This is a genomic window from Pseudomonas sp. NLJ1, from assembly GCF_049486705.1.
In the GTDB taxonomy this organism is placed as follows: domain Bacteria; phylum Pseudomonadota; class Gammaproteobacteria; order Pseudomonadales; family Pseudomonadaceae; genus Aquipseudomonas; species Aquipseudomonas inefficax.
Window position 1 is genome coordinate 737,659 of the sequence record NZ_CP137735.1, and the last position, 57,671, is coordinate 795,329.

A 57,671-nucleotide genomic window follows, 5' to 3' on the forward strand; every position below is an offset into this window, starting at 1 on the left:
GCGCTGGTAGCGCATTACCCGGTGTACCGCACCTACTTCAATGCCTGCGGGCGCCCGGCAGAAGACGAAGGTTTTTTCCGGCAGGCCCTGGCCAATGCTCGCCAGGACCTCAGCGAAGCCGACTGGCCGCTGCTCGAGCACCTTGAACAATGGCTGGGCGGGCAAGCCTGGCGCAACCTGCCAGCAGGCCGGGCGCGCAAGCAGCTGCGCCATGCCTGCGTGCGCTTCCAGCAACTGACCGCGCCCAGCGCCGCCAAGGCGGTGGAAGACACCGCGTTCTACCGCAGCGCGCGGCTGCTGTCGCGCAACGATGTGGGCTTCGACGCCGAGCGTTTCAGCGCCCCGCCCGAGCACTTCCACAACGAGGCCCAGCGGCGCCTGCGCGACTTCCCCGACAACCTGCTGGCCACCGCCACCCATGACCACAAGCGTGGCGAAGATACCCGCGCGCGCCTGGCCGTGCTCAGCGAGCGCGGCCCGTGGCTGGCCAGCCGAATGGAACACTGGCGGGAACTGGCCACGCCGTTGCGTACGCAACTGGATGACGGCCTGGCGCCCAGCCCCGGCGACGAGCTGATGCTGTTGCAGACCTTGCTGGGCAGCTGGCCGCTGGACCTCGACCTGCACGACGACAACGCCCTTGGCCAGTACGCCGAACGCATGCGCCAGTGGCAGCAGAAGGCCCTGCGCGAGGCCAAGCTGCGCAGCAGCTGGAGCGCGCCGAACGAGGCCTACGAAAGCGCCTGCGCCCGCTACATCGAGGGCCTGCTGCTGGACGGAGAGAACCAGCAGCTGCGCAGATCGCTGGCCGACGCCGCGCACCTGGTGGCCTGCCCCGGTGCCCTCAACGGCCTGGTCCAGGCCCTGCTGCGCATGACCACACCCGGTGTGCCCGACCTGTACCAAGGCACCGAATACTGGGACTTCAGCCTGGTCGACCCGGACAACCGCCGCGCGGTGGACTACGCTTGCCGACGTCGCACCCTGGACGATGCAACGCCGGTAGCCGAGCTGCTGGCGCACTGGCGCGACGGCCGCCTGAAGCAGGCGCTGATCGCCCGGGTGCTGGACTGCCGCCAGGCCCATGCCGAGCTGTTCCGTCGTGGCGCCTACCTGCCCCTGACCGTGCACGGCCGGCATGCCGACAAGGTGGTCGCGTTCGCCCGCCTGGGCGAAGGCGAACGGGCCGTCATTATCGCGCCACGCCTGGCCAGTACCCTGCTGGCAGATGCACCGATACCCCTGATCCCGGCACAGAACTGGGAAGACACGCGGGTAAGCCTGCCGTTTGCCTTGTCGCCTGCCAACTCGACGGGACTTTTCTCCAATGCTGCGGTCAGCTCTTGCAGGGAGCTGTTGTTGAGCGCCGTGCTGGCGGAGTTTCCGGTCAACCTGCTGATACAACAATCTTGAGCATCAGGAGCGTCATGATGAGTGTCGATGAAAAGCGTATCCGCGAATTTGCCTACCAGATCTGGGAGTCCGAGGGTAAGCCCGCCGGCCAGGAAGATCGCCATTGGGACATGGCTCGCAAGCTGGCCGAAGCCGAGGCGCTGGCACCCAAGGCGGCGCCGCGCAAACGGGCCCCGGCCAAGCCCAAGGTAGCGGCTGAGCCGGTTGAGAAGGCCGTGGCAGCTAAGAAACCCCGGGCGGTGAAAAAGCCGGCTGCCGGTTAAGCCTGTACCGGCCTCTTCGCGGGTAAACCCGCTCCCACAGGAATGGGGTCAGGCCTGAGCATTACGCCATACCTGTGGGAGCGGGTTTACCCGCGAAGAGGCTGGTGCAGGACTGCATAGCTCCCTTCCCTCACCACGGCCACAGAGGACCGCCATGAGCCCCCGCACCCCGAAGAAAACCCGCTCGGTCGCCCCTTCGCGTATTCGCGAAGGCCTGCCATTCCCCCTCGGCGCCACCTGGGATGGCCTTGGGGTCAACTTTGCCCTGTTCTCGGCCAACGCCACCAAGGTCGAGCTGTGCCTGTTCGACTCCACTGGCGAGCACGAAATCGAACGCATCGAGCTACCCGAATACACCGACGAGATCTACCACGGCTACCTGCCCGACGCGCACCCCGGGCTGGTCTACGGCTACCGCGTGCATGGCCCCTACGAGCCAGAGAACGGCCACCGCTTCAACCCCAACAAACTGCTGATCGACCCGTATGCCAAGCAACTGGTCGGCAGCCTGCAATGGTCCGAAGCACTGTTCGGCTACACCATCGGCCACCCCGACGGCGACCTGTCGTTCGACGAGCGCGACAGCGCGCCCTTCGTGCCCAAGTGCAAGGTGATCGACCCCGCCTTCACCTGGGGCCGCGACCAACGCGTGCTGATCCCCTGGGAACGCACGATCATCTACGAGGCCCACACCCGTGGCATCAGCATGCGCCACCCGGCGGTGCCGGAAGAACTGCGCGGCACCTTTGCCGGCCTGGCCAATGACGAGCTGCTCAAACACATCAAGGAGCTGGGCGTTTCCAGCATAGAGCTGCTGCCGATTCATGCCTTCGTCAACGACCAGCACCTTCTGGACAAGGGGCTGAACAACTACTGGGGCTACAACAGCATCGCCTTCTTCGCCCCTCACCCGCGTTACCTGGCCAGCGGCAAGATCGCCGAATTCAAGGAAATGGTCGCGCACCTGCATGACGCCGGGCTGGAGGTGATCCTGGACGTGGTCTACAACCACACCGCCGAAGGCAACGAGCGCGGCCCCACGCTGTCGATGCGCGGCATCGACAACGCCTCGTACTACCGCCTGATGCCGGACGACAAACGCTACTACATCAACGATTCCGGCACCGGCAACACCCTGGACCTCAGCCACCCCTGCGTGCTGCAGCTGGTCACCGACTCGCTGCGCTACTGGGCCGGCGAGATGCACGTGGACGGCTTCCGCTTCGACCTGGCGACCATCCTTGGCCGCTACCACGACGGCTACAGCGAACGCCACGGCTTCCTCGTCGCCTGCCGCCAAGACCCGATGCTGAGCCAGGTGAAGCTGATCGCAGAGCCCTGGGACTGCGGCCCGGGCGGTTACCAGGTGGGCAACTTCGCCCCGGGCTGGGCAGAGTGGAACGACCGCTTCCGCGACACCGTGCGCGCGTTCTGGAAAGGCGACGAAGGCCAACTGGCCGACTTTGCCTCGCGCATGACCGCCTCGGGGGACATGTTCAACAACCGTGGCCGGCGCCCCTATGCTTCGGTCAACTTCGTCACCGCCCACGACGGTTTCACCTTGCGCGACCTGGTGTCTTACAACCACAAGCACAACGAAGACAACGACGAGAACAACCAGGACGGCACCGATAACAACCTGTCATGGAACTGCGGTGTCGAGGGGCCAACCGACGACCCGGCAGTGAATGCCCTGCGCATGCGCCAGATGCGCAACTACTTCGCTACCCTGCTGCTGGCCCAGGGCACGCCGATGATCGTCGCCGGCGATGAGTTCAGCCGCACCCAGCACGGCAACAACAACGCCTACTGCCAGGACAGCGAGATCGGCTGGGTGAACTGGGACCTCGACCAGGAGGGCCTGGAACTGCTGGCCTTCGTCAAGCGCCTGACCCGCCTGCGCCTGGCCTACCCAGTGCTACGCCGCTCGCGCTTCCTGGTGGGCGACTACAATGAGGCAATCGGCGTCAAGGACGTGACCTGGCTGGCACCGGATGGCAACGAGATGAGCGTGGAGCAATGGGAAGACCCGCACGGGCGCTGCCTGGGCATGCTGATCGATGGCCGTGCCCAGGTCAGCGGCATTGCCCGGCCAGGTGCCGAGGCCACCGTGCTGCTGATCGTCAATGCCCACCACGACATCGTGCCGTTCAAGTTGCCGACCGTGCCCGAGGGGGATTACTGGAGCTGCCTGGTCGATACCGACCGGCCGGAGCTGCGCAAGGGCCAGCACCTGCAGTTCGACAGCACGTTCGAGGTGAAGGGGCGGTCGTTGCTGCTGATGGTGTTGCAGCGGGATGAGGAGTGAACCCCACGGGACCATCGTCGGTCCCAATGTGTATCGGTTGCCTGTACTGGCCTCATCGCCGGCAAGCCAGCTCCCACAGGTAATCCGCTGGCTGACGGGCTGTGCAGTACCTGTGGGAGCTGGCTTGCCGGCGATAGGGCCGGTACATGCAAAACACATGCACCTGCCATTGAGGAGTAACCGTGAACCCCGAAGCCGGCAGTAAAGGTTTCGCCAGTGTCAACCAGGCCCCGGCCGTGAAGCGGCTGCAGGTGCTGACGGTGAACACCCACAAGGGCTTCACCGCTTTCAACAGGCGCTTCATCCTGCCGGAACTGCGCGAGGCGGTGCGCAGTACACAGGCCGATATCGTCTTCCTCCAGGAAGTGCTCGGCAGCCACGACCGCCACGCCGCGCGCTACCCCGGCTGGCCGCAGACTTCGCAGTACGAATTCCTCGCCGACAGCATGTGGAGCGACTTCGCCTACGGCCGCAACGCGGTCTACCCCGACGGCCACCACGGCAACGCGCTGCTGTCCAAATACCCGATCATCGAACACCGCAACCTCGATGTGTCGATCACCGGCCCCGAACGTCGGGGCCTGTTGCACTGCGTCCTGGATGTGCCTGGCCAGCACCAGGTGCATGCCATCTGCGTGCACCTGTCGTTACTGGAAAGCCACCGCCAGAAGCAGCTGCAACTGCTACGCAAGCTGCTCGAATCCCTTCCCGCCGACGCACCGGTGATCATCGCCGGCGATTTCAACGACTGGAAATCCCATGGTAACCGCACCCTGGGTTTGCAGAATGACCTGCATGAGGCCTTCGAGCGCCACCATGGCCACCTGGCCCGCACCTATCCTGCGCGGCTGCCGCTGCTGCGCCTGGACCGTGTCTACCTGCGCAACGCCGAAAGCCATGGGCCGCGGATTCTTGGGCATAAACCTTGGTCGCACCTGTCGGACCACCTGCCGTTGTCGGTCGAAGTCAGGCTTAGCAATCATTCTTCATAGCCCGGTCACGGCAAATAGCGAACCCCGCTATGCCCAGCGAGTTTGTCAAAGTATTCAACAGGTTGGATAAAACCACGGAACCTGAACACTTCCTTCACGCTTTCTTGACGCAAGCGGCGCGCTCTCCTTAGCTGAACATATCAAAGCAGTAATGATCTCGCGCCGGGCCTCTAGCTCGCGCCTTCGTGCGCGCTGGCGATAGCCTGGCGTGCTGGTTTGGGTCGCCCACTGTTTTTGCCGTACAGCTCGTGACAACAGGCCAGGTCCTAGGGCTGTAACACAAAAACAAAGGAGATCCGCCATGAAAAGCACCTCGAACCACTTGCGCTTCGACAGCATTTTTTACGCGGTTTCCACGTCGCTGCTTCTGGCAACCCCGGTGGAAACTATCGCGTATGAACTGCAGGACGACCCGATCTCACCCGGTTTCCTGCACCAACCGGCAGTACCACAGCTGTCGCTCGACCCGGTCAGCGCCAGTGGCTTGAACATGGGTACCTTGAACGCCTTTTCGCAAAAGATGAGCGAACGCCATGGGCAGGCTGCACCGGACCTGGTCGCCAGCCAGTGGGCGCAGTTCTTCCCCACCGCTGCACGCAGTGGCGCGCAGCCCCCGGACCAGCTGGAGGCACCCAGCCAGCAACTGATGATCGGCCCGGACCTGTTCGTGCGCGAAACTGCAGCGGGCAATGTGCACCGCGCAGGGATCTTCGTGGGGCAAAACAACCTGCAGACCAGCTTCAACGGCATGCGCCGGCTGTTGGGTGACAAGCAACGCAACGCCGTGAACCTCAGCGGTGAAAGCCTGGGGGTGTACTGGAGCATGACCCATGAGCAGGGCTGGCACCTGGATGCCGTGGCCATGGGGTCGCGCATCGACGTCAATGGTCGTGGCGAGAATGGCCAGCGACTGGACGACAGCGGCCACGCGATGACCTTTTCGCTGGAAGGCGGCATACCCATCGGCCTGGGTGGCGGCTGGGTGATCGAGCCGCAGGCGCAGTTGATCAACCAGCGGTTGTTCCCTGGCAACCGGGCGCAGGAGGAGACCTTGCAGGCCTTCGACAGCCAGCCGAGCTGGAGCGGTCGGGTCGGTGCCAGGCTGTCCGGGCGTTATGAAGTACGCGGCATGCCGATCGAGCCCTATGTGCGGACCAACGTGTGGTATGACTTCAGCAATGCCGATGAGGTGAAGCTGGACCAGGTCGACAAGATCTCCAGCTCGCGCTACTCGACCACGGTGGAACTGGGGTTGGGGCTGGTGGCGCGGGTGACGCCTTCGGTGGCGTTGTTCGTCAGTGCCGATTACAGCAGTGATGTGGATGACAACGATTTGAACGGGTTGATTGGCAGCCTTGGGGTGCGGATGCGGTGGTAGGCAGGTTCGGCCCTTTCGCGGGTGAACCCGCTCCCACAAGGTCCGCACAACATTTGAAGCTTGTGCACTACCTGTGGGAGCGGGTTTACCCGCGAAGAGGCAGAAGATCAGGCCGGCTTCATCACCAGCACACCCAGCGGCGGCAGGTTCAGGGCCAGCGACTGCGGCTGGCCATGGCTGGCTATCTGGTCACTCACCACCACCCCCAGGTTGCCGACATTGGACCCGGCATACAGCTCTGCATCACTGTTCAACAGCTCTTGCCAGCGCTCGCCAAACGGCACGCCAATGCGATACCCCTCGCGCGGCACCGGCGTGAAGTTGGCCACCACCAGCACCGGTTCGCCGCTGCTGCTCCAGCGCAACCAGGCATACACGCTGTTCTGCGCATCGTCACCGATCAGCCACTGGAACCCCTGGGGCTGGCAATCCTGCTCGTGCAACGCCGGCACCTCGCGGTACAGACGGTTGAGGTCGCCGACCAGGCGCTGTACACCCTGGTGCTCAGGGTACTGCAGCAGGTACCAGTCCAGCTCGCCATCGTGGTCCCACTCACGCCACTGGCCGAACTCGCAGCCCATGAACAGCAGCTTCTTGCCAGGATGCGCCCACATGAAAGTGAGGTAGGCGCGCAGGTTGGCAAATTTCTGCCAGCGGTCGCCGGGCATTTTGTCGATCAGCGAATGCTTGCCATGCACCACTTCGTCGTGGGAAATGGGCAGGATGAAGTGCTCGGAATAGGCGTAGATCAGCCCGAAGCTCATCTCGTTGTGGTGGTAGGTGCGGTGCACCGGGTCGTTCTGGATGTAATGCAAGGTGTCGTGCATCCAGCCCATGTTCCACTTGTAGGCAAAGCCCAGGCCGCCCTGCTGGGTCGGCTGACTGACGCCGGGCCAGGCGGTGGACTCCTCGGCGATGATCAGCGCGCCAGGGGCCTCGTGGGCCGCCACGCCGTTGAGGTGGCGGATGAAGTCGATGGCCTCGAGGTTCTCGCGCCCGCCGTGGCGGTTGGGCACCCATTCGCCGGCCTTGCGCGAATAGTCGCGGTACAGCATCGAGGCCACGGCATCGACACGCAGGCCATCGATGTGGAAGTGCTTCAGCCAGTGCAGCGCCGAGGCCATCATGAAGCCACGCACCTCGTTGCGGCCAAGGTTGTAGATCAGCGTGTTCCAGTCCTGGTGGAAGCCCTCCAGGGGGTTTTCGTATTCGTACAGGGCGGTGCCGTCGAAACGCGCCAGGCCGTGTTCGTCGGTGGGGAAATGCGCCGGCACCCAGTCTAGCAGCACGCCAATCCCGCCCTGGTGGCAGGCGTCGACGAAGGCGGCGAAGTCTTCGGCACTGCCGTAGCGCGAGGTGGGCGCGAACAGCGACAGCGGCTGGTAACCCCAAGAGCCGCCGAACGGGTGCTCCATGATCGGCAGCAATTCGATGTGGGTGAAGCCCAGTTCCTGAACATACGGCACCAGGCGCTCGGCCAGTTCGCGCCAGTTGTAAAAGCGCCCGACCTCACCCGCCTCATCCAGCTCGCAGCGCCACGACCCCGGGTGCAGTTCGTAGATCGACAGCGGCGCGCTGTAGGCATGGCGCTGAGCGCGTTGCGCCATCCAGTCGTGGTCTTGCCAGTGGTGGCTGAGCGGCCCCGCTACCTTGGAGGCGGTGCTCGGTGGCAGTTCGGTAGCGCGCGCCAGCGGGTCGGCCTTCAGCGGCAGAATGCCGTCCTTGCCCAGCACCTCGAACTTGTAGGTTTCGCCCACCCCAAGGCGCGGTACGAACAGCTCCCACACCCCGGCGCTGTGGCGCAGGCGCATGGGGTGGCGGCGGCCGTCCCAGTTGTTGAAGTCGCCCACCACCGACACCCGCCGGGCGTTCGGTGCCCACACCGAGAAACACACGCCGTCGACGCCATCCACCTGCACAGGTTGGGCGCCGAAGCGCCCGGACAGGTCGCGGTGGTTGCCTTCGGCGAACAGGTACAAGTCCATGTCGCCCAGTTGCGGGCCGAAGCTGTAGGGGTCTTCGGTAATCTGCTCGCCACCGGCCCAGCCGATCTGCAGCAGGTAAGGGTGTGCCTCATCGAGGTGCGCGGTGAACAACCCGGGCAGGCTGCCCTGCTCCATTTCGGCAAGGATGCGCCCGTCATGCCGGGCCAGCATGCGCACATTCAGGGCATTGGGCAGGAAGGCGCGGACCACCTGCCCGCCCGCGCCGTCGCCATGGGGGCCGAGTACCGCAAATGGATCGGCGTGCTCGGCGCGGGCCAGGGCGTCGAGGTCCCGTTGCCGAAGGCCGCCGTTTTCACGCGTTGTAACGTTCATTCTGACTCTCCCCAAGTACTGATCAGTCCATGCAGGCCATGCAAAGGCACGGCCAGCCAGCTTGGACGGTTTTCGGCTTCGTATGTAATTTCGTAGGCAGCCTTCTCCAGGCAGAACAGCTCCAGTGCAGCACGCTCGCCTTCGGCCTGCTGCCAGGCGTGAGGCATGGCCGCGGTGGCCAGGCCATAGGCTTCGACAAAGGCATGCCGCGACTGGTGCAGGTATTGCCTGGCTACACGTTGCCGGGCTTGGCGCGCCGGGTCGGAAAGGTCCACCGCAGACGCGCTGCGCAAGATCATCGCAGCAGCATAGTCGAAGGATCGCAGCACGCCGCTGACATCCTTGTACGGGCTATGTCTTGCCCGACGCTCTTGCAGCGGCCGGGCCGGTTCACCTTCGAAATCGATGAGGTAGGCGTCGCCCTGCACCACCAGCACCTGGCCCAGGTGCAGGTCGCCGTGCACGCGCATCAGCAGGCCGCCCTGGGCCTGGCGGGTCAGGTCGGCGATATGTTGGGCCAGGCCGTCGCGCTGTTGCTGCAAGTCGTCGACCAGCGCCTGGCTTTCGCTGTCGAGGCTGTCGCGGTGCTGGGCCAGCAGGTCGAGGGCATGGGTGAGTTCGGCACTGATCTGTGCACTCCAGCGTTCGCTGTCGTCAGCATCGCTTGGGCGCGGCTTGAAGGCCTCGTCATTGGTCGGTGCGGCCAGCAGCAGGTGCATCTCGCCCAGGCGCTGGCCGAGCAAGGCGGCAAAGCCGGTAAGTTCGGCCATTGCATCGGTGTGCGCATCGGCGTCGAGGCTGGAAGGCTCCATCTGGTCGCGGATGGCTCGCTCCAGGGTGTTCTGGGTCCAGGCCCAGGCGTCACCCTGGTTGCTCAGGTAGCCTTGGGCGATCATCAGCAGGTGTGGCGCGCCCTGCTCGTCCACCCGGCTGACCCAGGCCAGCAGCGGCGAAATGTTGGCAAAGCCTGCGGCGGTCAGGTAGGCGCTCATTTCCAGCTCGGGGTGCACACCCGGGTTGACCCGGCGAATCAGCTTGAGCACCACCTGGTCGCCGATCACCACCGAGCTGTTGGACTGCTCGGCGCTGAGGTAGCGCACGCTGCTGTCGTCGTTCAACGCCAGGCCCGCCAACTGCTGCGTGCTTTCGAAGCGCAGCTCGCCCTCGCCATTGCCACAAGGCAGATGCATGCCATCCTCACAGGCTCGCAGCACCGCGCGGATGAACGGCTCAAGGACGAAGGCGTCGGTGATCAGGCCAACCTGATGGGCACGACGCACCCGTGACAGGGCCAGCTGCTGTGGCAGCGCGCTGTTGATCTGTTCTTCGGGCAGCAGGCCGAACGGCAATTGATAGCGGTTGGCCACACCGTCGCTGAGCACTTCGATTTCACTCAGCAGCACTGGTGTGGTTGCCGTGCCGAAGCGCACGCCGTAGCAGAGGCGCACCGCGTCGATCGGCCCTTCCTTGCCGGCGAACCAGCGCCGCTTGGGCAGGTACTGCGGCAGGATGGCGCTTTGCAGGGTATCGCTGGCGGGGGCTTGCAGCAGTTCTTCCATGCGTTTGCGCAGTACCAGTGTGGTCAATTCGGGTAACCCCTCGGTGGCCTGGATGTGCCAGCTGGGCATGCGGTCGTGGCTGGCCAGCAGGAACCAGTAGAAGGCGTAGGGTGGCAAGGTCAGCAGGAACGGCAGTTGCCCGATCGGCGGGAAAGCGCTGCCGCCGAGCATCTCCACCGGTACTTTGTCGGCGTACTGTGACAATTCCAGTTCGGCAGCCTGGGCGGCGCGGGAGACGTTGGCCACGCACAGGATGACTTCGGTGTTGCCATCGGCGTCGGTGTACTCGCGCAGATAGGCGAGGATGCGCCGGTTGTTCGGCGTGAGGGTACGCAGGCTGCCGCGGCCGAAGGCCTTCTGCTGCTTGCGCACCGCCAGCATGCGCCGGGTCCAGTTCAGCAGCGAGTGCGGGTCGGCGGCCTGGGCTTCGACGTTTACGGTCTGGTAACCGTACAGTGGGTCCATGATCGGTGGCAGTACCAGGCGCTGCGGGTCGGCGCGAGAGAAACCGCCGTTGCGGTCCGGCGACCATTGCATAGGCGTGCGCACGCCGTCGCGGTCGCCCAGGTAGATGTTGTCGCCCATGCCCAGTTCATCGCCGTAATACAGGGTGGGTGTGCCGGGCATCGACAGCAGCAGGCTGGTGAGCAGTTCGATACGCCTGCGGTCGCGCTGCAGCAGCGGCGCCAGGCGGCGGCGGATGCCCAGGTTGATGCGGGCGCGGCGGTCTTCGGCGTAGTAGTTCCACAGGTAGTCGCGCTCGCGGTCGGTGACCATTTCCAGGGTCAGCTCATCGTGGTTGCGCAGGAAGATCGCCCACTGACAATTGGCAGGGATTTCCGGGGTCTGGCGCAAGATGTCGGTGATCGGGAAACGGTCTTCCATGGCCAGGGCCATGTACATGCGCGGCATCAGCGGGAAGTGGAAGGCCATGTGGCATTCGTCGCCCTCGCCTTCGCCGAAGTACGGGCGGGTATCCTCGGGCCACTGGTTGGCCTCTGCCAGCAGCATGCGGTCGGGGTAGTTGGCGTCGATTTCAGCGCGAATCGCCTTGAGCACGTCGTGGGTTTCGCCAAGGTTCTCGTTGTTGGTGCCGTCGCGTTCGATCAGGTAAGGAATGGCGTCCAGGCGCAGGCCATCGACACCCAGGTCCAGCCAGAAGCGCATCACCCCGATCACTGCCTTGAGCACTTGCGGGTTGTCGAAGTTGAGGTCGGGCTGGTGCGAGTAGAAGCGGTGCCAGAAGTACTGGCCGGCGACCGGGTCCCAGGTCCAGTTGGACTTCTCGGTGTCGAGGAAGATGATGCGCGTGCCATCGTACTTCTGGTCGTCATCCGACCACACGTAGAAGTCCCGTGCCTTGCTGCCGCGCTTGGCATGGCGGGCGCGCTGGAACCAAGGGTGCTGGTCGCTGGTGTGGTTGATGACCAGCTCGGTGATGACCCGCAGGCCGCGTTTGTGCGCCTCGGCGATGAAGCGGCGGGCATCGGCCAGGTTGCCGTAGTCGGGGTGCACGGCCTTGTACTCGGCGATGTCATAGCCGTCGTCGCGGCGTGGCGAGGGATAGAACGGCAGCAGCCACAGGGTGTTGACGCCCAGCTCGGCGATGTAGTCGAGCTTGCTGATCAGGCCGGCGAAATCGCCAATGCCGTCGTTGTTCGAATCGAAGAACGACTTGATGTGCAGCTGGTAGATGACGGCGTCCTTGTACCACAGCGGGTCGTCGATGAAGGCTGCCGGGCGGGAACGCTTGGCCATGTGGACTCCTTTCAATTCTGGTTGCTCTGGCCCTGATGCATAAGCAACTGACTTGACACGATCCCCTGTGGGAGCGGGTTTACCCGCGAACACCGGCGAAGCCGGTGCCATGCTCCGCAGCGCCTGCTTCGCGGGTGAACCCGCTCCCACAGGGGATGGCGTGTACCTTGCTAACGGGCCTTTTCGATGCGCCAGATACCGAACGGCAGATGCCAGGGTTCGATGCGCATCCATTGGGTCTTGCCGTACCACGACCAGCGATGGCCGTTCATCAGGTCTTCACCATGGGTTTCGGCGTTGTCATCCAGCCCCAGCTCCCACAGCGGCAGCTCGAAATGCGCCTCCTGTGCGTTGTGCGGGTCGAGGCTGATTGCCACCAGGATGTAGTTGTCGCGCTCGGGCGTGCGTTTTGCGAAGTACAGGATGTTGTCGTTCCAGCAGTTGAAGAACGCCACGCCCAGGTGGGTCTGCAAGGCGCGGTTCTGCCGGCGAATGCGGTTGAGCTGGGCGATCTCGGCAATGATGTTGCCGGGTTGACTGAAATCGCGTGGGCGAATTTGGTACTTCTCCGAATCCAGGTACTCCTCTTTGCCTGGCAGCGGCGTGCTTTCGCACAGCTCGAAGCCGGAGTACATGCCCCACAGCCCCGAGCCCATGGTGGCCAGCGCTGCGCGGATGAGGAAGCCGGCACGGCCGGAGGTGTGCAGGAAGTACGGGTTGATGTCGGGGGTGTTGACGAAGAAGTTGGGCCGGTAGCACTGGCTCCATGGCGGCTGGTTGAGCTGCTCGAAGTACTCGCGCAGCTCCTGTTTGTGGTTGCGCCAGGTGAAATAGGTATAGCTCTGCGCGTATCCGACCTTGCCCAGGCGGGCCATCATCGCCGGCTTGGTGAAGGCTTCGGCGAGGAAGATGACCTCAGGGTACCGGCTACGCACATTGGCGATCAGCCATTGCCAGAATGGCAGTGGTTTGGTGTGCGGGTTGTCGACGCGGAAGGTCTTCACCCCCTCCTCGACCCAGCCGACCACCACATCGCGCAAGGCCAGCCACAGCGAGGGGACGGCGTCGGGTGCATAGAAATCGACGTTGACGATGTCCTGGTATTTCTTCGGTGGGTTCTCGGCATAGCGGATGGTGCCGTCCGGTCGCCAGCTGAACCAGCCGGGGTGCTCCTTGAGCCAGGGGTGGTCCTGGGAGCACTGGATGGCGAAGTCGAGGGCGATTTCCAGGCCATGTTCGGCCGCCGCGGCCACCAGGCGGCGGAAGTCGTCGCGGCTGCCCAGTTGCGGGTGAATCGCCTCATGCCCGCCTTCCGCGCTGCCGATGGCGTACGGGCTGCCCGGGTCGCCGGGCGCCGCCGTCAGGGCGTTGTTGCGGCCCTTGCGGTGCTGCATGCCGATGGGATGGATGGGCGGGAAGTACAACACGTCGAAGCCCATGTCGCGAATCATCGGCAGGCGCGCGTGCACATCATTGAAGGTGCCGTGGCGCTCGGGGCTGTCGGTGATCGAGCGTGGGAACAGCTCGTACCAGCTGGCAAACTGCGCGGCCGGGCGGTCGACATCGACGGGGAATTCACGGCTGCGGGCCAGGTAGCTGCGATGCTCGGCATCGCTCATCAGGCGGGCGGTGGCGGGGTCGAGAAACAGCGCCACCTGGTCGTCGGTGTTCAGCGTGGGCAGGCGCTGCTGCAAGGCCTGGAGCTCCTCGCGCAGGGCACCGTTGCACAGCTCGATGCCCTTGCCCAGCATCAATCGGCCTTCTTCCAGCTCCAACCTGACCTCGACACCGGCGTGGTACTTCTTCTCCAGATCGTGGCAATAGGTGGCGAACGGGTCGATCCAGGCCTCGATGCTGAACAGGTGCGGGCCCAGATCGGTGGGGGTGAACTCGGCCAGCCACAGGTCGTTGCCCGGTGAGTGCATGGGCACGCAATGCCAGCGCCGGCTGTGGGCCTGGCGCCAGTTGAGCATCACCGCCAGGCGGTCATGGCCGTCGCTGTAGACCTTGCTGCTGACCTCCACCGGCTGGCCACTGATGGCCTTGGTGGCGAAGGTGCCGGCTTCGAGCACGGGTTGGGTGTCTTCGATCACGATGCGCGGCGCCAGCAGCGCCTGGGACAGGCTGATGGCCTGGTCCGGGTGATCGTTGGCCATGGGCACGCTTTCGAAGGGCTCGTTTCGTGACATCGGACCTTGCTCCCTCAGGCTGGTGGCGGTAAGGGTTCAGAGCCGGGCACAGGCGTGGGGTTCAAAAAAATTGAGCGAACGGCAGCTGCGCGAAGTCGAAGCCTGCAGCACCTCTTCAATTACCCAAGCGAGGTCAGGCCATGAACATTCCCATTCCACCGGAGACTCCCGATCCCAACATCGACAACCCGAGCCTGCCGCCGCCCGTGCCGGAGGAAGACCCGGACGAGCTGCCGATCAAGCCGACCGTGCCGCCGACAGTGGGCGACCCGCCGAGCCAGGAGCCACCGGTGAAGGCTTAAGGGTAGACCAGGATCCTGTGCTGGCAGGGCCGGCCTCTTCGCGGGTAAACCCGCTCCCACAGGGACAGCGCCAAACTCGAACACGGCGCTGTACCTGTGGGAGCGGGTTTACCCGCGAAGAGGCCGGAACAGCCAATGCATCAACCAGCAGTAACCGCCGCGATCTCGGCCACACTGATCTCCCGCATGCGGAACTTCTGCACCTTGCCGGTCACCGTCATCGGGTACTCGTCGACGAAGCGGATATGCCGCGGCACCTTGAAATGGGCAATGCGCGCCTTGCACCAGCCCTGCAGCTCCTCGACCGTGGCACTGTGCCCAGGGTGCAGCTTTATCCAGGCGACGATCTCCTCGCCATAACGGCTGCACGGGATGCCGATCACTTGCGCATCGGCCACCGCTGGGTGGGTGTAGAAGAACTCTTCCAGTTCCCGCGGGTAGATGTTCTCGCCGCCACGAATGATCATGTCCTTGTTGCGCCCGACAATGCGCACATAGCCATGCTCGTCCATCACCGCCAGGTCGCCCGAATGCATCCAGCCGGCCGGGTCGATGGCATCCGCGGTGGCCTGGGGGTTGTCCCAGTAGCCGAGCATCACGCTGTAGCCGCGAGTGCACAGCTCGCCGATCTCGCCGCGCGGGACGATGCAGCCGTCGGCATCCACCAGCTTGTTCTCCAGCTGCGGCTGGGTACGGCCGACGGTGGTCACGCGCAGTTCCAGGTGGTCGTCCGGGCCGGTCTGCAGCGACACCGGGCTGGTTTCGGTCATGCCATAGGCGATCTGCACTTCGGCCATGTGCATCTGGTCGATGACCCGGCGCATCACCTCGATCGGGCAGGTGGCGCCAGCCATGATGCCGCTGCGCAGGGTCGACAAATCCATTTGCGCGCGCGCGGGGTGGTCGAGCATGGCGATGAACATGGTTGGCACGCCATAGAGAATGCTCGCGCGCTCTTCGGCCACGGCGCGCAGGGTGAGCTCGGCGTCGAAGGCGTCGTTGGGGTAGATCATGGTGCTGCCGTGGGTGATGCAACCGAGGTTGGCCATGACCATGCCGAAGCAGTGGTACAGCGGCACCGGGATCACCATGCGGTCGTGTGCGGTCAGGCCCAGGCTTTCGCCGACCATGAAGCCGTTGTTGAGGATGTTGTAGTGGCTGAGCGTGGCGCCCTTCGGCGCGCCGGTGGTGCCGGAGGTGTACTGGATGTTCACCGGCTGGTCGAACTGCAGGCTTTGCTGGCGCGTCGCATAGGCCTCGGTCGAGGTCTGCCCTGCCCGCTCGGCCAGCGCCTGCCAAGGCAAAAAGCCTGCCGGCGGGTTGGCGGCCAGGCTGACCACACCACGCAGGTCGGGCAGGCGTTCACTGGCCATTTCACCCGGGGTGGCACTGGCCAGCTCCGGTGCCAGTTCCTGGACCATGGCGTGGTAGTCGGACGTCTTGAAGGCATCGGCACACACCAGCCAGCGGCATCCGGACTGGCGCAGCACGTATTCCAGCTCGCCCACGCGGTAGGCCGGGTTGATGTTGACCAGAATCGCGCCGACCTTGGCGCTGGCCAGCTGCAGGATGCACCACTGGGCGCAGTTGGGCGACCAGATGCCGACCCGATCGCCGGTGTTCACGCCCAGGGCCATCAGGGCACGAGCATGCACCTCGACCTGCTCGGCCAGCTGGCGCCAGCTGTAGCGCAGGCCCTGATGGCGCGACACCAGGGCCTCGCCGTCGGCGTAGCGGGCCACCGTGGCATCGAAGGCCTGGCCGATGGTCTGGGTCAGCAAGGCTTGGTCCTGGCGACCGCGGGTATAGCTTGGTTGACTCATGGGTGTCCCTTCTTGTGGTTGTTCTGGGCACGACTGAAGCAAGCGGGGATACTCTGGCGCAGATTTACGTTTACGTAAAGGTGATGAGCCGATTGACAGTGGATGCGCGCAGGTTTACGTTAACGTAAAGGTGAAAACGACATCTGGTTTGTCGGCGCACCACCGACCCTGTGGGAGCGGGTTCACCCGCGAATGCGATCATCCAGGCAATGACGGTGGCCCTGCTGACGCATTCGCGGGTAAACCCGCTCCCACAGGGCCGGTGATAGCCCTTGAGCTACGGTGTTACCCAATTTCAAGAACAACAAGGTGCCCCAGCATGCATTACCCCACCCTGAACTTCGCCCTGGGCGAAACCATCGACATGCTCCGCGACCAGGTGCGCACCTTCGTCGCCGCCGAACTGGCCCCGCGTGCCGCGCAAATCGACCACGACAACCTGTTCCCCGCCGACATGTGGCGCAAGTTCGGCGACATGGGCCTGCTGGGCATCACCGTGCCGGAAGAATACGGCGGTGCCGGCCTGGGCTACCTGGCCCACGTGGTGTCGATGGAAGAAATCAGCCGTGGCTCGGCCTCGGTAGCCCTGTCCTACGGCGCCCACTCCAACCTCTGCGTCAACCAGATCAACCGCAACGGCAGCCACGAGCAGAAGCTCAAGTACCTGCCCAAGCTGATCAGCGGCGAGCACATCGGCGCCCTGGCCATGAGCGAGCCCAATGCCGGTTCCGACGTGGTGTCGATGAAACTGCGCGCGGAAAAGCGCGGCGACCACTACGTGCTCAACGGCAGCAAGACCTGGATCACCAACGGCCCGGACGCCAACACCTACGTGATCTACGCCAAGACCGACCTGGAAAAGGGCGCGCACGGTATCACCGCGTTCATCGTCGAGCGTGACTGGAAAGGCTTCAGCCGCAGCAACAAGTTCGACAAGCTGGGCATGCGTGGCTCCAACACCTGCGAGCTGTTCTTCGACGGCGTCGAAGTGCCGGAAGAAAACATCCTCGGCCAGCTCAACGGTGGCGTGCGCGTGCTGATGAGCGGCCTGGACTACGAGCGCGTGGTGCTGTCCGGCGGCCCGACCGGCATCATGCAAAGCTGCATGGACCTGGTGGTGCCCTACATTCACGACCGCAAGCAGTTCGGCCAGAGCATCGGCGAATTCCAGCTGATCCAGGGCAAGATCGCCGACATGTACACCCAGCTCAACGCCAGCCGCGCCTACCTGTATGCCGTGGCGCAGGCCTGCGACCGTGGCGAGACCACCCGCAAGGACGCCGCCGGGGTGATCCTGTACACCGCCGAACGCGCCACGCAAATGGCCCTGGAGGCAATCCAGATTCTTGGCGGCAACGGCTATATCAACGAATTCCCGGCAGGCCGCTTGCTGCGCGACGCCAAGCTGTACGAGATCGGTGCCGGCACCAGCGAAATCCGCCGGATGCTGATTGGCCGCGAACTGTTCAACGAAACCCGCTGAGCACAAGGGACGGGCGCACATGGCTACCTTGCACACCCAGATCAACCCGCGTTCAGCAGAGTTCGCCAGCAACAGCGCGGCCATGCTCGAACAGGTCCAGGCCCTGCGCGGCCTGCTCGCCCAGGTGGCCCAGGGCGGTGGGCCCAAGGCTCAGGAGCGGCACACTTCGCGTGGCAAGCTGTTGCCACGCGAGCGTATCGACCGCCTGCTGGACCCGGGCTCGCCGTTCCTCGAAATCGGCCAGCTGGCTGCCCATGAGGTGTATGGCGAAGACGTACCCGCTGCGGGCGTGATCGCCGGCATCGGCCGCGTCGAAGGCGTGGAATGCATGATCGTGGCCAACGACGCCACGGTCAAAGGCGGTTCCTACTACCCGCTGACCGTAAAGAAGCACCTGCGTGCACAGACCATCGCCCTGCAGAATCGCCTGCCGTGCATCTACCTGGTGGACTCCGGCGGCGCCAACCTGCCACGCCAGGACGAAGTGTTCCCCGACCGCGAGCACTTCGGGCGTATCTTCTTCAACCAGGCCAACATGAGCGCACTGGGCATTCCGCAGATTGCCGTGGTGATGGGCTCGTGCACCGCCGGCGGTGCCTACGTGCCCGCGATGGCCGACGAAGCGATCATGGTGCGCCAGCAAGCGACCATCTTCCTTGCCGGCCCCCCACTGGTAAAGGCCGCCACCGGTGAGGTGGTGAGCGCCGAAGACCTCGGCGGCGCCGATGTGCACTGCCGCACCAGCGGCGTGGCCGACCACTATGCCGACAACGACGAACACGCCCTGGCCCTGGCCCGCCGCAGCGTGGCCAACCTCAACTGGCACAAGCTGGGCAAGCTGCAACGCCTGGCCCCGGTGGCACCGCTGTATGCCGCCGATGAGCTGTATGGCGTGGTGCCGGCCGATGCCAAGCAACCGTTCGATGTGCGCGAGGTAATCGCACGCCTGGTCGACGGCTCGGTGTTCGACGAGTTCAAGGCGCTGTTCGGTACCACCCTGGTGTGCGGCTTCGCCCACCTGCACGGCTACCCGGTGGCGATCCTGGCCAACAACGGCATCCTGTTCGCCGAGGCCGCGCAAAAAGGCGCGCACTTCATCGAACTGGCCTGCCAGCGCGGCATCCCGCTGCTGTTCCTGCAGAACATCACCGGTTTCATGGTCGGCAAGAAGTACGAAGAAGGCGGCATCGCCAAGCACGGCGCCAAGCTGGTCACCGCCGTGGCCTGCGCCCAGGTGCCGAAGTTCACGGTGATCATCGGTGGCAGCTTCGGCGCCGGCAACTATGGCATGTGCGGCCGGGCCTACGACCCGCGCTTCCTGTGGATGTGGCCCAACGCACGGATTGGCGTGATGGGGGCCGAACAGGCCGCCGGCGTGCTGGCCCAGGTCAAGCGCGAACAGAGCGAACGCAGTGGTCACCCGTTCAGCGCCGAAGACGAAGCCCGGCTCAAGCAGCCGATCCTTGACCAGTACGAGCACCAGGGTCACCCCTACTACTCCAGCGCCCGCCTGTGGGACGACGGTGTCATCGACCCGGCGCAGACCCGCGACGTGCTCGGCCTGGCGTTGTCCGCCGCGCTGAACGCCCCGATCGAACAGAGCCGCTTCGGCATTTTCCGGATGTGACCCATGAGCGATTTCAGCACCCTCGAAGTGATCCGCGACCCGCGCGGCTTCGCCACCCTGTGGCTCAGCCGCGAGGACAAGAACAACGCGTTCAACGCCTTGATGATCCGCGAACTGATTATCGCCCTCGACCAGTTGGCCGAGGACGCCAGCCTGCGTTTCGTGCTGCTGCGCGGCCGCGGCCGGCACTTCAGCGCCGGCGCCGACCTGGCCTGGATGCAGCAGTCGGCGCAGCTGGACTTCAACACCAACCTGGATGATGCCCGCGAGCTGGGCGAGCTGATGTATGCCCTGCACCGCCTCAAGGCGCCGACCCTGGCCGTGGTGCAAGGCGCGGCCTTTGGCGGCGCGCTGGGCCTGATCAGCTGCTGCGACATGGCCATCGGCGCCGAAGACGCCCAACTGTGCCTGTCGGAAGTGCGCATAGGCCTGGCCCCGGCGGTGATCAGCCCGTTCGTGGTCAAGGCCATCGGCGAGCGCGCCGCGCGCCGCTATGCCCTTACCGCCGAGCGTTTCAGCGGCGTGCGGGCCCGCGAGCTGGGCTTGCTGGCCGAGGTATACCCGGCCAGCGAACTGGACACCCAGGTCGAAGCCTGGGTGAACAACCTGCTGCAGAACAGCCCGCAAGCGCTGCGCGCCACCAAGGACCTGCTGCGTGAGGTGGACGACGGCGAACTCAGCCCAGCCCTGCGCCGCTATTGCGAAAACACCATCGCCCGCATCCGCGTCAGCGCCGAAGGCCAGGAGGGCCTGCGCGCCTTCCTGGAAAAACGCCGCCCCGCGTGGCAAACCGACGACAAGAAGGAGCCGCGCCCATGAGCCGCCCCGCTTTGACCACCCTGCTGGTCGCCAACCGCGGCGAAATCGCCTGCCGGGTAATGCGCACCGCCAAGGCCATGGGCCTGACCACCGTGGCCGTACACAGCGCCACCGACCGTGATGCCCGGCACAGCCGCGAGGCCGATACCCGCGTCGACCTCGGCGGCACCAAGGCTGCCGAAAGCTACCTGCTGGTCGACAAGCTGCTGGCCGCAGCCAAGGCCAGCGGCGCCCAGGCCATCCACCCGGGCTATGGTTTCCTGTCCGAGAACGCAGGCTTCGCACGCGCCATCGAAGAGGCCGGGCTTATCTTCCTCGGCCCACCGGCCAGCGCCATCGACGCCATGGGCAGCAAGTCGGCGGCCAAGGCACTGATGGAAGCCGCTGGCGTGCCGCTGGTGCCGGGCTACCACGGCGAGGCTCAGGACCTGGACACCTTCCGCACCGCCGCCGAACGCATCGGCTACCCGGTGCTGCTCAAGGCCAGCGCCGGCGGCGGTGGCAAGGGCATGAAAGTGGTCGAGGAGGAAAGCCAGCTGGCCGACGCCCTGGCCTCGGCCCAGCGTGAGGCGCAGTCGTCGTTCGGCGATGCGCGCATGCTGGTGGAAAAGTACGTGCTCAAGCCGCGCCATGTGGAAATCCAGGTATTCGCCGACCAGCACGGCAACTGCCTGTACCTCAACGAGCGTGACTGTTCGATTCAGCGCCGTCACCAGAAGGTGGTGGAAGAAGCCCCTGCGCCAGGCCTGTCAGCCGAATTGCGCCGGGCCATGGGTGAGGCGGCAGTGCGCGCGGCCCAGGCCATCGGCTACGTGGGCGCCGGCACCGTGGAGTTCCTGCTCGATGCCCGTGGCGAGTTCTTCTTCATGGAGATGAACACCCGCCTGCAGGTGGAGCACCCAGTCACCGAGGCCATTACCGGGCTCGACCTGGTGGCCTGGCAGATTCGCGTGGCCTGCGGCGAGGCCCTGCCGATCACCCAGGAGCAGGTGCCGCTGATCGGCCATGCCATCGAAGTGCGCCTGTATGCCGAGGACCCAGCGAACGAATTCCTGCCGGCGACCGGCAAGCTGACGCTGTACCGCGAGTCGGCAGCCGGCGAAGGGCGACGGGTGGACAGCGGGGTCAGCGAAGGCGATGTGGTGTCGCCGTTCTACGACCCGATGCTGGGCAAGCTGATCGCCTGGGGCGAAGACCGCGAGCAGGCGCGCCTGCGCTTGCTGGCCATGCTCGACGAGTTTGCCATTGGCGGGCTGAAGACCAACATCGCCTTCCTGCGGCGCATTCTCGCCCACCCGGCGTTTGCTGCAGCGGAGCTGGATACCGGGTTCATTCCGCGTCATCAGGAGGTTTTGTTGCCCGCGCCTCAAGCGCTGCCAGCAGGCTTCTGGGAAGCGGCGGCCGAGGCCTGGTTGCAGAGCCAGGCCGCACATCAGCGGGACGACGACCACAGTTCGCCGTGGGCCGAACGCAACGGCCTGCGCCTGGGCCTGCCTTCGCGCAGCAGCCTGCACCTGGTGAGTGGCGGGCAGGACCAGGCGGTTGCCCTGGAGCGCAGCGCTGCGTCTACCTGGCAACTGGTGGGCGAGCGGTTGGTTCATGACCAGGCGGGCGTGCGTCGCCAGCATCTGGCGATCCGCCGCGGTGGCACGCTGTACTTGCACTGGGACGGCGAGATGCATGCCATCGAAGCCTTCGACCCGATTGCCGAGGCCGAGGCCAGCCACAGCCACCAGGGCGGCCTGGGTGCGCCCATGAACGGCAGCATCGTGCGTGTGCTGGTAGAGCCTGGGCAGGTGGTGGAAGCAGGTACGGCGCTGGTAGTGCTGGAGGCCATGAAGATGGAACACAGCATTCGCGCGCCGCATGGCGGCACGGTGAAGGCGTTGTTCTGCCAGGAAGGCGATATGGTCAGCGAAGGGACGGTGCTGGTCGAACTGGCGGAGTGAGGGTACCCGGGGGCCGCTTTGCGGCCCTTTCGCGACACAAGGCCGCTCCTACAAGGGTCCGCGCTTGGCATCAAACCCGGCGCGATCCTCTGTAGGAGCGGCCTTGTGTCGCGAAAGGGCTGCGCAGCAGCCCCGGCAATCTAGAAGGAGCCATGCACTCGCACGACCACACCCAAAAACTCGCAGCCTTCCTCACACAACAGCGCCGGGTAGTTGCTGTTGAGTGCCTTCAGGTACCGTTGCCCACCTTCCTCCGCCAGCTCACGGAAAATCGCCGGTTTGCCGGGCTGACGAGCGATAACCAAACGCCCTGGCTCGGCTTCTACGCCAGGGTCCACCAACATCCGCATACCTTGCGGCACACTGCGGCCACTGACGGCACTCATGGCATCGTTTTCCACGGTCAGCCAGAACGCCTTGCCTTGGGCCAGATAGTCCGTCTGCTCGAATACGCCAGGCTCCGTACCATCTGCAACACCTAGCTCATCCCAACCCAGCACCGGGTAGCGGAAACACACGATGTATTGCATGAGGTCCAGATCGTCATCGGTGCCATCCACATCGTAAACGCTCCGCTCCCCGTCCTGCCCCTGAATGCGCAGGTGCAAGCTGACGCTGTAATGGGGCATGCCAATCTCGACGAGCGTGCGATTCATCGACTCGATCTTCGGCTGACGCCGCTTGTTCACCCAATGTCCCACGCTGCCTTGAGACACACCAACACGCTCGGCCAGCTGTTCTTGAGTGAGCCCTAGCTCCTCCATCCGATCACGGACCAGGGCAATCCATCTATCCATATTCATCGCTGCCATCAGCCTCCTGCAAAGGCGCGCCTCCCGATCGAACCCGGTGCGGCCGCTGTAGGAGCGGCCTTGTGTCGCGACAGGGCTGCACAGCAGCCCCGGCAAGCTAGAAGACCTCATGCCCCCGCACAACTACACCCAGAAATTCGCAGCCGTCTTCACACAGAACTGTCGGATAACGCGTATTCAGCGGTTTGAGCATCCTGTCTCCGCCCTCCTCGACCAACTGCCGCAACACTGCCGGCCGCCCGGGCTGCCGAGCAATTACCAACCGGCCTGGCTCAGCCGGCAGGCCAGTATCCACCAGCACACGCATACCCTCAGGTATGCTCCTGCCACTGGCGGCATTCATCGAGTCGTTTTCCACCACTAACCAGAACGCATTGCCGGCGGGCATGTAGTCAGTCTGCTCGTGGGCCTTGCTTGTTTCTGGCAAAGTTCCCTGCAAGTCAGCCCAACTCAGCACCGGAAAGCGGAAGCTCGCGTAAAGCAATGCTTCTGCCGAAACCGGCTGCTCGGCCGCATAGTGACCAGGCGATTCGCGCACGATATCGCGCTCCACCACCATGACTTGGGCTTCCAGAAACACCAGCCCAAGTTTTTCGAGCTTTTCGTTGATGGTTTCCAGCGTCGGCCGCCGCGTACCACGCAGCCAATGCCCCACGCCCCCCTGAGTCATGCCCAAGCGTTCGGCCAGCTTGAGCTGGCTGAGATTGTGTTCGCGCTTGTAGCGCTTGAGAAATGCGTTCCAGTTTTCCATGAGCGGCAACAATACGGACTGTATTACTCGCAGCAATACACAATCTGAATTATTTATTTTGAGATAGATAGTACAGACTGACCTATCCTCTGATTCCTGTGTGTTTGAAGGGAAATCAGAAGGTATCGCGATGAAACCACCGAAAAACGACGAAACAGATCTCGACAGCGAAGCCGCCCGCCGCGCCCTCGATTACTACCTCAACCCCAACCCGCCGCGCCCAACCCTGGAGAACAGAATCTGGACCCTGCACGAGGGGGTAACCAAAGACCAGGCCCAGGAGCATGCCATCGCCCTGCTGCGCTGCGCCGCCGCCACCGCTCAGGAAACCGCCACCCACCAGCACGGTAGCCAGCGCGAGCTGACCTTCGCGCTGATGCACATGATGGACATGGCACGCGCACTGCTCGAGCACAACCGCTCGGTGGGCTCGGGTTCGTAAGCAAGAAAGAAGGGAGAGAACGTGATGGCCAGGTAACGGCAAAGGCCCCGATTGCCGGGACAAGGAAGCGCACCGGTAAAATTTTTTCACCGGATTAGCGAAAATTCATTTGACTGGCAAATGATAACGATTATTATTGCACTCAGCTGATCGCGAGATCCGCTGGATAATCTGGAGCTTAGGTCGCTCTCAGATTATCTCCTCATCAGGCTAATCACGGTTTTTGACCCGGCTTTTTGCTGGGTCTTTTTTTTGGCTCTTCAGGCTAATGAAGATCGTGATGGCGCGGATGATAGCAAAGGTGTTTCAGGGCGTGAACGCTCATTACAAAACTTTGCGCAATCAGCACTTGAGAATCAATCTCGTTTAACCTACGCTGATCACGCATCACGGAAGATGCCCCCATCCCTCCCCCTTATAGAGCAAGGAGCTGTCCATGACCCGTCTGCTGATGCCCCTTGAGCACCCAACCCCTGCTGCCGAACACCATGCCGACGACGCCCTGCTGCACGCCCTGAAGCGCCTGCCACGGCGCGTACAGCAAGTGTTCCTGCTCAACCGCCTCGACCAGCTGGACTTCGCCAGCATCGCCGCCCGCCTCGACCTGCCATTGGCGAGCATCGAGCGGCACATGGACCAGGCGCTGCAGGCCGGCCGCTCGCGCCGGGATGTGCTGGCGAATGTTGCCGGGCAATGGTATGTGCGCTTGCAGAGCCCACAGGTAACGGCGTGCGAGCGGATCGATTTCCGCCGTTGGCTGGATGCGGACATGGCGAACTTGCAGGCGTTTCATGACACGGAACTGCACTGGCGCAGCCTGTTGGCACCGGCACGGCAACTGGGCCAGGATGGTTGGTACCGGCAAGGTCGGGCAGCGCTGTCGATTGGCGGGTGTTCGGTTGCAGTCGGGCTTGGCGTGGCGGCGTTGGTGCTGTTCGGTATCTGGGCCTGATCGGCACCAGGCCGTTATCGTTCTCACTGCGGATAGCTCCTTTGGCATCAAATTCGAGTGCTGGTTGGCGTTTCCGTCAGGCATGCAAGCAGTAGCCATCCACACAAACCCGCACCCAGGAACAGAAGCCCCAGGCTCATCGGCAACGCGCCTTCGATGCCAGCAACAAGACTGCCAGCCAAACCACCACCTGCTAACAGCAGGGTCGTGTTGAGCGACGCTGCCGCACCGGCCTGCTGCGGGTAACGCGCCAAGGCCTGGGTCGTTGCAGCAGGGCGCACCAGCGTTGTCCCGGTCGTGCAGATGATCATCGGCAGCAGCAGCCCCGCCACCGTCAATCCCGCTACCTGCTCCCAGATCAACAGCGTGATGCCCCCGGCAGCTATGAGCAGGAATCCCGTCTTGATCTGAACCTGCGGGCTTACGCGGTTGTTCAAATAGGTCGCGGCTGTTCCGCCAGCGATATACGCAAGCCCATAGGCGATAAACACCACCGAGAATTGATAGGGCGTCAGCCCCAGGCTGTCCATCAACGCCAATGGCGCGACAACGATGAAGGAGAAATGGCAGGCAAAAGCGAGACTGGACAGCAGGGAGTGCGCAAGATAGGTCGTATCACGCAGCATGGCCCAATAGCTGCGCATGCCTGAAGTACGGCGGCGCGATGCAGGCGTATCCTGCAACAGTGCAAACGAAAGGCATGAAACGATCAGGGCTATGAAAGCGAATAGCGTAAAGCTGCCCTTCCAGCCAAAGGATTGTTGGAGAAAAGCGCCTGCGACCGGTGACAACGAAATGAACAGCCCACTTGCGCTGGTCAGCAGGATACGCAAGGCATTGCGCTGTTTACCACTGTACAAGTCCTGCACAAGCGCCTGGCCCAACACGAAGCTCCCGCAACCCAGAGCCTGTAGCAAACGGAACGCCATGAACGTCTCATAGCGGGTTGAAAGTACACAACCCACTGCCCCTGCAATGGACACCCCCAGCCCTGCAAGCAATAACCGCTTGCGTCCCATGCCATCTGACAATGGCCCGATCACCAATTGCGCCAAGGCGACACCAAACGCAAAGAAGCTCACCGAGTAGGCTATCTGCTGTGGTTCGACGCGAAACTCGTCTGCGAGCGCCGGGAATGACGGCAGGATCACATCCAAAGGAAATACGCCCAGTAGACACAATAGAATCAGCAAGGCCGAGCGCAGAAAGCTACTGAACGAACCCAAGGGCTGATTCACGCTACCAAGCCCGCCTTCTTGTATTGCCGTAAATAGTCACTGGAATTTCCATGGAAGCGCCGAGCCCTGATGGTAGCGACACCCTGAAGATGTACAACCCGAACCGGGCAGCGAAACTTCCGATAGAGTTGTAGGGCTTTTCCCTTGTCACTTATTACCGTTGAGTTCTAGTGCTATCCAGCTTTCTGCTGACTTGATAGCCGGCCCCTACCGCAGTTCATCTGTTGTGCAAACTGCTCTCAGTAGTTGAAGTCATGACCGAGCTGGCCCTGCACCCATTCAAGGAATTGTCGAACCCTGGGGGTTTCAGCATGGCCTCGCGGAAATACCAGGTGGTGGGCACTGACGGGCGTCGCCAAGTCTTCCGCAAATACCGGTACCAACACGCCCCGGGCGATATAGTCCTGCGCCAGCAGGCAACTCTCCAAGGCCAACCCATACCCATGGCTGGCGGCCTCCAGGCTCATGTAGGAGCGATCGAAGCTCAGGGCGTAGGGGGTTTGTGGCAACGCCACGCCTTGCTGTGCGAACCATTGGGGCCATTGCACCAATGCGGCTTCCGACAGGATCAGGTTCTGCCCCAGCAGATCGCTGGGCTGCTTGATAGGCGTACGCTCGAGAAGCTGTGGCGAGGCGAGCACAGTTGCACGCTCATGCCGGATGGTGCGCACTTCCAGGCTGGGCCAGTTGGGGTAGCCATGACGGATATCCAGATCGATCTGATGGCGGCCGAAGTGCAGCGACTCGTAGGAGCACGACAGGTTGATCTGGATCTGCGGATGACTGTTACGAAAATGGTCCAGGCGCGGCAGCAACCAGAGCAGGCCGAAGCTAGGCGCGGAATGAAGCCGCAAGCAATCGAAGCCCACCGAGTTGCCGGCGCGCTCGGTGGCCGTAGCCAGGCTTTGCAATATGCCTGACACCTCGCGCAGGTACTGCTCTCCGGCCGGGGTCAATGCAACACCGCGCGCCTCGCGAATGAACAATGGACGACCGATCAAGGCTTCCAGATTAGCGATCTGGTGGCTCACCGCAGAGGGCGTGAGGTTCAACTGCTCTGCGGCCCGTGCAACGTTGCCGAAGCGAGCAACTTGCTCGAAGGCCTGAATTGCTTTCAGGGAAGGGATCTGAGGCGATTTTCTAAGGATGTCCAGGCTCATGACCATTTCCTGAAAGATTCGAAGCGATACCAGGGCTTTTACCTTCCTGTAAGCCCAAGGCACAAGTCGAGGGCTGAATTTTTTTCAGCACCGGGTGAAGGAGGCAGCGTTGCTTGGGGTGCTGTCCCGGACGAAGCTGTGCTTATCGGTTCTTCCTGGAACCGCCGCTCACAACAACAACCATCTGGAGCACCTTCGATGCTGTTAACAGGAAAATTTGCCGTGATCACTGGCGCGGCCTCTGCCCGCGGTATCGGCCGCGCAACAGCCCAGGCGTTTGCCGCTCAGGGCGCCAAAGTCGCGATCCTGGACCTGGACGCCTCTGCCGCAACCGAGGCTGCCGCTTCACTCGGCGAAGGCCACCTCGGCGTGGCTGCCAACGTTGCCGATGAAGCACAAGTGCGTGATGCCATCGCTCAAGTGCTCGCGCAATTCGGCCGGATCGACGTGCTGGTAAACAACGCCGGCATCACTCAACCGGTGAAAACCCTGGAAATTACAGGGGCTGACTATGACCGGATTCTCAACGTGAACCTTCGTGGCACCTTGCTGATGTCCCAGGCGGTGATCCCAACCATGCGGGCGCAACGCGCTGGCAGCATCATCTGCATGTCTTCTGTGTCTGCCCAGCGTGGTGGCGGCATCTTCGGTGGCCCTCACTACAGCGCGGCGAAGGCTGGCGTGCTTGGATTGGGCAAGGCGATGGCCCGTGAACTGGGACCGGACAATATTCGCGTCAACTCGATCACGCCAGGCCTGATTCACACTGACATCACCGGTGGCCTCATGCAGGATGAGCGCCGTCACGCCATCATCGAAGGCATCCCGCTGGGCCGCCTGGGTGAGGCGCGCGATGTCGCCAATGCGGCTTTGTTCCTGGCCAGTGACCTGTCCAGCTACCTGACGGGGGTTACCCTGGATGTCAACGGCGGGATGCTGATCCACTGAGCACCCGGTGCATCGTGACCTGCACCCGAGCCCGGCGCAGGCCACGCGTTCGATAACAACAAGAGATCAGAACGAATGACCACATTAGCGCTCGATGCGGTATCCGCCGCACGCAGCAGTGCCTACCGTAAAACGGCCTGGCGACTGATGCCTTTTCTCATGCTCTGCTACCTGTGCGCCTATCTGGACAGGGTCAATGTCGGCTTTGCGAAGCTGCAGATGATGGACGACCTGGCCCTTTCCGAAGCGGTCTACGGATTGGGCGCCGGCATGTTCTTCATTGGCTATTTTCTCTTCGAGGTGCCCAGCAACATCATTCTGCACAAAGTGGGCGCTCGACGCTGGATCGCACGCATCATGATCACCTGGGGCATCATCTCAGCGATGTTCGCCCTGGTGGAGACAGCCTGGCAATTCTATACCCTGCGGTTTTTGCTGGGGATCGCCGAAGCAGGCCTGGCACCAGGGCTTCTGCTGTACCTGACCTATTGGTTCCCGTCTTACCGCCGGGCGAAGATGACCGCGCTTTGGTTCATCGCGATTCCGCTCTCGGGCATGGTCGGCGGCCCCTTGTCGGGTTGGATCATGGAGCGCTTTGCCGGCGTTCACGGCTGGGCGGGCTGGCAGTGGATGTTCCTGCTCGAAGCCATCCCAACGGTACTGGTGGGCGTTCTGGTGCTGAGCTACCTGAAGGATGGCGTCGATCAGGCTCACTGGTTGAGCGACGAAGAAAAAGCCCTGGTGCGCAAGGAGCTGGCTGAAGACGAGCAACACAAGGTAAACCACGGTTCGGTGGCCGACTTCATCCGCGACCGTCGGCTCTGGTTGCTGGCGGGCATCTACTTCTGCGTAGTGATGGGCCAGTACGCAATCACGTTCTGGCTACCCACACTGGTACGTAATGCCGGCGTCAGCGAACCTTTGCACATCGGCCTGCTGACCAGCCTGCCGTACCTGTGTGCCATCGTCGCGATGCTGTGGGCCGGGCGCAGCGGCGACCGCCACCGTGAACGCCGCTGGCATCTGGCGATCCCCATGCTGATCGGCGCACTGGGCCTGAGCCTCGCCGCAGCACTGGGCAGCAGCCTGACGCTGTCGATCCTCAGCCTGTGCCTCGCAGCAGCTGGAGTGCTATCCGCCTCTTCACTGTTCTGGATGCTGCCCACCACGCTGCTGGGAGGTGTATCGGCGGCGGCAGGCATCGCGGCGGTGAACAGTTTCGCCAACCTTGCCGGCTTCTGCTCGCCGTACCTGATCGGCTGGGTCACTACCACCTTGGGCAGCAATGCCATCGGCATGTATCTCATCACGGCCGTACTCATGTTTGGCGCCTTCCTGGTGTCACGAGTACCGGCTCATCTGGTCAATCGTTGATTCGATAAAGGAGTCACTTCAATGACTGCTGTGCCTACCTACACCGAGGCGCTGCCGCTGGCTGTGCGCGCTCGCAATATCCGCCGCCATGCATTGCGCATGGGGCAAGTCCAGGGCCAGGGCTATGTCGGCCAGGCGCTGGGCGCCGCCGACCTGCTGGCGGTCGCGTATTTCCATGCGCTGCGCCTCGACCCCGGCAACCCCGAATGGGAGCAGCGCGACCGTTTCTACCTGTCCATCGGGCACTACGCGATTGCCCTCTATGCCGCACTGATCGAGGCCAGCGTAATCCCAGAGGATGAGCTTGAAACCTACGGTAGCGACGATAGCCGCTTGCCCATGTCTGGTATGGCTGCCTATACCCCAGGCATGGAGATCACCGGTGGCTCGCTCGGCCACGGCTTGGGCATCGCCGTCGGCGCTTGCCTCGGGCTCAAACGCAAGGGGTCGGACAGCTGGGTGTACAACCTGCTGTCCGATGGCGAGCTCAACGAGGGCTCGACCTGGGAGGCCGCCATGTCGGCCAGCCATTGGCACCTGGACAACCTGATCGCCATCATCGATGTGAACAACCAGCAGGCGGATGGCCATTCCAGCGAGGTACTGGCCTTCGAGCCAATCGTCGACCGCTGGCAAGCCTTTGGCTGGTTCGTTCAACGCGTGGACGGCAATGACCTGGATGCGCTGGTCGGCGCCTTCGACCAGGCCCGCGCCCACGCCGGGGCGCAACCGCGCGTGATCATCTGCGATACCCGCATGGGCAAAGGCGTGCCTTTCCTGGAAAACCGCGACAAGACGCACTTCATTCGCGTCGATGAAAACGAATGGGACCTCGCCCTCAAAGCGCTGGACGCCGGGAGCCAAGCATGAGCACTGTGAACTCACCCAAGAAACGCCTGACCACCTCGGCCATGATCGCCTCGATTGCCGCCGACGGCCAGCCGACCCGCCCTGCCCCGTTCGGCCATGCCCTGGCAAGCCTTGCCGAGCAACGTCAGGATATAGTTGGGCTGAGTGCCGACCTGTCCAAATACACCGACCTGCACATCTTCGCCAAAGCCCACCCCGAGCGCTTCTATCAAATGGGCATGGCCGAACAATTGCTGATGAGCGCCGCTGCCGGCATGGCACGGGAAGGCATGACCCCCTTTGCCACCACCTATGCGGTGTTCGCTTCCCGTCGGGCCTATGACTTCATCTGCATGGCAATCGCAGAAGAGAACCTCAACGTCAAGATCGTCTGCGGGCTGCCTGGCCTGACCACCGGTTATGGTCCTAGCCACCAAGCCACGGATGACCTGGCCATCTTCAGGGCGATGCCCAACCTGATGATCGTCGACCCCTGCGATGCGCTGGAGATCGAGCAGGCTGTGCCAGCGATCGCTGCCCATCAGGGGCCGGTCTACATGAGGCTGCTGCGCGGCAACGTACCCTTGGTGCTCGATCGCTACGATTACCAGTTCCAACTGGGCAAGGCACAGGTGCTGCGCGGTGGCCGGGATGTGCTGTTGATTGCCAGCGGCCTCATGACCATGCGTGCGCTGGAGACTGCAGAGCAGCTGCAAAAGGACGGTGTGGATGTATCAGTGCTGCATGTACCTACCATCAAACCGCTCGATGAGCAGACCATCCTCGCCGAGGCACGCAAGCCGGGTCGCCTGGTGGTAACTGCGGAAAACCACTCGATCATAGGGGGCCTGGGAGAGGCGGTTGCGGGCGTGCTGTTGCGCAATGGGGTCACTCCAACCTTCCGCCAGATCGCGCTACCGGATGCATTTCTCGACGCGGGTGCACTTCCGACCTTGCATGACCGTTACGGGATCTCCACTGACGCTGTGTCCAGCCAAATCAAGGCGTGGCTTTAACCGCAGTTATGGGTAGCATTTTCTGAAGCAACGAAAATAGCGTTAACGGGGCTGCTACGCAGCCCATCGCCGGCAAGCCAGCTCCCACAGGTACTGCGCAGAACTCAGGAGTTGCGCGATCTCTGTGGGAGCTGGCTTGCCGGCGATGGGCCGCAAAGCGGCCCCCAATTGCTTAACTGACGGGCATTAGCCTTCCAGCCCCTTCTTCAGCGCCGCCAGGCCATCTTCATAGATCCCAGCGAACAGCGCAGTTGCCTCAGCATCGCTGATACCCACCGGCACGAACGAACCGGACCATTCCACGCGCGACCCGCTACCTTCAGCCACCACACGCAGGGTCGACTGGTAGTCACGCACCGGCGCCGGGCCCGTGAGGATGGTGTAGCTGTAGCTGCGGCCGGCTTCGTTGAAGTCCAGCAGGCGCTCGATGATGGTGTCGCCAGCCACGCTCTTGAGGGTGCGGACGCGGCCGCCTTCGCTGAGGGCGCTTTCGGGGATGAACGGCAGCCAGTCGGGCAGCGCGTCGAAACCGCCAATCAGTTGCCAAACACGGTTGGCATCGGTTGCAAGGGTGATTGAAGCTTGTGCAGTTGCCATGATGATTCTCCCGGGGCGTGGCCCCATTGATTCGGGTAGGCAGGGCCGCGGGGCGGCCCTGAAAGGTCGGTTTAAACGGCAGGTACCGGGGCTTGGGCGTTGATCAGCCCTTGCTGGCGCAGGTCGTTCCAGAACGCCATCGGGATCACCTTGCTCAGGGCGGCGAGGTCTTCGTTGGCGTGCGCAGGACGGGTGGAACCCGGGATCACCGAGACCACGGCGGGATGGGCCAGGGCGAACTGCAGGGCGGCCGCCTTCACATCCACACCATGGGCACGGGCCACGGCGCGGATGCGCTCGAGCTTGGCAAGAACAGGCTGGGTGGCCTTCTGGTACTCGAAGTGCTCGCCGCCGGCGGTGACACCCGAGCTGTACGGGCCACCCACGACGATACCTACCCCCTGCTCCACCGCTTGCGGCATGACGCGTTGCAGTGCGCGGTCATGGTCCAGCAGCGAGTAGCGGCCAGCCAGCAGGAAGCCGTCGGGACGCGGCTCGTCCAGGTCGAGGGTCAGCTCGATCGGCTCGACGCGGTTCACACCCAGGCCCCAGGCCTTGATCACGCCTTCTTCACGCAGACGAGAGAGCACGCGGAAGGCGCCGGTGCGGGCGACTTCGAACTGGCTCAGCCACTCGTCACCGTAGAAGTCCTGGGCGATGTCGTGGATCCAGACGATGTCCAGGCGGTCGGTCTTCAGACGACGCAAACTGTCTTCGATGGAGCGCAAGGTGGCGTCGGCGCTGTAGTCGTTGACGATGCGGTTGCGGTTACCGTGCTCGAACAGGCCGCTCTTTTCGCCCAGTTCACGGGCGGCCGGGTCTTCCAGTTCGTCGAGGATGATGCGACCGACCTTGGTGCTGAGCACGTACTCGTCACGTGGGCGACCGACCAAGGCATTGCCCAGGCGGCTTTCGGAAAGGCCGGCACCGTAGAACGGGGCGCTGTCGAAGTAGCGCACGCCATTGTTCCAGGCCGCATCGACGGTAGCCTGCACTTCGTCTTCAGGCACGTTGCGGAACATGTTGCCCAGCGGTGCGGTACCGAAGCCCAGTGGGTTGGCGATAAGGGATTTGAGGTTCATGTGCGTATTCCTGATGAGGGGAGTTGGTTGTGAACTCCAGTGGCTGCAATCCTATGCGCCACCCACCAAGACCGTCCAAGTCATATTTCGAACGACTTGAGACCTTTTATGCAACACCCTGCCCCCCCCGGGATGGATTGATGCATGCCGCAATGACTAGTCCGCCAAACGCCTGAACACCAAACCGGAAATTCCGCACATGGCAGCACACAGCAACATCACCGTGGCGATATCTGCCACCGAGGTTTCGCTACGCCCATCCAACCCGGCCAGTATCCCCAACAGCCCCCCTGCCAGGCTCACCGACATGGCCATGGTCAACTGCACGGACATCGCCGACAACGAACTGGCTGCCGCCGAACGCTCACCGGGGACGTCCTGATAACTGGCAGCTCCCAACGTCGAGAACTGCAGTGAACGCACCAGGCCTGCGGCGAACAGCACCGTAGCCATCAGCCACACAGCGGTATCACGATCGAAACTGGCGCACAGGGCAATCCCCATACCACTGAGCACGGCATTGCAACTGAGTACCCGCCCATAGCCGTAGCGCCGCACCAATGGCACTGCCAGCAGCTTCATCAGCAGCGCGCCAACGCCACCACTGACCACCAGCCCTCCTGCCGCCAACGGGCTGAAGCCCAGGCAGTTCTGCAGCAGCAACACGATCAGGAACGGCTGGGCAGCCGAACCCAGGCGGAACAGCCCGCCACCCGCCTGGGCCACGCCAAAGCTGCGCACGCGCAGCAGCGACAGGTCCACCAGCGGACTGGGGTGTCGTCGCGCGTGCAGCAGATACCCCAATGCACAGGCTACTCCGCCGGCCACCAGCACCATGGCCCAGACCTGCGGCAACTGCCCCAGCCCCAGCGCTTCCAGGCCGAACACCAACATGGCCAGGGCGCCACCGCTGAGCAGCAAGCCACGCACATCCAGCGGTGGCACCGGCCGTGCCGGATAATCCGGTACATGGCGCAGGATCAGCCAGCAACCCAGCAGGCAGATTGGCAGGTTGACCAGGAAGATCCAGTGCCAGGACAGCACCGTCACCAGCAAACCGCCAAGCAACGGCCCGACCAGCGGCCCCACCAGTGCCGGCAGGGCCAACCAGGACATGGCCTGCAGCAGCTGCTCGCGGCTCGACCAACGCAGGATGATCACCTGCCCCACCGGTGTCATCAATGCCCCGGCCGCCCCCTGCAGCATGCGCCCCAGGCACAGTTGCCAGAGCGTATCGGCCAGGGCGCAGGCCAGTGAGGCACAGGTGAACAAGCCCATCGCCGCCAACATGACCTGGCGCGGGCGAAAGCGCTCGGCAGCCCAACCGCTGACCGGCACGCAAAGGGCCAGGGCAAGCATGTACAACGACACCACCAGATTCATGCGCAGCCCCGGCTCGCCGAAATCGGCGGCCATCTGCGGCAAGGCGGTCATCACCGCTGTGCTGTCGAGCAGTTCCATGAACAATGCGGCACCGATGATCAACGGGACCTTGGGGCTTTGCAAATGGCCGGCCAGCAAGGCCGGCTGGGCAGTCAAAACAGCCCCGAGACAGGTGGGCGAGTGCCCTTGAGCTGCCAGGCACCTACCACCGCCGCCTTCCATTGGCGCGGATTATGATTGGCCACTGTGCGGGCGTTGCGCCAGTGGCGGTCGAGGTTGTGCTGGCGGCCGGTGGTGGAGGCACCGCCAACGTCGAACAGCGTTTGCGCAGCCTGGAGCGCCAGCTCGGCGACCAGATACTGGGTCTGCGCCACCTCGATTGCGGCCTGCTCCACGGCGGCTTCATCCAGTTGCGCGGCCCAGGCCTTGTCGATGGTTGCAGCGGCCTTGAGTACCACGGCTTCCGCGCCATATGCGCGGGCGGCGATATCGCCTACCGACAGCTCTACGTAGGGGTCGTCCACCGAGCGGCTGGCCATGCTGTGCTTGATCGGGCGGGCATGCTCGCGGGCGAAGCGGGTGGCGTCGTCCAGCGCATTGCGGGCGATACCGGCCAGCACGGTGGCCAGGAACAGCTGCAGGAACGGCGTGACGATGGTGCGCTTGCCCTCCTCCACGGTACGCGTGCGGATATCGCTGGCCTCGACGCGCACATTACGCAAGTGGGTGGTGCCGCTGGCGGTCAGGCGCTGGCCCATGGCGTCAAAGTCGTCGACCAGTTCCAGGCCTTCGCGATCGCGCGGCAGGATGAACGACACTGGCTGCTCGTCCTCGTCAAGGGCAACGGCACTGACGTAGTCGGCGAACAGCGCACCCGTGCTGTAGAACTTGCTGCCATTGGCGCGGAAGTGATCGCCCTCGCGCACCAGGCGCGCGGCGATGGCGCCGTTGGCACCGCCCAGTTCCCAGCCGGCATTGCCAATCACCGCCCCCTGCAGATAGCGCGCGAACCAACGCTCGCGCTCTTGCTCGGCGCCTTCGGCTTGTGAAGCCAGCAGGCCTTCGACAAAGGCAAAACCTGGGCGCAGGGCCTGGGCCACGTTGGAGTCGACCGAGGCGATTTGCAGCAGCAGTTCGATCACATCGCTGACATTGCCGCCGGGGCCCCCGTACTGCCCGGGGATACGCACGGTGTAAAGCCCGGCTGCCGCAAGCTGGGCAATGGCCTCATGGGGCAACAGGCGTTCGCGTTCGCGTTGCGCGGCACCTTCGCCGATGGCGGGCAACAAGGCGACGATGCGCGCCTTCAGGTCTGCGACGCTGGTGGCCGGAGCCTGGGTTGGGAAACGTTGAAATGTGGTCATGGTTCAGTCCTTTAAGTACATCTTTCGTTTAGGCGACCCGAGCCTTGTGGGAGCAGCTGTCTTGCCAATTTCCTGAAGCTGGCGCGGCTCCCACAGGTTCGGCGCAAGGCTTGGCGTCTCAGCTCACCTTCAAATCGCGATCTTCCACAGGCGGGTTTCGTCGAACAGATCGAAGGCTTCGTGTTCCAGGTCCAGAGGTGGCACCACCAGTGCGGCACCGCTGCCGGGCAGGCGCGGCACCGCGCCGAGCAGTCGCTGGGTGTATTCGTGGGCCGGGCTCTCGAACAACTGCTCGACCGGTGCCTGCTCCACCACCTGACCGTGGCGCATCACCAGCACGTCGTCGCTGACATGACGGATCACCCCCAGATCGTGGGAGATGAACAGGTAGGCCAGGCCCAGTTCGTCCTGCAGGTCTGCCAGCAGGTCGAGCACCTGAGCCTGCACCGACACGTCCAGGGCCGACACCGGCTCGTCGCAGATGATCACCTTGGGTTCGCTGGCGATCGCCCGGGCGATTGCCACCCGCTGGCGCTGGCCGCCCGACAGTTGCAACGGTCTGCGCTGGCCGAGTTCTGCCGGTAAACGCACCTGGTTGAGCAGCACAGCGATACGTGCGGGCCTGGCTGGTGCCTCGATACCAGCTACCTGCAACGCGTCATCAAGAATCTGCGCCACGCTCCAACGTGGGTCGAACGAGCCCAGCGGGTCCTGGTAGATCACGCTGATCTCGCGACGCAACGGCCTGCGTACTGCCTCGCTCACGGCGTTGGCCGGGCGGTTCCAGGGTTGCCCGCGATAAAGCACTTCGCCCTCGTCGGGCTGCAGCAGGCCGAGGGCGATGCGTGCCACGGTGGTCTTGCCCGAGCCGGACTCGCCGACAATGCCCAGGGTGCGCCCGGCACGCAGGCTGAAGTCGACACCTTGCACCACCTGGCGCACCAGCCCATCCGGGCCAAGGTAGCGCTTGCCCAGGCCACGGCCTTCGAGCAGCACATCGCTGTGCGAGCGTGCTCGCGGTTCATGTCGCACGCCAACCCGCTCGGGTGACAACCGGCTGCCTCGCGGGTGCTCGGCCGGTACTGCCGCCAGCAAGGCCTGGGTGTAGGGGTGGCGCGGCTGACGCAGCACCTGCTGCATCGGCCCCTGCTCCACCACTTCGCCATGGCGCAGCACCACCACCTCATCGGCCAGTTGGGCAACCACTGCCAGGTCGTGGCTGATGATCAGCAGCGAGGCGCCACGGGCCTTGATCTGCTGGAACACTTCGAGAATCTGTGCCTGCACGGTGGCGTCCAGCGCGGTGGTCGGCTCGTCGGCGATCACCAGTGCGGGGTCCAGGGCCAAGGCACTGGCGATCAGTGCACGCTGGCGCAGGCCACCGGACAACTGCCCGGGACGCTGGCGAGCACGCAATTCGACATCCGGTACGCCAACCCGCTCGAGCAACTCATGCACACGCGCGGCACGGGTGTGGCGGTCACCGTATCCGTGGGTCTGCAGCACTTCGAGAATTTCCTTGCCCACCGGCCGCAGCGGGTCAAGCGATACCAGCGCATCCTGCAACACGAAGCCGATATTCCTGCCACGTACCGCGCGCCACTGGCGCTCGCTGAGATCGAGCAGGTCGTGGCCGCCGAAACTCAAGCGACGGGCACTCACCTGCGCGCGCCCTCCGGCCAGCCCGACCAGGCAGCGGGCACTGACGCTCTTGCCCGAGCCAGACTCGCCGACCAAGGCCAAGCAACGGCCGGGCAGCAAGGTGAAGGACAGATCACGGACCACGCTGGCGCCATCAAAGGCCACGTTCAGCCCTTCGACGATCAAGGTCTTGTCGCTCATGGCAGGCGCCCCTCCAGGCGTTGTTGGATATAGCGGCCAGTCACGGTGGTCGCCAGAGTGGTGAGGACGATGAACAGGCCAGGGAAGAAGGTGAGCCACCAGGCATTGGCGATGAAGTCGCGCCCCATGGACAACATGGTCCCCCACTCCGGCGCCGGCGGCCGCGCGCCCAGGCCGAGGAAGCTCAGCGCCGAGGCCCAGACGATGGCCTGGCCAACGCCCATGGTCAGCGTCACCACCAATGGCCGCATGGCGTTGGGCAGCAATTGGCGCAGCACGATGCGCGAAGTCGGGTGCCCCAACGCCCGCGCCGCTTCGATGTAGCCGGCGTTGCGTACCGCCAGCACCTGGCCACGGACCATGCGCGCGTACCCCGGCGCACCGCCCAGCCCGGTGGCGACGATCAACGGGCCGACACCGCTGCCGAACACCGCCACGAACAGCAGCGCCAGCACCAGGCTGGGGAAGGCGAACAGCACTTCCAGCAACCAGCCCACCGCACGGTCCACGCGTGCGCCGCCAAGGCCACCCAGCAGGCCGAGGGCGATGGCGATAAGCATGGAAATGGCCGTAGCTGCGAGGCCGATCAGCAGGCTCTGCCGTGCGCCGTGGATGACCCGCGCAAAGATGTCGCGGCCTGACTGGTCGGTGCCCAGCCAGTGCGCCCAGCTGGGCGGCTGGAAAGCCTCTCGCGGTACGATGGCCAATGGGTCGATGCGGGTGAACAGCCCTGGCGCCAATGCGGCCAGAAGCAATGCGAACAGGAACAGGATCGCCAGGCTTGCGCCCAGCGGCGGCAATTTCAGGTGGCGCTGCCGACGCAACGGCGCCAGCACGTGGCCATGGGTCAGGTCTGTCATGCTGCAGCCTCCTGCTGCCGAGGGTCGATCCACTGGTACAGCAGGTCGACCAGAATATTCGCCAGCACATAGCCGGCCGCCACTACCAGGCTTATGCCGATTACCAGCGGCAGGTCCTGGGCTTGCACCGCCTGGTACAGCTGGCGGCCCACCCCCTTGCGCGAAAAGATCACCTCGCACACCACCGCACCACTGATCAGCGCACCGATGGCCCAGCCTGACAGCGACACACCTGGCAGCAAGGCATGGCGCAAGGCATGCCGGAAGCGCACGGCGAGGTCACTGAGGCCACGTGTGCGGGCGGTGAGGACGAAGGGTTGATCGAGGGTGAGTTCCAGCGACTCGCGGGTGACCTGGGCAATGAAACCGGCCAATGGAATCGCCAGGGAAAACGCCGGAAGTACCAGGCTGGCGAAGCTGTCACTACCAGCCGGCGGGAACCAGCGCAGGCCGAAGGCGAATACCGCCAGCAGCACCACACCGAGCCAGAAGTGCGGCAGCGCCGCGCTGAGGGTTTCCGCCAGCGAGGTGATGCCGCCGACCAGCCTGCCGCGCCCGGCGGTGACCACTGTCAGTAGCAGCACCAGCAACCAGGCCAGCACCAAGGCGGCGACGGTCAGTTCCAAGGTCGCCCCGCCCTGCTCCGCCAGCACACGGGTGACCGGCAGGTGCTGCGAGTAGGACACGCCCAGGTCACCTTGCACCAGGCGCCCGAGGTAGAACACGTATTGCACGGCCAATGGCTTGTCGAGGCCGTACTCCACGCGCGCGGCTTCAATCGCTTCCGGCGTCGGGTTGCCACTGGGGCCACCAAGAATCGCCAGCACCGGGTCACCCGGCATCAGCCGCAGTGCGAAGAAGGTCAGGGTCGCCACCGCCCACAGCACCAGCACGCCACCGGCCAGGCGGATGGCGGCGCGCCGCCCCAGGGCAGCCAGGCGTTCGCGACGCGGGTCGGTCACCGCGAGTGTCGTCGTAGTCATTTGTTCACCCATGCGTCATAGAGGTAGGTCACCGCCAGCGAAGGTTCCAGTCGCACGCCATGGGCGGTCTTGTAGATACCCAGGCGCGTGCTTTGCGGATAGGTGGTGAGTTGCAGGTACTGCGCGGCGGCCTGTTGCTGTGCCTGGAAGTAGCGCTGGCGCCTCAGGCCCGCGTCCTGGGTGGCCAGGGCACTGTCGAGCAGTGCGTCGTAGCCCGGGTCGGCGTAGCCGGAAGAGTTCTGGTGATAACCGCCAACCCCGGCTGGCTGCACGAACGCGGTGGTGAAGATGATGCGCAGCACGTCAGGGGTGTTGGTGTTCCAGTAACCGGTGCGGATGTCGTAGTCCCATGCCGCCTGGCGAGCGGTGACCTGGGCATCGCTCATCTGGTCCAGTACCAGCTCCAGGCCCGCCTGCCGGGTTGTGGCCTGTACCTGCTCCCACAGGGTCAGCTCCGACGGCGGCGTGCGCGCACCGATCAGCACGACGGCACGCAGCCGCTGGCCGTTCCTGGTGCGGTAGCCTTCGCTGTCGCGGCCGGTCCAGCCAGCCTCGTCGAGCAGCCTGGCGGCGCGAGCCGGGTCGTATTCCTGGCTGCGTTCGAAGTCACCGCTGTAGAACGGCGTGGCCAGGCTCAACGGGCCACCGGCGCGGGGGAACTCGCCGAAGTACACACTTTTCAGCGCACCCTCGACATCGGCGCTGCGAACGAAGGCCTCGCGTACACGGATGTCGTCGAACGGTGCGCGGCGCAGGTTGAAGGTGCCATTGGTGGGGTTGCCCGGGCGCTGGGCGATGATCAGTTCCACATCCGGGTTACGCCGTGCTGCTTCGTGCGACTCTGGTGGCAATGCTTCGATCACATCCACCTCACCGGCCTGCAGCGAGGCGAAGCGCACCGACGGTTCCTGGATGAACTTCCAGACGATGCGATCAAGGTACGCAGGGCCCTGGTGTCGTGCGGTCGGCGGCGCCCAGTTGTAAGCCGGGTTGCGCACCAGCTCCACCTGGTTCTGCCGGTCCCAGCGCACCACCTTGAACGGCCCGCTGCCGACCGGGCTTTCGCAGTTCTGGTCGCGGCTGCGTTGCAATGCGGTGGGCGACTGGATGCCGAGAAAACCCTGGGCCAACACTTCAAGGAACGCCGCATAGGGTGTCGCCAGGGTGACTTCGGCAGTGTAGGTGTCGATCACCTTCGTGCCGCGGTACTGGCGGATGTAGCCACCGGCGGTACTGGATTGGGTCTTGGGGTTGGCCATGTGGTCGAGGTTGGCCTTGACCGCTTCGGCATTGAACGGCGTGCCGTCGGTAAAATGCACGTCGCGGCGCAGGTGGAAGGTGTAGCGCAGGCCATCTGGCGAGACCTCCCAGCTTGTCGCCAGCCAGGGGCCGATCTGGCCGTTGCTGTCCATCGACACCAGCGAATCGAGGTACTGCTGGGCAATGAAAACCTGCGGCATGTCACCGGCCACATGCGGGTCCAGGCAGGTGGGCTCGCGGTCGGTGGCATAGACCAGGGTGCCGCCCTGCTGCGGCTGGGTACTTTGCGCGGCGTGCTGTTCGGTTTTTTCGCAGCCGAGCAAGGCCAGTGCGGTGCAGAGCGGGATCAGAGGGAGGATGGGTGTGTTCAAGGGCGCTCCTGCGAGGACTGGGCTTCGATAGGCCTGTTGCAGGAGTTGTGCCGGGTTCAAAGGCTTGATTTTGTTGGAGTTTGCCGAGGGTCAGGTGCTGTTGCGGGGGCAAAGTGTCCGGGGGGTGTTGGTGGGGCGACAGTGAAACTGTGTCTTGTTTATGATCATCGATGCCTCTCCTGTAGTGATCCTGTGGGAGCGGCTTTAGTCGCGAAGAATCCAACGCGGTGCATGGCACCGGCTGCGCCGGTGTTCGCGGCTAAAGCCGCTCCCACAGTATCCTTGCCAATTCAATGAGTTATGTGCAGCTCCATAAGTGCGGCCTTGCCCGCGTCAGGGTTGGCACGGGTTTACAAGGCAATCCGCGCAAACCAGCTTGGCCGCGCCGCCGGAAGATGAGGTACGGCATCGAGCAAGGCTCGGGTATAGGCCTGACGCGGCTGGCCGAGCACCTGGGCTGCCGCCCCTTGCTCCACCACCCTCCCCCCTTGCATCACCAATACCTGGTCACTCACCTGCTCCACCACCCCAAGGTCGTGAGAGATGAACAGGCAAGCCAGGTTCAGCTCCGCCCTGAGCTCGGCCAGCAATGCCAGGATGCGCGCCTGCACCGACACATCCAGTGCCGATACCGGTTCATCCAGCACCAGTACCCTGGGCTTCATGGCCAGCGCCCGGGCAATCGCGATGCGCTGCCGCTGCCCGCCCGACAATTCCAGTGGGCGGCGGTCGAGCAACCCCGCCGGCAGCTGCACCCGCTCCAGCAACGCCGCTGCCTCGGTGCGCTGCAACGCACGCGGTACCCCCGCATGCGCCAGCGCCTCGGCCAATACCCGTAACACGGTGTAGCGTGGGTCGAACGAAGCCAGCGGGTCCTGGAACACCACCTGGATCCCCTGCCGTGCCTGGCGCTGCTGCGCGGCGGACAACGCAAGCCAATCCTGCCCGGCCAGTTGCAGGCTGCCTTGCTCCGGCCGCTCCAGCCCCAGCAGGATGCGCCCCAGCGTGCTCTTGCCGGAACCGGACTCGCCTACCACGCCAAGGGTTTGCCCGGCGCGCAACTGCAGCGACACTTCGTCCAGCACCTGACGCAGCCGCCCGTCCGGGCCGACAAAGGCCTTGCTCAGGCCGCGCGCCTCCAGCACCACCGGTTGCTCGTCCACGACATTCTCCATCAGCGCCAGGGCAGGCGCCGCCGGACGTTTGAAATGTACTGCCCGAGCCGCGCTCAGCAGGCGTTGGGTATAAGGGTCCTGCGGGTCCTGCAAGATCTGCTCGACACTGCCTTGCTCCACCACCACGCCATGGCGCATCACCGCCACCCAGTCGGCCAGGCGTGCGACCACGGCCAGGTCGTGGCTGACCATCAACAGGCTGTTGTCGCGCTCGCGCAGTTGCTCCAGCAGGTCGAGGATCTGCGCCTGCACCGTGGCGTCCAGCGCGGTGGTGGGCTCGTCAGCAATCAACAGGCGCGGCTGACAGGCGATGGCCGAAGCGATCAGGGCGCGCTGCCTGAGGCCTCCGGATAACTGCCAGGGGTATTGCCGGGCACGGACTTCAGGCTCAGGCACTCCGACCTGACGCAACAGCTCGAGCACCCGCAGACGGCGCTGCTCCGCGGCCAGGTCGGTGTGCAACAGCAATGGCTCTTCGATCTCTGCCCCCACGCGCCGCAGCGGGTCGAGCGAACCCAGCGCATCCTGCATGACAAAGCCGATATGCTCGCCACGCAAGCGCTGCCACGCGCGCTCGTCGAGCTGGCGCAGGTCCTGCCCGGCAAAGGCCAGGCGCTGCGCCTGCACATGAGCACCGGCGCCGGTCAGGCCGACCAGGGTACGCGCCGTGACGCTCTTGCCCGAGCCCGATTCGCCCACCAGTGCCAGGCACTGCCCTCCGCGCAACTGCAGGTCGACGCCGTGCACCACTGGCACACCATTGAAGCTCACGTGCAGGCCGCGGATGTCTACCAGCGGTGCCTGGTTCTTCTTGAAGATGCTCATGCGCGTCTGCCCTCGCTACGGCGCAGCCAGTCTCGGCCAATGACGGTGATGGAAATGACAGTCAGGGTGATCGCCAGCGCCGGCCAGGCCATCAGCCAGGGCGCGTTGGCCATGAAGTTGCGCGCCACTGCCATCATCGCGCCCCACTCCGGCGCGGGAGGTGGTGCACCGAAGCCCAGGAAGCTCAGCGCAGCGGCGGCGGTGATGGCACCACCCAGGCCGATGCAGGCCAGGATAAATACGGGCTGGACGGCGTTGGGCAGCACATGCCAGAACACCACGGCCAAGCGCCTGCGGCCCAGCGTGACCGCTGCTTCGACGAAACTGGCACGCCGGATGGTCAGCGTCTGGGCGCGTACCAGGCGCGCATAGCGCGGCACCGAGGCGATACCGACGGCGAGGATCAGATTGCTGGTGCCTTGGCCGAACAGGGTGATGATGACCAGCGCCAGTAGCAGGTCCGGGAAGGCCAGCAGTACATCGACGGCGCGCATCAGCAGGTTGTCCAGCCAGGCTGGAGCGAGGCCGGCGAGCAAGCCGAGCAGCGTGCCCAGGCCAAGCCCGACCAGGGTGGCGGCCAGGCCGATGTAAAGCGATGGGCGGGCGCCATGGATCAGCCGGCTGAGGACGTCGCGGCCGTTCTCGTCACTGCCCAGCCAAAAGGCGGGGCTTGGCGGGTGGTAAGCCAGGCGGGCGTCGGCGGCCAACGGGTCGGTTGGCGAGAGCCAGCCGGGGAAGATTACAGCCAGCAGTAACAGGCCCAGGGTGATCCAGGCCAGCGCCAGGCCAGGGCGAATCTGCCACCTGCTGGTCGCTGTGTTTGGTATGGAGACGATTGCGTTCATGTCTGTCCTTCTTGTGTCGCCTGTACTGGCCTCTTCGCGGGTAAACCCGCTCCCACAGGAGCACAGCAAAGGCTGAATTCGTGAGGTCCCTGTGGGAGCGGCTTTAGCCGCGAACAAGGGCGAAGCCCTTGCCATGTGGGCTACGGCGCCGGGTTGGGAATACGCCGGTGCACGGCCTGGATCTCGGCCAGTACTTCATCGCTCAGTTGCACATCCAGTGCACTCAGGTTCTCCTGCAGTTGCAGCAAGGTGGTCTGCCCGGTAATCGCACTGGCCACGAACGGCTGGCGTATGACGAAAGCCAGGGCCAGTTGCGCCGGTCTCAGCCCATGCTCCCGGGCAATCCGCACGTAGCTGGCAATCGCGTTGTTGGCCTCCTCGCTGCCATAGCGATTGAACGTGCGATACACCGACGACAATCGCGAACCCTCCGGCCTTGCCCCGTTCAGGTATTTGCCGGTCAACGCCCCGAACGCCAGCGGCGAATAGGCCAGCAGGCTGACCCCTTCGCGATGGCTGAACTCCGACAGGCCGTTCTCGTACAAGCGGTTGAGCAGGCTGTACGGGTTCTGGATGCTGGCAATCCGTGCCAGGCCTTTGTCCTCGCTGTGCCGCAGAAACTGCGCCACACCCCACGGCGTCTCGTTGGAAACACCGATATGGCGCACCTTGCCGGCCTTGACCTGTTCGTCCAGCACCGCAAGGGTTTCTTCGATGGCTGCCGTTTGCGGATGGTCGTCGACGTAGGGGTACTCACGGATGCCGAAGAAGTTGCTGGTGCGGTCGGGCCAGTGCAGTTGGTAGAGGTCCAGGTAGTCGGTCTGCAGGCGGCGCAGGCTGCCCTCCAGGGCGGCGACGATGTTCTTGCGGTCGTGGTGCGACAGGCCATCGCGGATGTGCACCTGGCCGCCCGGGTCACGGGCCGGGCCGGCGATCTTGCTGGCCAGCAGGAGTTTGTCGCGCTTGCCACGGGCCGCCAGCCAGGTGCCGATGAAGCGCTCGGTGGTGGTCCAGGTTTCAGCGCGGGTAGGTGTGGGATACATCTCGGCGGTGTCGATGAAGTTGATGCCTGCAGCAACGGCAGCGTCCAGTTGCTGAAGAGCATCCTGTTCGCTGTTCTGGTGGCCCCAGGTCATGGTGCCGAGGCTGAGCAGGCTGACCTGGAGGTTGGTGTGGCCCAAGGGGCGATAGCGCATGGGTGCATCCTGTCGATTGTGTGTTGGGTTGGAATTTTTGGGGCTGCTTTGCAGCCCTTTCGCGACGCAAGGCCGCTCCCACAAGGGCAGCGCTAGGCTGTGAACTGGTTCACGGCCCTGGGCAACCCCAGGTGCTCGCGCAAGGTGGTGCCGGTGTATTCGGTGCGGAACAACCCACGCTTCTGCAGCAGCGGTACCACCTCTTCGACGAATACCCGAGCACCCGACGGGAACATGTCGGGCATGATGTTGAAACCATCCCCCGCCCCCGCCAGGAACCACTCGGCCAGGGTATCGGCGACCTGTTCCGGGGTACCGACGGCCAACCGGTGCCCGACCAGAATCCGCCGCGACAACTGGCGAATGGTCAGGTTCTCGCTGCGCGCCAGGTTCAACTGGGCCTCCAGAAAACCCTGCGACCCCCGCTCGAAATCCGCCACCGCGCCAATCCGTTCCCACGGTAACGGCGCATCGGGGTCCAGCTCGCGGGGGTCGATGCCGATACGCCCCGCCACTTGCTGCAACAGGCCGTGCTCGCCATGCCAGGCATTGAGCTCGTCGAAGCGTGCATGAGCCTCGGCCTCGGTGCTGCCAATCACGGTCGACAGGCCGGGCATGATCTTCAGGTGCTGCGGGTCACGGCCCCAGGCTTTGGCCCGTGCCTTCATTTCCCGATAGAACGCCAGCCCGTCGGCGAGGGTGGTCTGGGTGGTGAAGATCGCATCGGCATAGCGTGAACCGAGTGCCTTGCCACCTTCGGAAGAGCCGGCCTGCACCAGTACCGGCCTGCCCTGCGGCGAGCGCGGCAGGTTCAGCGGCCCCTTGACCTGAAAGTGCTTGCCCTTGAAATCCAGGGTGTGGACTTTGCCCGGGTCGGCAAAACGACCGGCACTGCGGTCACCGATGATCGCGTCGTCCTCCCAGCTGTCCCAAAGCTTGAGGGTCACATCGACGAACTCCTCAGCCCGCCCGTAGCGGTCTACATGCAACGGCGCGCCAGCCAGGCCGAAGTTCTGTGCTGCCGCGTCACCGGCATTGGTCACCACATTCCAGGCTGCGCGGCCGCCGCTGATGTGGTCCAGCGAGGCAATTCGCCGGGCCAGGTTGAAAGGTTCGTTGTAAGTGCTGGAGCAGGTCGCGATAACGCCGATGCGCTCGGTGGCGGCCGCCACTGCGGTCAGCAGCACGGTCGGTTCCAGGCGCCCGCCGGGCTGGGCGGACACATCCGGCGGCAACGCCGGGCCATCGGCAAGGAAGATCGCATCCAGGCAACCGCGTTCGGAAATACGCGCGATATCGCGGTAATAGTTGACGTCGATATAGGCGTCGATTGCCGCCTCACCCTGGCGCCAGGCGCCGGAGTGCGAACCGAAGCCGAGGATGTTCATGCCCAGGCTCATCTGTTTGGTAGTCATGCCGATTCTCCTGATCAGACTGCGCTGGCTTCGTCGCCGCTGCCCTGCCCTTCGCTGGCGCTGGCATGAAGGGCACGCCAGGCCTGGGCCGGGCTGATGCCATTGAGGTAGTAATTGCCCAACGCCTGCTCGCGGTAGATCGCCGGGTTGTGCGAAGCCAAGGTGCGGGCATTGCGCCAGTGGCGATCGAGGCGCCGGGCATTGCTGGTGGCCGATGCGCCCCCGACTTCGAACAATAAGGTGCTCGCTTCCAGCACTTGCGGCAGCCCAACCTGCTGCGCCTGGAAGGCATGGATCTCGGCGTCGGTGTAAAGCTGCTCGGCCACCTCGCCGTGCTGCCCGGCTTCGAACACCGCCTGCAGGCTCTGGCCCACGGCGGTGACTTGCGCATCGGCAGCGAAGGCCAGGCTCGACAGGCGGCCGATCACCGCCTGCACCCGCGGGTCTGCGGCCGGCTGCGACTGCCCCGGCACGCCAAAGGCGCGGGTACGGCCCTGGACGAACGCTACGGCATCGGCCAGTACCGCATGGCCGATACCCGCCAAGGTGGCCAGATGCACCGCCTGGTAGAACGCGGTCAGGTACGACTCGGCGCGCAACTCGCCCTTGGCGAAACGGCGCAGCACATGTTGCGGCGGCACGCTGACCCGGGTGAAACGGGTGGTGCCGCTGCCGGTCAGGCGCTGGCCGAAGCCGTCCCAGTCGTCGATCCGCTCAACCCCCGGCGCGCGGGTCGGCACCACGAGGCTGACAAAGTCGTCGCCGTGGTTGGCCACTGCCGCCACCCAATCGGCGTACAGCGTGCCCGTGCAGTAATACTTTTCGCCGTCCAGGCGGTAACCACCCTCGTCTTCGCTCAACTGCACGGTATTGCCGGTACTGTCGGTGCGCTCGGCCATGGCCGCGCCCCACAGCTCACCGGCGACCACGCGAGCGAACCAGTAGTCCTGAGAGGCGGCGTCACCGGACGACAGCCGCCCCTCGACGAAGCCGAAGTGAGCACGGAAGATCTGCGGCAGGTTGGAGTCGGCTTGCCCCAGACGCACCAGCTGGCGCAGCAACTGCGGCAAGGTTGCGCCTGAGCCGCCGTGGCTGCGCGGCACGCGCAGGGCGCCGAAGCGGGCCTCGCGCAACCAGGCCACCGGCTCATGGGCCAGGGTGCGCTGCTGTTCGCGGGCCACCGCGCCTTCGGCAATTCGCGCGTAGACCGGCGCGAAACGCGCATCCAGTTCGGCATCGGTAATCGTGGTTTGGCTCATGATGGTTCCTTTTTCGTGAATTCAGACGCGTGCGGTGCGCGGGTCGATGGCCTGGGTCGCCAGGTCCACCAGCAGGTTGACCAGCACGTAGATCGCTGCCGCCAGCAGGGTGACGCCGAGCACCAGTGGCACGTCCTTGCTGGCGGTAGCGTCGAGCATCAAACGGCCAATGCCTTGGCGGCCAAACAGCAGTTCCAGCACCACGGCACCGCCGAGCAGGCTGGCGAACACGTAGCCGGCCAGGGTCACCAGCGGCACCAGGGCATGACGCAGGGCGTGGCGCAGGCGCACAGCGATATCACCCATGCCACGTGCACGGGCCTGGGTGATGAAGGGTTGTTCCAGCACCTGCTCCAGCGACTGGCGCAACACCTGGGCGAGCACCGCCGCGATCGGCAGCGCCAGGGCCAGGCTCGGGAGTACCAGCGAGCGCCAACCGCCAGACCCGGACGGCGGCAGCCAATGGAAGTGGAACGCGAAGGCCAGCAGCAGCACGGTGCCGATCACGAAGTTTGGGGCCGACGACAGCAACAGCTCGATGCCCGACACCACCACCCGCAAACGCCGCCCGCGGTTAGCGGTGAGCAGCGCCGAGGCCACCGCCAGCAGCACCGCCAGCACAGCCGCGCTGCTGGCCAGCGCCAGGGTCGCGGCGGCCTGCTCGCCAATCGCCTGGCCGACCGGTATGCGCAGCCGGTACGACTCGCCCAGGTCGCCCTTGGCCAGGCGCGCCAGGTAGTGGCCGTACTGCACCCACAGCGGTTGGTCGAGGCCGTACTCGGTGCGCACCTGCGCCAACAACGCTTCGCTCGGCATCGCATCCGGGCCGCCGAGAATCGCCAGGGCGGTGTCGCCACCGCTGTGTTGCATGCCGAGAAAGGTCAGGCTGGCCGCTGCCCATAGCACGACCACACCGTCACGCAGACGGCGCAGCAAGATCGTCAGCAGTTTCATGGTTGCTCCTTGGCCAGCCACACGCTGGTGAACAGGGGAACATTGTGCGAACCATCGAACAGCACGCCGCCGACCGCATTGCGGTAGGCCAGCAGCATCTGGCTTTCCACTGAAGGCACAGCCGGCACTGTCTCGCCCAGGCGCTGCTGGGCCTGGCGATACAGCTCGCGGCGTTGCGCCGGGTCGGTGCTGCGCCGGGCGGCGCCGAGCAGCTGGTCAAGGGTGGCGTCACGGAAGTAGCCGACGTTCTGACCGATCATTCGTGTGCTGGGGATGGATTGGCTGTGGTAGAGGATGTACAGGCCATCGGCCGTGTTGGTGTGCCAGTAGCCGCCGCCGATGGCGTCGAAGTTGCCGCGGTAACGCAGCTCCATGACCTTGCTCAGCGGCAGCAACTCGATGCGCAGGTCGAAGCCGACCTTGCGCAGGTCCGCCTGGGCCGCCACCGAGACATTGGCCGGGAACGCCGGATTGTCATAGGTCAGCAAGGTCGCCCCGAGGCGCTGGCCCGCACGGCTGCGATAGCCTTCGGCATCACGCTCGGTCCAGCCGGCTGCGTCGAGCAAGCGCCCGGCTTCGGCCGGGTCGAAGGCCAGGGTGTCGCGGGCCACCGGGTCATAGCCAGGCGTATTCACGGCAAGGAAGTCCCCCTTGGCCAGGTATTCGCCGAAACCGGAAATCCATGCCAGGCCATCACGGTCGATGGCCTTGGCCACTGCCTGACGCACCCGCACGTCATCGAACGGCGAACGTTCGACATTGAAGGTGATGCTGCGCGACGGGTTGCCCTTGCGAATGCGATTGCGCAGGGTCAGTTGCGGGTTGGCGCGGATCGCCGCGGCATTCTGCGCCGGTGCATCCAAGGCCATGTCGTTGTCGGCAGCTTCCAGCGAGGTGTAGCGGATCATCGCTTCGGGCACGTAGCTCAGCTCGATGCCATCCAGATACGCCTCGCCCTGGTGGTTGATCGCCGTCGGCGCCCAGTTGTACCCCGGGCGGCGAACAAAGCTGGCACGCTGGTCGCGCACCCAGCCGGTCAACACAAACGGCCCGGTGCCGATGGGCTGACTGGCGATGGTCTTCGGCGCCTCGAGGATCTGCCGTGGCGAGATCATCCCCAGCCAGGCCTGCGACAGTACATCGAGAAACGGCGCATAGGGCGCACGCAGGGTTGCCTCGAATGTGTACTCGTCGACCACCCTCCCCTGCAGGTATGGCGCGATATAGGCGGCGGCCAGTGGCGACTTGGTCGTCGGGTCGCGCATGTGTTCGAGGTTGACCCGTACCGCCTCGGCGTTGAAGCGCTCGCCATCGCTGAAAGTGACGTCGTCACGCAGGTGGAAGGTGTAGGTCAGGCCGTCGGCGCTGATGTCCCAGCTTTTCGCCAGCCACGGAGTGAGGGTGCCGTCTTCGGACTGGTACACCAGGCAATCGAACAGGATGCGGCCCATCCACTGCATGTTGCCATTGGACAGCGCGTGGATATCGAAGCTGCCAGCGTCGCTCGCCGCCGACACGCGCAGCGTGCCACCGCGATTGCCGGGTTGCTGCTCGACGAAATCGCTGGCCGGGTAGCGCATCACGCCGTTCACTTCGCTGAGCGCTTCGCCCTTGAGCGGCGCCTGGCTCTGCGCGGACATGGCGGGTGAGCAGGCGACAACCAACAGTGCGCTGGCCACCAGGCATGTATTGAATAATCGAGAATTCAGCTGCACAACGGGCCCTTTATATAGACGGCTACATGAAGGGCTATTGCAGTTGTCGTGCCAGCGCTAACACAGCGCATTCGTTGAGGTTAGTTCAATCCGCCTGACGCATTAACCATACAAACTGTTTCATCCCTGTTGCGCTGACAACATCCAACCCTTTGGGCTGCGCTGTCGCGCAGATAACTGAAATTGCAAGCAACCCGCGTCCCCTGTGGGAGCGGCTTTAGCCGCGAAGAATCCAACGCGGTGCATGGCACCGGCTACGCCGGTGTTCGCGGGCATGCCCGCTCCCACAGGGATCGCCCAGCTTTTAGAAATTGAGTAAGACAGTTGCTCCCACAGGTTGCGCCATAGCATTCGGATATTTGGATATAACCTGCACTGTTCCGCAAACAACAGGGGCGCAACAAAATTTGCTGTTTTATTCAGCACTTCACACTAAAACTTTGCCCACACCCCCAAACTTCCGGCCTTTCGCCAGCTGGCACAGAAACTGCTCTCACATATTCCGACAGGCCTGACTATTCCCATAGAACGCCGAGGACCTACGATGACTTGCAAGGAATTCAACGATGCGTGCGATTCAACCCCATCCACTGCGCCTGGCCATCCGCCACGCCGCCCTGGCCACTGCGGCCACGGCCCTGCTGGCCCCGGTCACGGTACTGGCCGCTGAGCAAACCCTGGGCACGGTGACCGTGCAGGCTGCCAAGCAATCCGAAGTGCAACAGGCCGCCAGCGCCCTCGCCGAGGTGCCCGGCGGCACCAGCGTGGTCGACAGCGAAGAGGTCGCCAAAGGCCGCACTGCCACACTGCAGGACACCCTCGGTTACCAGCCCGGGGTATTCGTGCAGTCCACCGGCGGCAACGACGCTGCGAAGATCTCGATCCGCGGCTCCGGTGCCAATACCTCGCCCGGCTATTTCCGTGAGGGCATCAAGTTCCTGTTCGACGGCCTGCCGCTGACCGGCCCTGGCGGCACACCCTACGAATTCCTCAATGCCAGCGGCGTGAACTACACCGAGATCCTGCGCGGCGCCAACGCCTTCCAGTATGGGGCGCTGACCCTCGGCGGCGCGGTCAACTTCGTCAACCACAGTGGCTACAGCGCCCCTGGCCTGCGCGTGCGCGCCGAAGCCGGTAGCTACCACTACCAGAAGCAGAGCATCAGCTACGGTGGGGTCGAGGGCGACCTGGACTACTACCTGCAGGCCGACAACTACCGCAACGAGGGTTTTCGCGACTACAGCCTGTCGAAGAGCTCGGGCATCGTCGCCAATGCCGGCTACCGCTTCAGCCCCAAGCTGGAAACCCGGCTGCTGCTGCGCTACCGCGACGAAACCCACAACGACCCCAGCGCCACCACCCTCAACGCCGCGCTGCACCACCCGCGCCGTGCCAGCGCCACCGCCGAGAGCAGCGGTGCCGGTGCGCGCCGCCCGGGCAGCATCTGGGTAGGCAGCAAGACCACCTATACCTTCGACGACGATGCACGGCTGACCTTCGGCCTGTCGTATCACGACTATCGCCATACCAACAACCCGCGCAGCCCGAGCAACCCCAGTTACTGGGACTGGCACGACCTCGGCCTGCTGTTGGGCTACGATCGCGTCGACTACCTGTTCGGCCACGAAAGCCGCAGCAACATTGCCTTTACCTCGACCCAGCACCTGCGTGGCGGGGTGAACTCGGCCAATGACGACAAGCTGTCGCTCAAGCAGGTCAACTACAAGGATTCGTTCGACCGGGTGATTGCCCTGGGCAACGATATCAACCTGGTCGACAACCTCTGGCTCACCAGCGGCGTGTCGTTCATCAACGTGCGGCGCAAGATCAACATCGACCACGCGGTAAACCCCAACACCACCACCTTCCCGCAGCACGTGGACTACGACAACTGGAGCGTCGCCCCGCGCATCGGCCTGCGCTACGAGTTCAGCCCGAACCTGCAGGTATTCACCAACTTCAGCCGCAGCATCGACCCGCCTGCTTCGTGGGAATATTCGGGCTCCGGCCCGGCCCTGCCTTACATCCGCCCGTTGGTGGAGCAGAAGGCCAACACCTTCGAGGTCGGAATCAAGGGCTCGCACGGCATCTTCGATGGCAGCCTGGCCCTGTACCGCTCGTGGATCCACGACGAGCTGCTGAATGTGCAGATCATCCCCGCCACGTCATCGTCGGCAGCGGTCACTGGCGCCTTCAACGCCTCACCAACCATCCACCAGGGGGTCGAAGCCGGCCTCAACACCCGCCTCTGGGAAAACCCTCAGGGCGACCTGGTACGCTGGCGTCAGGTGTACACCTACAACGACTTCTACTACCGGCATGACGACACGTTCGGCGACAACCAGCTGCCGGGCGTGCCCAAGCACATCTACCAGGGCGAACTGCAGTACCAGGACCACAGCGGCTGGTACACCGGAATCAACGTGCAGTCGGCCTCGCGCACGGCAGTGGACTACGCCAACAGCCTGTATGCGCCGTCGTACACCATCTGGGGGGCGAACCTGGGGTATGAGGCGCCGAAGGGCAACTGGAAGGTGTCGCTGGACCTGAAGAACCTGGCGAACAAGGCATACGTGACGGCAGTGACGCCGGTGTACAACGCGCGCGGGCAGGACACTGCGTCGTTCTGGCCGGGAGACGGGATTGGTGCATACGTGGGGGTCGAATACAGGTACTGAGCAGGCGGCCACGCGCTTGATGGCACGTCCGCTGTGCATTCGAAACCGAGCGCCGTCCCACGGTGCTCGGTTTCGAGGAGCGCTGTTCGCGCCGAAGGGCTTCGCAGGGTAAATGGAAAGGTTTCAGCATTGACCTGAATCAATCAAACGCCATGGGCGGTGTTGTAAACAGCACACCGAACATACGGGAATGAAGTTTGATGAGCCAGTCCAACCAGGCAACCAGAATTATCTGCAACAATCTTGAACTGGCCGATCAGTTGCGCCAGTTGCTGGCGCCTATCGCACCTGATTGCGAGGTGCTGAGCACGCCTGACAATTGCAGTGCCGTACCGCTTTGTCGCTGGCTCGGTGAAACACAGTTGGGCTCGGCTGGGCAGGTACAGGCTGCACTGCTGGATGCCACCGAGGTGCTCGCACAGACCCGACACGCCTTCAAGTCCCGCGAACTGGGTTTGCTGCGGCGACGCTTGGTTGCATTGCTGGATAAATTGTCGGAAGATCCCCAATGATGTAAATGTGCCATCACCAGGTTCCGCCCTGCGGGAACCGGCTTTGCCGAGCAGGATAATAGGCCTGAAAGACGAAGCGCCGTGGCAACAAGTTCTCGAGCAGAACTTGTTGCCACGGCGCTTTTTTTTGTTCAGCACAAAGGAATCTTCTCCAACACCGGGGGATGTGAATGAAGGTGACAAAAGACCTCGAGGAACTGCTCAAGCGTATCCGTCTGGATCACGCCGAGATTGTCGAACGCTTTCGTTTTCTTGACTGGAGCGGCGAAGATGCCAGGCGACTAGGCGCAGCAGCTCAGTACATGGCCCCGTCCCAGCAGGCTTTCGTCGACCATCTGTACCGTCACCTGGCGGAATTCTCCACGCCGTCTGCGTTGCTTCGCACACCGGAGGTCACCGCCCGCTTGAAGCAGAGCCAGGCTGAGTATTACCAGTGCCTGTGGGGCGGCCCCTACGATGAAACCTACGTCAACGGCCGCCTGCGCATCGGTGTGATCCACCAGCAGATCGGCCTGGAGTTGAAGTGGTACCTCGGCAGCTATCGCCTGTACCTCGACGACATGCTCGAAAGCGTGTTCGGCGACAGCCCGGATGCCACGCTCTATTCAAGCCTGTTGAAGGCGGTGTTCTTCGACATGACGCTGGCCATCGATACTTACAGTGCGGCCCAGCACAAGGCGCTGGAAGACAGTGAGGCGCGCTTCGCCCGCGCGCTGCGCGGTGCCAACGACGGGCTGTGGGACTGGCATGTCGATCAGGATCGGCTTTACGTTTCGGAGCGTTGGGCCAGCATGCTCGGCCTCAGCCGCGATAGCATCGGCGAGAGCAGTTCCAGCTGGTTCGGTCGCGTACACCCGGACGACCTGCCGGATTTTCGCCATGCCATCGATGCCCATCTTCAAGGGCAGACATCCTCCGTTCACCATGAGTACCGGATCCGCAAGCACAACGGTGACTACATCTGGGTCCTGGTGCGAGGGGTCGCCGAAATGACCACCCCTGGCGAGCTGCGCATGGCTGGCTCGCAGTCTGATATCAGTGCACGCAAGGATGCCGAGCAGCGCCTCCAGCATACCGCCCAGCATGACCCGCTGACCGGCCTGGCCAACCGTATCCGGCTTGACGAGCAGATGCAGAAGACCTTCAGGAAGCAGCGCAAGGGCGGTGACTACGAGGCGCTGCTGTTCATCGATCTGGACCGCTTCAAGCTGATCAACGACAGCCTCGGCCATAACGTCGGTGATCGCGTGCTGGTGGAAGTTGCAGCGCGCTTGAAAGAGTCGCTGCGCCCCACGGACCAACTGTTCCGCTTCGGCGGCGACGAATTCATCGTCCTGCTTCACGACCTCACCTGCGACCGCGACGCCGAGCAGATATCCCAACGCATCCTCGACAACCTGCATCGACCGCTGCACATGGACGGCCGTACCCTGGTGGTCAGCGCCAGCATCGGCATCGCGCCATTGCACGACGATGGCAAGGCCCTGGATGTCCTGCAGGCTGCCGACCTTGCCCTCTACCGAGCCAAGTCCGCCGGCAAGGCGCGGTTCGCCCACTACGACGAAACCTTGCAAGACACCGCACAGCAGCATCTGGAACTGGAGTCGGCGCTAGGCCAGGCATTGCAGCAGAATGAATTCGAACTGTACTACCAACCCATCTATCACCTGGGCCAAGGGACACCGCTGGTGACCGGCGTCGAAGCGCTACTGCGGTGGCGCCATGGCGAACGTGTGATCTCGCCACTTGAGTTCATCCCTGCGCTGGAGGAATCCGGAGAGATCATCCGCGTTGGCGAATGGGTACTGCGCCAGGCCTGTCAGCAGACCCGGGCCTGGCAACTGGCCGGGCATGAGCGCCTGCGCTGCTCGGTGAACATTTCCAGCACCCAATTGCAACAGGCCGACTTCACCCTCCGGCTGATCGATATCCTGCAAGAAAGCGGCCTGCCTCCCGCCAGCCTGATCCTGGAAATAACCGAAAGCCAACTGATGCATGACGACATGGACACATTGGCCTGTCTGCACGAGTTGACCAGCCTTGGTGTCCTGCTGGCACTGGACGATTTCGGCACGGGTTACTCCTCGCTTGGCTACCTTACGCGCTTTCCACTGCACATCCTCAAGCTCGACAAGAGCTTCATCACCGGCGTCCCTTACGAGAACAAACAGAGCGCGATCAGCCAGGCGATTATTGTTCTCGGCCGTAGCCTCGGCCTGGAAGTAGTGGCTGAAGGCATCGAGAGTTCCGCCCAACTCGAATTCGTGGTCGGTGAAGGCTGCCACTACGCCCAAGGTTACTGGTTCAGCCGGCCACAACCCGCCGCCCAGATACAACACCTGCTCAGCACAGAGGACCGTTTCGAGGGAAGCGCAGTTGCGCGGCGCGTACCAGTCAGTTCAGGAGAAAAACAATGAAAACCAATCTTCCGGTCAGTGGTCGTGCCGTCGAATTCAGCGCAAACGCGAACATTCTTTCGACAACCAACCCCAAGGGCGCCATCACTTACGTCAACCCCGACTTCATCAACATCAGCGGGTTCAGTGAAGCCGAACTGCTTGGCGTCAATCACAACATCGTGCGCCACCCGGACATGCCGCCGGAAGCCTTTGCGCATCTGTGGCAGACACTCAAGGCTGGGCGCTCGTGGATGGGGCTGGTAAAAAATCGCTGCAAAAATGGTGACCACTACTGGGTCAGCGCCTACGTCACGCCGATGCAGCGCAATGGCGAAACAGTGGAATACCAATCGGTTCGCACGCTACCGGCCAAAGCGCTGGTACAAGCCGCAGAACATGTCTATGCGCAGTTGCGTAGTGACAGAAAGGCCAACTGCCTGCGTATGTCACGGCTATCCGTGGGCATGCGCCTGGCACTCGCCAGCACTGGCGTGAACCTGCTGTGCTTTGCTGCCTTGGGCTCGCTGGGCGCGTTGGCCTGGAGCCATGCCGCCCTCTCCATGATGCTGTCGAGCTTGCTGCTCGGCGGCCTGTTGCGCTTCAGCCTGCGCCCCCTCGACGCCCTTGCGCACAAAGCCAGGAAGATCGCCGACAACCCTCTGAGCCAGATCCTCTACAGTGGCCGCCGCGACCAATTTGGCCAGATCGACTTCGCCCTGCAAATGCTCGAAGCCGAGACCCGGGCAATAGTCGGACGCATTGCCGATTCGTCCCGCCAGTTGAGCAAGGAAGCCGAAGCGCTCGTGTCTGCAGTGGACAACAACAATTGCGCGACCCTCCGGCAGCAGGGAGAAACCGCCCAGGTAGCCAGCGCAATAACCCAGATGGCCAGCAGCGTGCAGGAAGTGGCGCGCAACGCTCAGCTCACTGCCAGCGCCGCGAACCTGGCCAATCAGGAATCCGACCGCGGCCACCAACTGGTCGAGCAGACCCGCCAGCACATTGATAGCCTCGCCAGCGAGGTGCAACAGACCAGCATGGTGATTCATCAACTGGAACAGCATGGCAATGAAATTGACCGCGTGCTCGAGGTCATTCAAAGCATCGCCGAACAGACCAACCTGCTGGCCCTCAACGCCGCCATCGAGGCTGCCCGCGCCGGTGAGGCCGGCCGCGGTTTCGCCGTGGTCGCCGACGAGGTGCGCGGGCTGGCTTCACGGACTCAGCAATCCA

Annotated in this window: 43 protein-coding genes and 1 pseudogene (2 of these 44 only partly in view); 21 read left to right on the plus strand and 23 right to left on the minus strand. The window is 63.9% G+C overall.

Annotation, left to right across the window (positions count from 1 at the left end; translation table 11 throughout):
* The 5 genes from R9B85_RS03385 to R9B85_RS03405 form a co-directional block, all read left to right on the plus strand.
* On the plus strand, positions 1-1,413 hold the 3' portion of the coding sequence (locus R9B85_RS03385) for a malto-oligosyltrehalose synthase (protein WP_423770829.1). Its footprint begins 1,362 nt before the window's first position; only the last 1,413 of its 2,775 coding nucleotides appear in the window; its start codon lies beyond the left edge, outside the window; it ends in the stop codon at positions 1,411-1,413.
* A 14-nt stretch (positions 1,414-1,427) separates the two neighbouring features.
* The gene (locus tag R9B85_RS03390; RefSeq protein WP_112252861.1) at positions 1,428-1,676 is read left to right on the plus strand and encodes a DUF2934 domain-containing protein; all 249 of its coding nucleotides are present in this window, start codon (positions 1,428-1,430) and stop codon (positions 1,674-1,676) included.
* Positions 1,677-1,830: 154 nt separating this feature from the next.
* Positions 1,831-3,984 carry a glycogen debranching protein GlgX gene (gene glgX / locus R9B85_RS03395; RefSeq protein WP_133973965.1) on the plus strand — a complete coding sequence of 718 codons (2,154 nt, stop codon included), beginning with the start codon at positions 1,831-1,833 and terminating at the stop codon, positions 3,982-3,984.
* Between the two features lie 182 nt (positions 3,985-4,166).
* Entirely contained in the window at positions 4,167-4,976 is an 810-nt protein-coding gene (locus R9B85_RS03400; RefSeq protein WP_112252863.1) for an endonuclease/exonuclease/phosphatase family protein, read from the plus strand.
* A gap of 301 nt (positions 4,977-5,277) precedes the next feature.
* Positions 5,278-6,354 carry an autotransporter domain-containing protein gene (locus tag R9B85_RS03405; RefSeq protein ID WP_112252864.1) on the plus strand — a complete coding sequence of 359 codons (1,077 nt, stop codon included), beginning with the start codon at positions 5,278-5,280 and terminating at the stop codon, positions 6,352-6,354.
* Positions 6,355-6,461: 107 nt separating this feature from the next.
* On the opposite strand, the gene glgB is transcribed toward R9B85_RS03405, so the two are convergent.
* The 3 genes from glgB to R9B85_RS03420 form a co-directional block, all read right to left on the minus strand.
* Positions 6,462-8,672 (minus strand): 1,4-alpha-glucan branching protein GlgB, encoded by a 2,211-nt coding sequence (gene glgB, locus R9B85_RS03410; RefSeq protein ID WP_112252865.1) that lies wholly within the window; start codon positions 8,670-8,672, stop codon positions 6,462-6,464.
* Positions 8,669-11,989: a maltose alpha-D-glucosyltransferase gene (treS, locus tag R9B85_RS03415; protein ID WP_423770830.1), complete on the minus strand. Its 3,321-nt coding sequence runs from the start codon at positions 11,987-11,989 to the stop codon at positions 8,669-8,671. The genes glgB and treS overlap by 4 nt, the downstream gene beginning before the upstream one ends.
* Before the next feature lie 170 nt (positions 11,990-12,159).
* Positions 12,160-14,178, minus strand: coding sequence for an alpha-1,4-glucan--maltose-1-phosphate maltosyltransferase (locus R9B85_RS03420; RefSeq protein WP_112252867.1), 2,019 nt, complete (start codon positions 14,176-14,178; stop codon positions 12,160-12,162).
* Between the two features lie 140 nt (positions 14,179-14,318).
* On the opposite strand from R9B85_RS03420, the gene R9B85_RS03425 reads away from it, so the two are divergent.
* Positions 14,319-14,480 (plus strand): hypothetical protein, encoded by a 162-nt coding sequence (locus tag R9B85_RS03425; RefSeq protein ID WP_181457359.1) that lies wholly within the window; start codon positions 14,319-14,321, stop codon positions 14,478-14,480.
* Between the two features lie 140 nt (positions 14,481-14,620).
* Here R9B85_RS03425 and R9B85_RS03430 read toward each other — a convergent pair whose 3' ends face one another.
* Positions 14,621-16,303 carry an AMP-binding protein gene (locus R9B85_RS03430; protein ID WP_423770831.1) on the minus strand — a complete coding sequence of 561 codons (1,683 nt, stop codon included), beginning with the start codon at positions 16,301-16,303 and terminating at the stop codon, positions 14,621-14,623.
* 319 nt (positions 16,304-16,622) lie between these two features.
* Here R9B85_RS03430 and R9B85_RS03435 point away from each other — a divergent pair, with 319 nt between their 5' ends.
* From R9B85_RS03435 to R9B85_RS03450, 4 genes are read left to right on the plus strand one after another with little or no spacing between them, the layout of a single operon-like run.
* A complete protein-coding gene (locus R9B85_RS03435) occupies positions 16,623-17,786 on the plus strand; it encodes an isovaleryl-CoA dehydrogenase (protein WP_013973339.1) in 1,164 nt (387 codons plus the stop codon).
* A gap of 19 nt (positions 17,787-17,805) precedes the next feature.
* On the plus strand, positions 17,806-19,413 hold the full coding sequence (locus R9B85_RS03440) for a carboxyl transferase domain-containing protein (protein WP_046615628.1): 1,608 nt from the start codon (positions 17,806-17,808) through the stop codon (positions 19,411-19,413).
* Positions 19,414-19,416: 3 nt separating this feature from the next.
* Positions 19,417-20,232, plus strand: coding sequence for a gamma-carboxygeranoyl-CoA hydratase (locus R9B85_RS03445; RefSeq protein WP_215520604.1), 816 nt, complete (start codon positions 19,417-19,419; stop codon positions 20,230-20,232).
* Positions 20,229-22,181, plus strand: coding sequence for an acetyl/propionyl/methylcrotonyl-CoA carboxylase subunit alpha (locus R9B85_RS03450; protein WP_423770832.1), 1,953 nt, complete (start codon positions 20,229-20,231; stop codon positions 22,179-22,181). Before R9B85_RS03445 ends, R9B85_RS03450 begins: the two co-directional genes overlap by 4 nt.
* A gap of 140 nt (positions 22,182-22,321) precedes the next feature.
* On the opposite strand, the gene R9B85_RS03455 is transcribed toward R9B85_RS03450, so the two are convergent.
* A complete protein-coding gene (locus R9B85_RS03455) occupies positions 22,322-22,984 on the minus strand; it encodes a LexA family transcriptional regulator (RefSeq protein WP_423771053.1) in 663 nt (220 codons plus the stop codon).
* A gap of 106 nt (positions 22,985-23,090) precedes the next feature.
* Complete coding sequence (locus R9B85_RS03460; protein WP_215520602.1) at positions 23,091-23,744, minus strand: LexA family protein; 654 nt, start codon at positions 23,742-23,744, stop codon at positions 23,091-23,093.
* A gap of 130 nt (positions 23,745-23,874) precedes the next feature.
* Between R9B85_RS03460 and R9B85_RS03465 the strand changes: the two genes are divergently transcribed.
* A complete protein-coding gene (locus tag R9B85_RS03465; RefSeq protein WP_215520601.1) occupies positions 23,875-24,186 on the plus strand; it encodes a DUF6124 family protein in 312 nt (103 codons plus the stop codon).
* 436 nt (positions 24,187-24,622) lie between these two features.
* Positions 24,623-25,138, plus strand: coding sequence for a DUF4880 domain-containing protein (locus R9B85_RS03470; protein ID WP_423770833.1), 516 nt, complete (start codon positions 24,623-24,625; stop codon positions 25,136-25,138).
* Positions 25,139-25,185: 47 nt separating this feature from the next.
* Here the strand turns inward: R9B85_RS03470 and R9B85_RS03475 are convergent, their stop codons facing one another.
* Positions 25,186-26,376, minus strand: coding sequence for a Bcr/CflA family efflux MFS transporter (locus R9B85_RS03475; RefSeq protein ID WP_423770834.1), 1,191 nt, complete (start codon positions 26,374-26,376; stop codon positions 25,186-25,188).
* Positions 26,377-26,615: 239 nt separating this feature from the next.
* The gene (locus R9B85_RS03480) at positions 26,616-27,536 is read right to left on the minus strand and encodes a LysR substrate-binding domain-containing protein (RefSeq protein ID WP_112252875.1); all 921 of its coding nucleotides are present in this window, start codon (positions 27,534-27,536) and stop codon (positions 26,616-26,618) included.
* A 198-nt stretch (positions 27,537-27,734) separates the two neighbouring features.
* Between R9B85_RS03480 and R9B85_RS03485 the strand changes: the two genes are divergently transcribed.
* From R9B85_RS03485 to R9B85_RS03500, 4 genes are all read left to right on the plus strand, one after another.
* Positions 27,735-28,484 carry an SDR family NAD(P)-dependent oxidoreductase gene (locus tag R9B85_RS03485; protein WP_112252876.1) on the plus strand — a complete coding sequence of 250 codons (750 nt, stop codon included), beginning with the start codon at positions 27,735-27,737 and terminating at the stop codon, positions 28,482-28,484.
* A 75-nt stretch (positions 28,485-28,559) separates the two neighbouring features.
* Entirely contained in the window at positions 28,560-29,858 is a 1,299-nt protein-coding gene (locus R9B85_RS03490; protein ID WP_112252877.1) for an MFS transporter, read from the plus strand.
* 21 nt (positions 29,859-29,879) lie between these two features.
* A complete protein-coding gene (locus tag R9B85_RS03495) occupies positions 29,880-30,728 on the plus strand; it encodes a transketolase (RefSeq protein WP_423770835.1) in 849 nt (282 codons plus the stop codon).
* Entirely contained in the window at positions 30,725-31,723 is a 999-nt protein-coding gene (locus R9B85_RS03500; protein ID WP_112252879.1) for a transketolase family protein, read from the plus strand. Before R9B85_RS03495 ends, R9B85_RS03500 begins: the two co-directional genes overlap by 4 nt.
* 186 nt (positions 31,724-31,909) lie before the next feature.
* Here the strand turns inward: R9B85_RS03500 and R9B85_RS03505 are convergent, their stop codons facing one another.
* From R9B85_RS03505 to R9B85_RS03575, 15 genes are all read right to left on the minus strand, one after another.
* Positions 31,910-32,320 carry an SRPBCC family protein gene (locus R9B85_RS03505; protein ID WP_025339872.1) on the minus strand — a complete coding sequence of 137 codons (411 nt, stop codon included), beginning with the start codon at positions 32,318-32,320 and terminating at the stop codon, positions 31,910-31,912.
* A gap of 71 nt (positions 32,321-32,391) precedes the next feature.
* Positions 32,392-33,402 (minus strand): aldo/keto reductase, encoded by a 1,011-nt coding sequence (locus R9B85_RS03510; RefSeq protein WP_423770836.1) that lies wholly within the window; start codon positions 33,400-33,402, stop codon positions 32,392-32,394.
* Between the two features lie 156 nt (positions 33,403-33,558).
* Complete coding sequence (locus R9B85_RS03515) at positions 33,559-34,941, minus strand: MFS transporter (RefSeq protein ID WP_215520597.1); 1,383 nt, start codon at positions 34,939-34,941, stop codon at positions 33,559-33,561.
* Positions 34,938-36,149 (minus strand): acyl-CoA dehydrogenase family protein, encoded by a 1,212-nt coding sequence (locus R9B85_RS03520; protein WP_423770837.1) that lies wholly within the window; start codon positions 36,147-36,149, stop codon positions 34,938-34,940. The genes R9B85_RS03515 and R9B85_RS03520 overlap by 4 nt, the downstream gene beginning before the upstream one ends.
* A gap of 129 nt (positions 36,150-36,278) precedes the next feature.
* The gene (locus R9B85_RS03525; protein WP_423770838.1) at positions 36,279-37,991 is read right to left on the minus strand and encodes a dipeptide ABC transporter ATP-binding protein; all 1,713 of its coding nucleotides are present in this window, start codon (positions 37,989-37,991) and stop codon (positions 36,279-36,281) included.
* Positions 37,988-38,851 carry an ABC transporter permease gene (locus R9B85_RS03530; protein WP_112252884.1) on the minus strand — a complete coding sequence of 288 codons (864 nt, stop codon included), beginning with the start codon at positions 38,849-38,851 and terminating at the stop codon, positions 37,988-37,990. The genes R9B85_RS03525 and R9B85_RS03530 overlap by 4 nt, the downstream gene beginning before the upstream one ends.
* Positions 38,848-39,834, minus strand: a complete 987-nt coding sequence (locus R9B85_RS03535; RefSeq protein WP_423770839.1) for an ABC transporter permease — start codon at positions 39,832-39,834, stop codon at positions 38,848-38,850. The genes R9B85_RS03530 and R9B85_RS03535 overlap by 4 nt, the downstream gene beginning before the upstream one ends.
* A complete protein-coding gene (locus R9B85_RS03540) occupies positions 39,831-41,465 on the minus strand; it encodes an ABC transporter substrate-binding protein (protein WP_112252885.1) in 1,635 nt (544 codons plus the stop codon). The genes R9B85_RS03535 and R9B85_RS03540 overlap by 4 nt, the downstream gene beginning before the upstream one ends.
* A 350-nt stretch (positions 41,466-41,815) precedes the next feature.
* On the minus strand, positions 41,816-43,465 hold the full coding sequence (locus R9B85_RS03545; protein ID WP_112252887.1) for a dipeptide ABC transporter ATP-binding protein: 1,650 nt from the start codon (positions 43,463-43,465) through the stop codon (positions 41,816-41,818).
* On the minus strand, positions 43,462-44,310 hold the full coding sequence (locus R9B85_RS03550; RefSeq protein ID WP_112252888.1) for an ABC transporter permease: 849 nt from the start codon (positions 44,308-44,310) through the stop codon (positions 43,462-43,464). The genes R9B85_RS03545 and R9B85_RS03550 overlap by 4 nt, the downstream gene beginning before the upstream one ends.
* A gap of 140 nt (positions 44,311-44,450) precedes the next feature.
* The gene (locus tag R9B85_RS03555; protein WP_423770840.1) at positions 44,451-45,506 is read right to left on the minus strand and encodes an NADP(H)-dependent aldo-keto reductase; all 1,056 of its coding nucleotides are present in this window, start codon (positions 45,504-45,506) and stop codon (positions 44,451-44,453) included.
* 92 nt (positions 45,507-45,598) lie between these two features.
* A complete protein-coding gene (locus tag R9B85_RS03560; RefSeq protein WP_112252890.1) occupies positions 45,599-46,921 on the minus strand; it encodes an LLM class flavin-dependent oxidoreductase in 1,323 nt (440 codons plus the stop codon).
* Between the two features lie 14 nt (positions 46,922-46,935).
* The gene (locus R9B85_RS03565) at positions 46,936-48,180 is read right to left on the minus strand and encodes an acyl-CoA dehydrogenase (protein WP_423770841.1); all 1,245 of its coding nucleotides are present in this window, start codon (positions 48,178-48,180) and stop codon (positions 46,936-46,938) included.
* Between the two features lie 21 nt (positions 48,181-48,201).
* Positions 48,202-49,134 (minus strand): ABC transporter permease, encoded by a 933-nt coding sequence (locus tag R9B85_RS03570; RefSeq protein WP_112252892.1) that lies wholly within the window; start codon positions 49,132-49,134, stop codon positions 48,202-48,204.
* Positions 49,131-50,774 (minus strand): ABC transporter substrate-binding protein, encoded by a 1,644-nt coding sequence (locus R9B85_RS03575; protein WP_112252893.1) that lies wholly within the window; start codon positions 50,772-50,774, stop codon positions 49,131-49,133. Before R9B85_RS03575 ends, R9B85_RS03570 begins: the two co-directional genes overlap by 4 nt.
* Before the next feature lie 641 nt (positions 50,775-51,415).
* Here R9B85_RS03575 and R9B85_RS03580 point away from each other — a divergent pair.
* The 5 genes and pseudogenes from R9B85_RS03580 to R9B85_RS03600 all read left to right on the plus strand — a co-directional run.
* The gene (locus R9B85_RS03580) at positions 51,416-53,527 is read left to right on the plus strand and encodes a TonB-dependent receptor family protein (RefSeq protein WP_423770842.1); all 2,112 of its coding nucleotides are present in this window, start codon (positions 51,416-51,418) and stop codon (positions 53,525-53,527) included.
* 200 nt (positions 53,528-53,727) lie between these two features.
* A complete protein-coding gene (locus tag R9B85_RS03585) occupies positions 53,728-54,039 on the plus strand; it encodes a hypothetical protein (protein WP_112252895.1) in 312 nt (103 codons plus the stop codon).
* Positions 54,040-54,209: 170 nt separating this feature from the next.
* Positions 54,210-56,456: a putative bifunctional diguanylate cyclase/phosphodiesterase gene (locus tag R9B85_RS03590; RefSeq protein WP_112252896.1), complete on the plus strand. Its 2,247-nt coding sequence runs from the start codon at positions 54,210-54,212 to the stop codon at positions 56,454-56,456.
* A pseudogene (locus R9B85_RS03595) lies at positions 56,453-56,782 on the plus strand (PAS domain-containing protein); the annotation flags it as partial. The gene R9B85_RS03590 and the pseudogene R9B85_RS03595, both read left to right, overlap by 4 nt.
* A 120-nt stretch (positions 56,783-56,902) precedes the next feature.
* On the plus strand, positions 56,903-57,671 hold the 5' portion of the coding sequence (locus R9B85_RS03600) for a methyl-accepting chemotaxis protein (protein WP_423771054.1). Its footprint extends 371 nt past the window's final position; only the first 769 of its 1,140 coding nucleotides appear in the window; the start codon lies at positions 56,903-56,905; the stop codon falls past the right edge of the window.

Coding starts and splice junctions, on each gene's coding strand:
- R9B85_RS03455 (WP_423771053.1), bottom strand. CDS start 22,984: ATGAATATGGATAGATGGATTGCCCTGGTCCGTGATCGGATGGAGGAG.
- glgB (WP_112252865.1), bottom strand. CDS start 8,672: ATGAACGTTACAACGCGTGAAAACGGCGGCCTTCGGCAACGGGACCTC.
- R9B85_RS03390 (WP_112252861.1), top strand. CDS start 1,428: ATGATGAGTGTCGATGAAAAGCGTATCCGCGAATTTGCCTACCAGATC.
- R9B85_RS03525 (WP_423770838.1), bottom strand. CDS start 37,991: ATGAGCGACAAGACCTTGATCGTCGAAGGGCTGAACGTGGCCTTTGAT.
- R9B85_RS03460 (WP_215520602.1), bottom strand. CDS start 23,744: ATGGAAAACTGGAACGCATTTCTCAAGCGCTACAAGCGCGAACACAAT.
- R9B85_RS03420 (WP_112252867.1), bottom strand. CDS start 14,178: ATGTCACGAAACGAGCCCTTCGAAAGCGTGCCCATGGCCAACGATCAC.
- R9B85_RS03505 (WP_025339872.1), bottom strand. CDS start 32,320: ATGGCAACTGCACAAGCTTCAATCACCCTTGCAACCGATGCCAACCGT.
- R9B85_RS03545 (WP_112252887.1), bottom strand. CDS start 43,465: ATGAGCATCTTCAAGAAGAACCAGGCACCGCTGGTAGACATCCGCGGC.
- R9B85_RS03535 (WP_423770839.1), bottom strand. CDS start 39,834: ATGACTACGACGACACTCGCGGTGACCGACCCGCGTCGCGAACGCCTG.
- R9B85_RS03490 (WP_112252877.1), top strand. CDS start 28,560: ATGACCACATTAGCGCTCGATGCGGTATCCGCCGCACGCAGCAGTGCC.
- treS (WP_423770830.1), bottom strand. CDS start 11,989: ATGGCCAAGCGTTCCCGCCCGGCAGCCTTCATCGACGACCCGCTGTGG.
- R9B85_RS03495 (WP_423770835.1), top strand. CDS start 29,880: ATGACTGCTGTGCCTACCTACACCGAGGCGCTGCCGCTGGCTGTGCGC.
- R9B85_RS03550 (WP_112252888.1), bottom strand. CDS start 44,310: ATGAACGCAATCGTCTCCATACCAAACACAGCGACCAGCAGGTGGCAG.
- R9B85_RS03480 (WP_112252875.1), bottom strand. CDS start 27,536: ATGAGCCTGGACATCCTTAGAAAATCGCCTCAGATCCCTTCCCTGAAA.
- R9B85_RS03500 (WP_112252879.1), top strand. CDS start 30,725: ATGAGCACTGTGAACTCACCCAAGAAACGCCTGACCACCTCGGCCATG.
- R9B85_RS03510 (WP_423770836.1), bottom strand. CDS start 33,402: ATGAACCTCAAATCCCTTATCGCCAACCCACTGGGCTTCGGTACCGCA.
- R9B85_RS03445 (WP_215520604.1), top strand. CDS start 19,417: ATGAGCGATTTCAGCACCCTCGAAGTGATCCGCGACCCGCGCGGCTTC.
- R9B85_RS03560 (WP_112252890.1), bottom strand. CDS start 46,921: ATGACTACCAAACAGATGAGCCTGGGCATGAACATCCTCGGCTTCGGT.
- R9B85_RS03580 (WP_423770842.1), top strand. CDS start 51,416: ATGCGTGCGATTCAACCCCATCCACTGCGCCTGGCCATCCGCCACGCC.
- R9B85_RS03485 (WP_112252876.1), top strand. CDS start 27,735: ATGCTGTTAACAGGAAAATTTGCCGTGATCACTGGCGCGGCCTCTGCC.
- R9B85_RS03430 (WP_423770831.1), bottom strand. CDS start 16,303: ATGAGTCAACCAAGCTATACCCGCGGTCGCCAGGACCAAGCCTTGCTG.
- R9B85_RS03450 (WP_423770832.1), top strand. CDS start 20,229: ATGAGCCGCCCCGCTTTGACCACCCTGCTGGTCGCCAACCGCGGCGAA.
- R9B85_RS03555 (WP_423770840.1), bottom strand. CDS start 45,506: ATGCGCTATCGCCCCTTGGGCCACACCAACCTCCAGGTCAGCCTGCTC.
- R9B85_RS03590 (WP_112252896.1), top strand. CDS start 54,210: ATGAAGGTGACAAAAGACCTCGAGGAACTGCTCAAGCGTATCCGTCTG.
- R9B85_RS03470 (WP_423770833.1), top strand. CDS start 24,623: ATGACCCGTCTGCTGATGCCCCTTGAGCACCCAACCCCTGCTGCCGAA.
- R9B85_RS03570 (WP_112252892.1), bottom strand. CDS start 49,134: ATGAAACTGCTGACGATCTTGCTGCGCCGTCTGCGTGACGGTGTGGTC.
- R9B85_RS03435 (WP_013973339.1), top strand. CDS start 16,623: ATGCATTACCCCACCCTGAACTTCGCCCTGGGCGAAACCATCGACATG.
- R9B85_RS03405 (WP_112252864.1), top strand. CDS start 5,278: ATGAAAAGCACCTCGAACCACTTGCGCTTCGACAGCATTTTTTACGCG.
- glgX (WP_133973965.1), top strand. CDS start 1,831: ATGAGCCCCCGCACCCCGAAGAAAACCCGCTCGGTCGCCCCTTCGCGT.
- R9B85_RS03575 (WP_112252893.1), bottom strand. CDS start 50,774: ATGTCCGCGCAGAGCCAGGCGCCGCTCAAGGGCGAAGCGCTCAGCGAA.
- R9B85_RS03530 (WP_112252884.1), bottom strand. CDS start 38,851: ATGACAGACCTGACCCATGGCCACGTGCTGGCGCCGTTGCGTCGGCAG.
- R9B85_RS03520 (WP_423770837.1), bottom strand. CDS start 36,149: ATGACCACATTTCAACGTTTCCCAACCCAGGCTCCGGCCACCAGCGTC.
- R9B85_RS03565 (WP_423770841.1), bottom strand. CDS start 48,180: ATGAGCCAAACCACGATTACCGATGCCGAACTGGATGCGCGTTTCGCG.
- R9B85_RS03440 (WP_046615628.1), top strand. CDS start 17,806: ATGGCTACCTTGCACACCCAGATCAACCCGCGTTCAGCAGAGTTCGCC.
- R9B85_RS03585 (WP_112252895.1), top strand. CDS start 53,728: ATGAGCCAGTCCAACCAGGCAACCAGAATTATCTGCAACAATCTTGAA.
- R9B85_RS03465 (WP_215520601.1), top strand. CDS start 23,875: ATGAAACCACCGAAAAACGACGAAACAGATCTCGACAGCGAAGCCGCC.
- R9B85_RS03425 (WP_181457359.1), top strand. CDS start 14,319: ATGAACATTCCCATTCCACCGGAGACTCCCGATCCCAACATCGACAAC.